Raw genomic sequence first — 57,304 nt, 5'->3', positions numbered from 1 at the left:
TGTGGTGCGTACCGTACAACCGGTACTCAGCGATTTGGAAACCGAGCTGGAAGAAGCGGCATCTGCTCTGGGCGCAAATCGTCTGCAGATTGTTACCAAAGTGATTTTCCCGATTTTACTGCCGGCATTAATTACTGGTTTTGCCCTGGCCTTTGCCCGTGGCGTGGGTGAATATGGTTCGGTAATCTTCATTGCCGGGAACCAGCCTTTTGAAACTGAAATTGCCCCGCTGATGATTATCTCCCGTTTAGAAGAATATGATTATGCCGGTGCAACCACTATTGCGGTGGTGATGCTGCTGATTTCATTCGTGATGCTGTTCCTGATTAACTTGTTACAAGCATGGGCCAGCCGTCGTACAGGGAGAACAGCCCGATGAGTTTAAATACCAACAGCAATGCTTTGGCCGACAAGCTGCAATCGCGTGATGCCACCCGTGAACCGACCTGGGTTCGCTACACCTTACTGGCCATTGCCCTGATTTTCTTCCTGAGCTGCCTGATTCTGCCATTAATTCTGGTGTTCGTTGAAGCCTTTAAACAAGGTGTGGGCGTGTATACCCAGGCGCTTGTACATCCAGATACCTTATCTGCAGTCAAACTGACCTTACTCACCGCGGCTATTGCCGTTCCACTCAATGTGGTGTTTGGGGTAGCCGCAGCCTGGTCAGTGGCCAAGTTTAACTTCCCGGGTAAATCGATTCTGACCACCATCATTGATTTGCCGTTCTCGGTCTCTCCGGTGATTGCCGGGATGATGCTGGTACTGATTTTTGGTACTCAGGGCTGGATGGGCAACTGGTTAATGGACAACGACATCAAGATTTTGTATGCCGTGCCAGCGATTGTCATTGCCACCATCTTTATTACCGTACCGTTTGTGGCACGTGAACTGATTCCACTCATGGAAGCGCAAGGCACCGAAGAAGAAGAAGCGGCCATTGTACTGGGTGCATCTGGCTGGCAGACCTTCTGGAAAGTCACCTTGCCGAATATTAAATGGGGCCTGATTTACGGTGTCATTCTGTGTAATGCCCGGGCGATGGGTGAATTTGGTGCGGTCTCAGTCGTGTCTGGACACATTCGCGGTGAAACCAATACTTTGCCCTTACACGTTGAGATTCTCTATAACGAATATACCTTCAGTGCTGCGTTTGCGGTGTCATCCCTGCTGGCCCTGCTGGCGATTGTGACCTTGATCCTGAAAACCTGGGTCGAAATCCGTCAGGAAAAGCAGGACAAACGTAATGAAGATTCAACAGTTTCTTAAGGAATGACCTCATGAGTATTCAAGTTAAAAATATTGAAAAACACTTTGGTGCATTCCATGCACTGAACAATATCTCCCTCGATTTTCCAGATGGCCAGCTGGTGGCTCTCCTAGGTCCATCGGGCTGTGGTAAAACCACCCTGCTGCGGATTATTGCCGGTTTGGAATCTGCCGATGGCGGTCAGGTGATTCTGGAAGGTCAGGATGCCACCGATGTTCACGTGCGTGAACGTCAGGTCGGTTTCGTCTTCCAGCATTATGCGCTGTTCCGTCACATGACTGTTTTTGACAACATTGCCTTTGGTTTACGTGTGCGTCCGCGTGCCACCCGTCCATCGGAAGCTGAAATAAAAAAACGCGTGACCCGTTTGCTTGATCTGGTGCAACTCGGCTTTCTGGCCGACCGTTATCCGGCGCAATTGTCTGGCGGTCAGCGTCAGCGTATTGCCCTGGCGCGTGCTTTAGCCGTTGAACCACGTGTTTTGCTGCTGGATGAACCGTTTGGTGCGCTGGATGCCAAAGTGCGTAAAGAACTGCGCCGCTGGTTACGTACCTTGCATGATGAATTGCATATCACTTCAATTTTTGTTACCCATGATCAGGAAGAAGCCTTAGAAGTGGCGGACCAGATCGTGGTGATGAACAAAGGCAACATCGAGCAGATTGGTTCACCACGCGAAGTCTACGAAAAACCGGCGACGCCGTTTGTGTTTGACTTCCTGGGTCAGGCCAACCGTTTTGAAGGTCAGAACAGCAATGGCCTGATTCAGCTGGGTGAAGACCGTATTCAGCTGGCCAGCGCACAACAGGGGCCTCAGGGCGAGATCATTGCCTTTGCCCGCCCGGATGAGCTGACCATTCATGCCCAGCCACAGGACAATGCCATTCAGGCCACCTTCTTACGTGAAGTCTGGATTGCCGGTAAAGTGCTGGCAGAACTGAACGACCGTCAAGGGAACTTAATTGAAATTTCCCTCACCCCAGAAGAAGCACGCTTGCATCAGTTCCGTCCAAACCAGACCGTCTGGCTGACAGCAAGTCAATTACATTTATTTGAAAATCAAGTCGCTTAACCGCGCACCGATGGGGCATTTCAAGCCCCATCCTTTTTTGAGGGAAAAAAGGACATGAACTTCCAACAGCTCAGAATTATTCGAGAAACTGTGCGCCAGAACTTCAATTTAACCGAAGCCTCTGCGGCGCTGTACACCTCCCAGTCCGGGGTGAGCAAGCATATTAAAGACCTGGAAGATGAACTGGGTGTGCAACTGTTTATCCGTAAAGGCAAACGCCTGCTCGGTTTGACTGAACCTGGTCAGGCCCTACTCGGTATTGTTGAGCGCATGTTGGTGGATGCTGATAATATTAAACGTCTGGCCGATGATTTTAATAAAGTGGATGAAGGCACCCTAACCATTGCCACCACCCACACTCAGGCACGTTATGTACTCCCGCCGATTGTGAACCAGTTTAAAAAAGAATTTCCCAAGGTCCATCTGATTCTGCAACAGGCCAGTCCGGTTGAAATTACCGAGATGCTGCTACAAGGCGAAGCCGATATTGGTATTGCAACAGAATCCTTAACCACAGAAAGCAATCTGGCCAGTGTGCCTTACTATACTTGGCAGCACAGTATTATTACCCCGCAAAACCATCCGCTGGCCCATAAAGCCGAGATCAGCATTCAGGATTTGGCGGAATATCCGATTATTACCTACCACGGCGGTTTTACCGGCCGTTCTAAAATTGACAAAGCCTTTGAAGATGCCGGTATTGATGTTGATATCGTGATGTCTGCCCTAGATGCCGATGTCATTAAAACCTATGTCGAATTAGGCATGGGCGTCGGTGTAGTCAACAATGTAGCCTATGACCAGGAACGTGATTATCGTTTAAAGCAGATAGAAACCGATATTTTTGGCCTGAATACCACCTGGCTGGCGGTGCGTAAAGGACATTTACTACGTGGTTATGGCTATGAGTTTATTTCCCTGTGCTCACCTGAAGCCGACATTAAAGCCCTGAAAAAAGTCGCGTATCCGGAAGACTAACCCCAACAAAAAATGGAAATGGAGAGGATGGCATCAGCATCCTCTTTTTTTATATCTCTCAAGTTGATCCACTAATCAGACTAGTCCAATCCACACTTCTTAAATTTTATGCTAACGCTCATTTTGCACTACATTACAGCACCCCTAAAAAATGGGATAAAGATCACTTAAAATTGTTTATTTTTTCATCAAATTCAGTTTTAATAGCTAGATAATTTTTTAATATCAATACTTTATAAATTTATAATTTAACCAAAAATTAAAGGACGGCCAATGAAGGTCTATTTTTTCTGGGTGTCGATGAGCCTGCTTTTACCGGTTCAAGCTGTTTCTGCAGCAGCGCTGGAGCAGTCCGGACAATCCATGCATATTTTTTTCCAGCCCGATCATTATGCCGAAATCTCCCTGGTGCATTTAGAGGCCGATGTTGCAGGACAAGTCGAAAATCAGGCTGCACTGGCCGAGTTAGGGATTTATGATTATTCTACCGGCAACCTGGCACCCGAGCAGCGTTTTGTTCTCGGTGGTTTTAAACTGCAGCTGAATCCAGAGTTTTCCTTTGCCCTGCTTTATGATCAGCCCTTTGGGGTCAAGGTTAACTATAACTACAACCCGGATTTTTATGGTCAACCATTAGACGTCGAAGCTGCCGACATTCGCTTTAAAACAGAAAATATTAGCGCACTTGTCGGGTATCATCCGGATACGCACTGGACTTTTTATGCAGGACTCAGCCATCAATCTTTTCAGGGAAACCTAGAGCTTTGGGGACAAAATTATTATATTTTTCATGGCTATCAGGCCCATTTCCCTGAAGATGATGCGTGGGGCTGGCTGGCCGGGGTACGCTACCAGATTCCTGAATATGCCATGAGTGCGGCGTTCACTTATCGTTCGGCCATTCATCATCAGCTAGCGGTACAGGAACAGTCCCCACAAGGCCAATTGCAGATTGTGGCGGACCAGAGTACCGCGGTTCGCACACCCGAATCACTGAATCTGGATTTGCACACCGGCATCAGTGCCAATAACCTGCTCTATGCGGGTATACGCTGGGTTAACTGGAAAGATTTTTATATACAACCGACTCAATTTGGCGCCGTGATTGATGCTTACGCAACATTCGTTCCTGAAATTAAAGACTTTAAATTAATTCATTATCAGAAAGATCAATGGTCGGCCAAACTGGGCGGGTTACATCGCTGGAATGCACGCTGGATCAGTCAGTTAGAACTGGGCTGGGACTCCGGGATTGGCAATCCGGCCTCGACCCTAAATCCGGCAGATGGGCACTATAGCCTCGGCTTAGGCCAGCTCTTTTATTTTCGACCTGACAGTTTTATTGCTGCAGGGGCCTATTATTTAAAGTTTAAACAGCCGCATATTCAACCCAGTGATTTTGCCGGCACTCAAATTTCCAGTCTAGCCTCGGTCAATCGGGACAATCATGCCTGGGTATATGGACTAAGATTTGGCTATCATTTCTAAAGGTATAAAAAAACGAGCCGAAGCTCGTTTTTGGTTTAGCTCAAGCTAATAGATATTACCAGTGGTAACTTACACCTAGTTTGGCTACTGGCATCCATTCGTATTTGTCATCATTGGCAATTTTTTGCTCTTCAGCACGTACTGACTCTGAAATACTTGGAGAACCAGTAACTGCGTTAGATAAATTACCATATTCACTTAAATTAACAGTCGGATTACCTGTATAGAACGCACCAACTTCACCAAATACACCCCAATTATTGTTAATCTTTGGAGCAAAACCTAAACCTAAATATGGCGCAATGTCATTTTCATAAGCGAGTTTACCTTTCACCCCACCTAAACCTGTGTATGCAACATCATTTACATGAATAGTACCTTGCGCATTTTTATTTTGCTTATCTAAGCCGTATTCATTGTCAATATAGCCAACACCTGCTGCAACATAAACGCCTTGCGCCCATTTACTTGGACTTGCACCCCATGGGCGAATTTCAGCATTTAAATAGGTCAAGTTATTGTCCATATCCATATCGTACTTAGTACCATTAATAGATAAGTCATCCGACCAAGAAATATCGCCACCGTTATAACCAAGAGCTAAGCCCACATACGGGTTTGCAGTCCAAAGTAAGGCACCACCATAACCAGTTGTACCGACTTCAGCACGGACACCTGTTGGAATGAGTTGGTTACGATCAAAGGCATAACTATCATGTATTACTGCTGTATCTGCCATTGCTGAACCTGCTGCTGTAGCAAGCACTGAAATGGCTAAAATTTTATGTAAAGATTTCATCGTAATATGCTCCTCAAAATAAAAACTTATTTTTCATGTTTCGTACTATTGTTGATAAGCTTAAATATAAAGAAGTTCCCGCACAGTTTTTATGCACATTTTGCTCATTTTTTGTTATTTTTTGATACAAATCTATGTTTCTTTTTGAAAGATAACTCTTTTTTGAGGTGAAAGTTTAAGCAGATGTTTCTTCTATTGAGCGAAAACATTTTTCTTTATTATTAATTTCGATCTTAGCGCCAATTTTCATCTAACCCGTGTTCAATTTAGTGTAAAATCTTGAAAATTTTTTTGGAAGGAAGATCATGTCTCAGCTTTCAACGATTATTGAACAAGCGTTTGAAGATCGTGCTAATTTCACCGCGGCAGACTGCCCGGCTGAAATCCGTCAGGCAGTAGAGGAAGCTATTGCTGGCTTAGATAACGGTACACTGCGTGTAGCGGAAAAAATTGACGGTGAATGGGTTGTACACCAATGGTTGAAAAAAGCCGTTTTGTTATCTTTTAAACTAAACGACAATAAACCAATTGAGTCATGTGATCTTCGTTTCTATGACAAAGTCGACACCAAATTCAAAGGCTGGACTGAAGAACAGTTTAAAGCGGCTGGCGTACGCGTAGTACCCCCTGCAGTTGCACGTAAAGGTTCGTTCCAGGCAAAAAATGTGGTGCTGATGCCATCGTATGTCAACATTGGTGCATATGTAGATGAAGGCACTATGGTCGACACTTGGGCCACTGTCGGTTCATGTGCACAAATTGGTAAAAATGTACACTTGTCTGGTGGTGTCGGTATTGGTGGTGTACTTGAGCCACTCCAAGCCAATCCGACCATTATTGAAGATAACTGCTTCATCGGCGCACGTTCTGAAATCGTGGAAGGCGTGATTGTTGAAGAAGGTTCTGTGATTTCTATGGGCGTTTACATTGGTCAATCTACCAAGATTTATGACCGTGAAACTGGTGAAATCCACTACGGCCGTGTTCCTGCCGGTTCTGTAGTTGTTTCTGGCAGCCTGCCATCTAAATGCGGCACATACAGCTTATATGCTGCCATTATCGTGAAAAAAGTTGACGCGCAAACACGTGCGAAAACCAGCTTGAACGATTTATTACGCGAAGACTAATTTTTCTTTAGTTTAAGCGGAGCTATCGCTCCTCATCTCTACGGTTAGCAATGATCGTAGAGATTTTTGTTTTTCTACCCGGTGGTTAATTTGTTATGAGTACGCTTCGATCTTCCGCTATTCCTGTTTCTGATCCGTCTGCGGGTTTACGCATTACGGAGATCTTCTATTCATTACAAGGCGAAGCCAATACCTCAGGGCTGCCAACTGTGTTTATCCGTTTAACCGGTTGTCCGCTGCGCTGTACCTATTGCGATACCACCTATTCTTTTGAAGGTGGCGAGCGTCAGTCGCTTGAAGCGATTATTCAGACCACGCTGGACTTTAACACACCGTATGTCTGCGTGACGGGCGGTGAACCGCTGGCACAGCCGAATGCCCTGCCTTTAATGCAGCGATTAGCAGATTTAGGCTGTGAAGTGTCCCTGGAAACCAGCGGTGCTTTAGATGTATCTAAGGTAGACCCACGTGTTTCCAAAGTTTTAGATTTAAAAACCCCAACCTCTGGGGAAGTTGCACGAAATTTGCTTTCGAATCTGGACTATTTGACTACGCACGATCAAATCAAGTTTGTGATTTGTAACCGTGAAGATTATGAATGGTCAAAGCAGCAAGTAGAGTTATATCAACTGCATAAAAAAGTCAGCACCGTCTGGTTTTCCCCTGCCTTTGAAGTTGAAAATGGTGCCGCACGCATGCCACAACTGGCCCGTGATTTGGCCCAATGGATTTTAGAAGACCATCTCCCTGTTCGTTTTCAGCTACAGTTACACAAACTGCTGTGGAATGACGAAATTGGTCGTTAATCAGGCTGCTGTATAATTGCTCTGTTTGCAAAATTAAGCTGCGAAACGCAAAGCTTTATACACAGCTCAAATTGCTTTTTATTATTTTGGAGATTCTGATGCGCCCTCGTGCCATTGTATTGTTATCTGGTGGTTTAGACTCAACAACCTGTTTAGCGTGGGCGCAAGCGCGTTATGAATGTATCGCCCTCAGTTTTCGTTATGGCCAGCGTTCCACAACCGAGCTGGACGCTGCCAAAGCCTTAACCCAGCGTGCGGGTGTAGAACATCGTGTCATTAATATAGATTTAGGTAACTTAGGTGGCTCTGCCCTGACCGATCATAATATTGAGGTACCCGAGCAGGAACAGGATGGTATTCCGGTGACTTATGTGCCAGCACGTAACACCATCTTCCTGTCTTATGCGCTGGCAGCAGCGGAAGTATTTGATGCAGAAGCCATTGTTATTGGTATTAACGCGGTGGATTATTCCGGCTATCCGGACTGTCGTCCTGAGTTTATTGAGGCTTTTGCCAATATGGCGCGTTTGGCGACCAAAGTAGGCGTAGAAGGAAAACCACTCAAATTTGAAACACCTTTGTTACATTTATCCAAAGCAAATATCATTCGCTTAGGTCTTGATCATGGCGTAGACTATAGTCAAACGGTGTCTTGCTACCAGGCAGATGACCAAGGACGTGCTTGTGGAAAATGCGATAGCTGTCGTTTACGTAAACAGGGTTTCCTAGACGCAGGTGTGGCTGATCCAACACGTTATATACCGTAATGACAAGGTAGAATCTATGAAGAATTTAAAATCAAACATTATCCTTTCTGCGATTGTGTCTACTGTAGCCGTATTCGCAACATCTGCTCAGGCCAACACAGACAAATTGCAACAGGCATATAAAAGCACCAATGTAAAATCGGCGCTGATTAATGTTTGTAAAGAAGAAACTGCAAAAGGTAAAAAGTTAAGCGCTGCTGAAGTCAGCAAATACTGTACCTGTGCGGTTGAAGCCGATGGCAAGCTGACCAATGCACAAAAATGGGAAATCCAAAGTACCATTAACCAGAAGAAAAGCCCAAGTACCCTTGCTTTTGTCCAAAAACAAAACAAAGACTTACAGGCATGTTTTGGTCCTCAGTTAACCGGTAAATTAAAAACCTTAACTGAAGAAGCCATGAAAGCCGCGCAAGCGCAGCAAAAGAAATAATCATATATTTCCTCCAGAGGCCTGCATCCATTGCAGGCTTTTTTTTACCCAGTTTGCTGCGTTCATTTTTCTCTACCGGTAATTTGTGAGAAAACGCAGGAAATTCGGTATGATAGAGGCAATTTAAAAACTGACACAATCTAAAAGGACGATATCATGAGCGACTTGAACTTACCGAATCAGACTTTTCCGACCACCACGGCGGAAATCAATCTGGCTGAACTACAGGCGGAATGGTTAATTGTGTATTTTTATCCAAAGGATTCCACTCCAGGCTGTACCACGCAGGCAGTAGATTTTTCTGGCCTGAAAGATCAGTTTGAGGCATTGGGTGCGACCATTCTTGGCGTGTCGCGTGATTCGGTGAAAGCACATCAGAACTTTACTGCCAAACAGAACCTGACGATTGATCTGATCAGTGATAAGGAAGAAGTGCTGTGCCAGCATTTTGATGTGATTAAAGAAAAAAATATGTATGGCAAAAAAGTCATGGGAATTGAGCGCTCTACCTTTATTTTCCATAACGGCCAGCTGGTCAAGGAATACCGTAAAGTCAAGGCTGCAGGACATGCCGAGCAGGTACTGGAAGATTTAAAAACCTTACAAGCCAACAGTTAAACAATTGCTGGATCGGAAAAAAGCCTGAGGTAAGCTCGGGCTTGTGATCAGGATAATGTCAGTAAAGACCAGGCAATACTCCACATCATCAAGGCAATGATGCAATCTAAAATTTGCCAGGCGCTCGGGTTTTGAAACAGCGGCAATAACCACTTTGCGCCATAGCCCAAAGCAAAAAAGAACAGCCACGATGCCGTAATTGCACCCCACATAAAATCGAGTTGCCCGGCACCGAATTGGCTTGAAATAGAACCCAACAGCAACACGGTATCTAAATAGACATGCGGATTGAGCCAGGTCAATACCAAACACAGCAACAATAAGGCTTTTAATGTCGGTGGCGCAGTATCTGCAAGCTGCATCGACTTTTGTCCACACCAAGCCTGATAAACGTGCTGAAGTCCATATAAAAATAAAAATGCGACGCCCAAATATTTAATCACAGTAAGCACTTGAGGATGCTGCTGCACGACATCCCCCAAACCGAATACGCCGGCCATAATTAAAATGGAATCAGATACGGCACAGCACACACAAATCCAAAAGATATGCTGCCCTTTTAATCCCTGTTTCAAGACAAAGGCATTTTGTGCTCCAATCGCTGCTATCAATCCCAAACCAATCGCCATTCCCTGTACATAGGCCAACATCTTTTCTGCTCCACCTGAAATGCAGCTATTATCTATTTTTTTTATTTTGAAATAAGTAAAATTAAGGAAAAATAGGGATGGCTTAATTTTTCTCAATGAATATATTGAACAGTAAACAATGTGAAGCTTTTCTGGCAGTAGCAGAAACCGGAAGTTTTGAGCTGGCCGCTGAGCGTTTATATGTAACTGCCTCAGCAATTACGCTGCGGGTGCAGAATTTAGAAAAAGATTTGGGACAGATGCTTATTTTAAGGGAGCGGCCCTGCCGTACCACTCAAGCCGGACAAGCATTATTGCAGTATTTACAACATCGGCGGCTGCTGGAACAGAACCTGCGTCAGAAATTGACAGGTTATCATCTCCATTCCAATTTTTATCAGGTGCATATCGCCAGTAATGCCGATTCTCTTTCCACTTGGTTATTAAGTGCCCTGCAGGACACCTTAATCCAAGACAAGATCGTGCTGAAATTACAGCTTGAAGATCAGAGTCAAACCCATCACTTACTGGAAACCGGTCAGGTAAATGCCTGTATTTCTACTCAGGCACAGGCCATTGCAGGCTGTATCGCCGAATACCTGGGCAGTATGACTTATCGGATGGTCGCCAGCCCGACATTTGTACAACGCTGGTTTAGACAGGGTATGCATCGTGACAGTTTAAGAGTTGCTCCCGCTGTCATTTATAACCATAAAGACCGGCTGCATAGCGACCAACTGGAACAGCAGTATGGTCTCACTGAATCCAGCTACCCTTATCATCAGATTCCTGATTCAACAGCCTTTGCGAATGCTATTTTTAAAGGCATCGGTTATGGCATGCTGCCCGAAGTCCAAATTGCAGATCGGCTTAAAGATGGCCAACTGATTGAAATTTTGCCTGAGGCAAAAACAGAAGTGGCACTGTACTGGCATCACTGGAAACAGCAATCTGTGGCGATTGAGAAACTGGGACAAGCCTTAAAACAACAGGCAAGGCACTGGATGAATCTGACTGACTCATGATGCTCATCATCCACCTATTGAACACGCCACTGACCTTTAAGCTGAATATTGACCTTTTCTCCAACACCACCCATCGCCTTTTTCATACCGAAATCACTACGCTGAATTTGGGTTGATGATTGCACATCCAGCAATTTCGGGTTTCCTGTATTCGGTTTTAAACTGGTATGAAAAACAACCGGACGCGTCACGCCGCGTAGGGTTAAATTACCGGCAATACGATATTGATCAGGACCTAAAGCAGTAAAACGCGTGCTTTTAAAACTGACGGTTTTATATTTTTGGGCATGGAATAAGTCCTCGCCCAGAATCATATGTCTTAAAGACGGTTTACTCAGCTGCAGACTGTCCACATTTAGCACAAATTGGGTTGAGGCCTGCTGCGGTGCTGTTGGATCAAAATGCATGACTGACTGCACCTCTTTAAACTGCCCTTCGACCAGTTGCACGCCCATGGACTTAATTTCAAAACCGACTTCACTTTTTGAGGTCAAGGTCCAGTGCTCGGCATAGGCCGGGCTGATACCCAGCAGCATAACGGCCGCACCCAGCAAGCATTTTACTGTTGGAACTATGGTATGTGAGGGGTTCAACTTCATCGCTTATCTCCTTGCGGCACAACTGGCTTTATCTTGTTAACAAGATGGAGCTGGCGAGCTTAGGTGAGATTACTACGGTCTTGCGCATGATATTTGTCTTGTAATTGTTGATAAACCGGCGTGTGCTGAAAATTCTGTAAAAATTTGATTGTGCCCGGCGGGAAAGCATCAGTCCAGATTTCTCCACGAAAATAGGCTTCACGTACCGGCGTGGCAGACATGGCACCTTCCAGACTGTCAAGCTCGACCATCTCCCACTCCGGAAAAAATTGCAGATAATAGGAAGACTCATCTTTAAAATGACCAATTAAACCGACTTTGGCTTCTGGTCCGGCCACCGTGGCCACCAGCATTTTCACCAGTTTCTGCCATTTTTCATCGTTATATACATCGACCACATGCACAAATTTGATCCGCTGCTGCTGCTCTGGGCTAAAGTTGGACAGAATCATCTGCTGGCGTTCAGCGGCAGTAAACGGATTTTTGATATTGCGTTCATCTTGTGCAGAGCCCAGTGCCAAAATCACGTTTTCACTTTGCTCCAGCGCGATTAAAATGGTCTGCATATGTGCCAGATGAAAAGGCTGGAAGCGGCCAATAAACACAAGATAATCAAATTTATAATTCATAGCACATCAACTTTTATGAACTCACCAGTTGTGGCGTCAACAATAATTTTCGCCATAATAAGCCCATAAATTCAAATTAATTGAAAGCAAGGATAGTACGATGACACTGAGCTGTATTCAACAACCCCATCCACATTTGAATGCGAATTTAGACAATGGCGTACTGACCTTAGCCATTCAGCGCCCGGAAGCCAAAAATGCCCTGTATGGTGAACTGTATCTCTGGATTGCGCAGGCACTGGACGAAGCCGATCAGAATAAAGACGTCCGCGTAGTAATTTTACGCGGAGCCGATGCTGATTTCAGTGCCGGTAACGACATGCAGGACTTCATGAAGTTTATTCAAACACCATTGCAAGGCAAAGCTGGAGATACGCCACCCTTTGTATTGCTAAAAGCTGCTGCACGTTTTTCCAAACCGCTAATTGCTGCGGTGCGTGGTGTAGCCATTGGCATTGGGGTCACGCTGTTATTACATGCAGATTTAGTCTATAGCGACAACACTGCCCTGTTCCAGATTCCATTTGTGAGCCTCGGCCTGTCCCCAGAAGGTGCGTCCAGCAAACTGCTGGTACAGCAGGCCGGTTTCCATAAAGCCGCAGAGCTGCTGCTAACTGCTCAGAAGTTTAACAGTGACAAAGCGCTCAGTGCCGGTCTGGTCAATAGCATTGAAGTGGAGGTATATGCCACTGCCCAGCAACAGGCGCACATTTTGGCAGCCTTGCCACTGGCTTCTCTCAAACAAACCAAAGCGCTAATGAAACACAATCTGGATGAGATCATTGACTGTATTGATCATGAAGCGGAAATCTTTATGAAACGGGTCGGCTCACCGGAAATGATGGAAGCTGTACAGGCTTTTATGCAAAAACGTAAACCTGACTTTACCCAGTTTCATTAAGTATTATGCTCATCAACGTAGGTGCAGTCGCTGTGCCTACGTTTTTTATGGTTTAGTTGTTTTCTCTTTCTTTTATTTCTTTTGTGATGGTTCCCATGTCAAATTCGTCAGATCCTTCATCTTTAAACTCTGCATCATCTTCAACCGAGAAAAAACGCTATTACGAACCGGCACCACAAGATATTGATGTCGAAAACTTTCGTAAAGTCATCACCAGCCGCCGTTCGGTACGTAAATTTACCGACAAGCCCATTCCAGCGGATATTTTAGATGCCTGCCTGGATTTAGCCTTACTGGCACCGAACTCCTCCAATTTACAGCCGTGGACCTTTTATGTGGTCCAGAATCCGGCCAAGAAAAAGCAGCTGGTCAAAGCCTGTCTGAGTCAGCTGGCAGCCAGAACTGCGGCCGAGCTGATTGTTTGTGTAGCACGCACCGACCGCATTGATGAAATGGCCAAACTCAATATTTCCGAGTTCCCGTTTCCTGAAGCGCCAGCCCCGGTAAAAAAATACTATAAATTTATTCCCTATAATTATAAAACTGGCTATTTCAATGCCTTCGGTCATTTCAAAAAAGTGGCCTTTAAAGTGGCACGTAGCTTGGACAAGCAATTGCCAGTGTCGGCGTTTCATCCGGCCGATGCCAAACTGTGGGCCTCGAAAACTACCGCTTTGGCCTGTGAAAATCTGGTGCTGGCCTTACGCGCTTATGGCTTTGACAGCTGTATGATGGAAGGTTTTGATGAGCCAATGGTGCGTAAAATCTTAAAGCTGAATGAACAGCAATATGTGGTGATGGTAATTGCTGCCGGTGAACGTGCGAAAGATGGCGTGTTCTTCCCGCAATACCGGTTTGACCGGGAGTTGTTTATTCAGAAAGTTTAAACAAGATGTAAAAAGTCCCACTTTTCTTTAAGAGAGAAGCGGGACTGCTGCACAAGGGAGAGCTGATTAAAAGGCTCTCCCTCTCTGTCAGATATTCCAATATTCAATAATTAAAACTGCACATCTATCATCTGAATAAACTCGAATGCCGGTTCTTCATAAGGATGGCTATCTTTTAAGGCACGGGCTACATTTGCTGCGTTATCTTCCGGTACAATGATTTCCACCCGCCATTCCTCTACTTTTTCAAGCGTGCCGACTTCCCCAATATACGGGTCTGCGCCACGTAAGGGTTTAAATTGCCCGGTGCCCAGCACCTGCCAGGCACAGTGTTCATAATCGCCGATTCCCCCACCACCGGCTTTAAATACAGCAGCTTTGGTGGCTTCCAGATGCGATTCAGGCACATAAAAAATCAGTTTTAGCATAGTCACTCCCGGTATTGATCTATCTTTCATACCGTATTGACTGGCCTGTTGTCATCTGCTGTTTGCAAGAAATGACCTAAATCCTGAATAGCGCTACATCTGTTTGAATAGATACAGTACTGATCCCAAACAATTGCCCAGCTTTAGCTATGGGTTTGGATGAAACATGGCAATGGAATAGCGAGAATTATTGAATCTTCAAAATCGATCAGATCCTTTATTTGCTTAGGCTATTTCATTGAGCCCATTATTTATCTCAGCAAGGTAATCTACTTTAAATTTTTCTTAAGACGCCTACAATATTCAGCATCTCGAAATTATCCTGATCGGTGTCCAGGGTATGTGACTTAATTTGCACCTGAATATGATCATTCACCTGAAAATGCCTTAACGGAAAACAGTGCTCATTGGCACTATAGGCGCCCGAACTCGGACTGTCCGACAGCAATTGGGTAATACTTAAACGCAGGTCATTTTTTCTGGAGATGGAAATTTTATCCTGATTGGCATACTGGCTCTGAATACCCTTGCCATACAACTGGATACAGAGCTGGTTATACTGTTTTTGCAGTGCCTGCGTATACTGAAAACCATCACTCCAGACCAGTCCTTGTGGCGCGGTCTGAATTCGGGTTTCCGGGTTTTTCACCAGTGAATCATCACCCAGATGAATTAAATGTAGCCCCTGCTGAAACACCACATGCGCTTCGGTTAAAGGCTTGAGCTGGACCAGATGGCTATGCTGATCAATATATAAATGCTGGTTCTGATAGGACAGCAACAGGATTTCCGGTTGATAGCCCTCCATCCAGACCGTGCCGGCAATATGATCGGGATAATCATATTCACGAGGCAGATATAAGGTATAGCGGCCATCAGCCTGAGAATGGGCATAATAGTTGTGTTCGCCCAGCTGCACATAGATTTTGGCTTGGGCGATAGGTTGCCCGCTGGCATCAAATACCTGACCTGAAACCGACCACTTTTCACCTTGTGGCTGCGTACCAGACTGGGACTGGGTTAAACTGGAATGCAGCGGCTGAGCATATCTGACAGACTCCTGAATCTTGGCACTCTCACCACCACAACCGTTCAGCATAATCAAGCTGGTAAAAATAGGAATGACCGTTCGCATCTGCATTTTTGTTATCCACTTTTATAATTATGCTGTTTATTGTACGGTGCCGGGCAAAATCAGCTATCCCCATTTTGGGATGAAACGCCGATAAAAAAGCCACCCGTAGGTGGCTTTTCAAAATAAGGTCAATTAACCAATGAATTTACGTGCGTTACGGAACATACGTAACCATGCACCATCTTCAGTCCATTCTTCAGGTTTCCAGGAATGTTGTACGGCACGGAAGTTACGCTCCGGGTGCGGCATCATAATCGTGGCACGACCATCTTTAGAGGTCACACCGGTAATCCCTTCTGGAGAGCCGTTCGGGTTCAGTGGATAGTGCTGGGTCACATTGCCCTGGCTGTCGACATAACGCAGGCTGATCTGGTTACTCGCATTTAATGCGGCAAAGTCTTCAGCGCTGGCCACAGCACGGCCTTCCCCATGCGCAACCGCGATTGGCAGAATTGAACCTTCCATACCATCAAACAGAATCGAGTTTGATTTTTCTACACGCACGTTCACAGTACGCGCTTCAAACACTTCAGAGGTATTGCGATGGAAACGTGGCCAATGCTCTGCACCTGGAATCAGTGGTGCTAGTTGTGACAGCATTTGACAGCCGTTACAGATACCCACACTGAAGGTTTCTTGACGGTTAAAGAATTTCTCGAACTGGTCACGCAGTTTGGCATTGAACAGCACCGATTTCGCCCAGCCACCGCCGGCACCTAAAACGTCACCGTAAGAGAAGCCGCCACAAGTCACCAGACCTTCAAAGTCATCCAGGCTGATACGACCAGCCAGCAGGTCACTCATGTGTACGTCAACGGTGTTGAAACCGACTTTATCAAATGCAGCCGCCATTTCCACATGACCGTTTACGCCTTGTTCACGTAAAATTGCCATACTAGGACGACGTACATTGATGTAAGGCGCTTCAATCGCTTCATTCAAATCAAAGGTTGGTTGTGCGATTAAACCTTTGTGATCCTTATCTGTGATCAAGGCAAATTCTTGTTCAGCGGTTTCTAAGTTATCACGTAGACGTTGAATTTGATGTGACACTTGAGTCCAAGCCACTTGTAAATCAGCACGTTCAAGCACAAGACCATTGACAGACAATTGATCTGTATTGTTTACAGTACCAACGACAGAAATCGCATCTTTAATTGAAGAGGCTTCAACTTCAGCTTGTAGCGCATCCCAATCTGCTTTGGCAATTTGAAGTACTGCACCAATTTCTTCAGCAAATAATGAAGCAACAGATTGTTCTTCAAGTGCCACACCTAAACGTGAAGCGAACATCATTTCTGCAACAGTCGCAAGCAAACCACCATCACCGATGTCATGGTAAGCTTTGATTAAGCCACGGTTGTTCCAGTCTTGAACCAATGCAAAGAATGCTTTGAAGTCATCGAAGCTGTCGACATCAGGTGTGACTGAACCAATTGCTTTATACACTTGCGCTAAGATCGAACCGCCAAGACGGAATTGACCTTTAGACAAATCGATACGAACCAGTACAGATTCTAGGTTTTTCAATTCTGGTGTTAATGTCTTACGAACATCGGTCACAGGTGCAAATGCAGTAATTACGCCTGACATCGGAGAAGTCACAGACTTGTCTTCGCCTTCATCATTCCACGTGGTACGCATAGACAATGAGTCTTTACCCACTGGAATGGCAATACCCAATGCTGGGCACATTTCCATACCGATGGCTTTTACGCCTTCGAATAATGCTTGGTCTTCGCCCGGTTGACCTGCAGCTGCCATCCAGTTCGCAGACAATTTAATATCGCTGATTTGGTCAATCATCGCAGACATGATGTTCGAGATTGATTCAGCAACCGATAAACGTGCAGAAGCCGCTGGGTTTAACAATGCCACTGGTGGACGTTCACCCATGGCCATCGCTTCACCGGTATAACCCACCAGGCTTGTGGTTGTTACTGCAGCATCCGCTACAGGCACTTGCCATGGGCCAACCATCTGGTCACGTGCCACCATACCGGTAATCGAACGGTCACCAATGGTGATCAGGAATGATTTAGAAGCAACGGTCGGGTTTTTCAGGACACGGTAAATTGCATCTTTCAGATCTGTCACTTTAGCCGCATCAAAATCATCGCCTTTACGTTCGATGCTTTCGTATGAACGGCTCATACGTGGTGTACCGCCCAGCATCACCTGCATTGGCATATCCACTGGCTTGTTGCCAAAGAGTGGATCTTCAACGGTTAAATGACGCGCTTCAGTCGCTTCACCCAATACTGCAAACGGACAACGTTCACGCGCACAGATCGATTCAAACAGCGCTAGAGATTCTGGACGGATTGCCAGCACATAACGTTCTTGTGCTTCGTTCGACCAGATTTCCATTGGCGACATGCCTGGCTCAAGCGATGGAATCTTACGTAAATCCAGTACCGCACCGAGCTCATGATCGTTGACCAGTTCTGGCATTGCGTTTGAAATACCGCCCGCACCAACGTCATGCACTGAAACGATTGGGTTTTCATCTTCCATGCGCCAGCAGGTATCAATCACTTCCTGGCAACGGCGTTCCATTTCCGGGTTTTCACGTTGTACAGAAGCGAAGTCCAGGCTCTCACCCATGGTACCACTGTCTACAGAAGACGCTGCACCACCACCTAAACCGATCAGCATGGCTGGACCACCAAGCACGATGAGTAGATCGCCCGGTTGAATTGCATCTTTTTCGACATGATCCGGACGGATGTTCCCGTAACCACCGGCAATCATGATTGGCTTATGGAAGCCTTTGACTTCGCCATTCACGTTTTGTTCAAAGGTACGGAAGTAACCATTTAAAGCAGGACGACCAAATTCGTTGTTAAACGCCGCACCACCGAGTGGGCCTTCAATCATGATTTGCAGCGGAGAGGCCATACGCGATGGCTTGCCGTAGTTGTCTTCCCATGGCTGTTCAAAGCCTGGAATGTTCAGGTTCGATGTGGTGAAACCGGTTAAACCTGCTTTAGGCTTACCACCACGACCGGTTGCGCCTTCATCACGGATTTCACCGCCTGAACCGGTTGCCGCACCAGCAAATGGAGCAATTGCGGTTGGGTGGTTATGGGTTTCCACCTTCATCAGGATGTGAGCCGCCTGGCTCTTGTATTTATAAACGTATTGACCGTTTTCTTCTTGCGTTGGATAGAAACGCTGGGTATCAAAACCCACAATCACCGAGGCGTTGTCTTTATAAGCTGACAATACATCTGTTGGTGATTCTTTATAGGTGTTTTTAATCATCTGGAACAAAGACAACGGCTGAACTTCGCCATCAATGGTCCATTCTGAACCGAAGATTTTATGACGGCAGTGTTCAGAGTTGGCTTGCGCAAACATCATCAATTCGATGTCGTTCGGGTTACGGCCCAGTTTGGTGAAAGCCTCGGTCAGATAATCAATTTCATCTTCAGACAGTGCAAAACCAAATTCATTATTGGCTTTAACCAGTGCTTCTTTGCCCTGACCCAGAATATCAATCGAGTTTAACGGTTTTGGTGCGGTTTCCACGAACAGTGCGGCTGCATCTGCAATATCAGTAAACACGCTTTCGGTCATGCGGTCATGCAAGATCTGTAATGCTTCTTTAGAAAGCGCTTTTACACCTTTTAGGGTAAACAGCAATCCGCGCTCCATACGGTGCACCGGAATATTACAGTTGGCAAAAATATCCGTCGCTTTAGATGACCACGGCGAAATGGTACCGACACGTGGAGTCACTAAAATTTGGACTTCGTCACTGGCAGGCTGACGTAATTCAAAAGAAGTGCCATCATTTAACAGCTCTAAAGCTGATTGTTGCTGCTGCTCGTTGAGCGCTTGGTCAAACAGATAGATCCATTGGCTATCGAAAGATTGAACAGAACTAATTGACGATAAACGTGATAATAGTTGAGTTTTCTTAAAAGAAGAATGTGCAGGTGCACCGGCCACGATAAACATGCTGATTTTGGCTCCACGGGCAGATCTTTTGGACCTCGCCACAATGTGACTTGAAGAGAGCGCATATTCTACTGTGAAATGAGCCAATCAGCTAGAGAGGATTTGATAAATCTGACAGCGAAACGATCAGAGTTTTGATAAAAATCTGTTTATTTCCAGTCAAAAAAATTGAACCGGCCGCGCAGCTTATCATATTTTGTTTCATATCGAGTAAAACTGTATTGATAATTTTTTGCATCAGGAAAATTGTCTTATTTTTCAACAGTTCTATAAGCATGATGAAAGCTAGTCCTAGATTGTCTGAATAGCCTGCTGCAGAACCAGAAATTAAATTTTTTGTACGAATTAATCATCCTGAAAGCTGAGTACTCATATCCACCCGAAGAGAGCGTTGCTGTCATCCGCTCAGGATCCCTTTGGTCTTTGCCTTTGTGAACCTTGAACCCTGAGACTTCACCCTCTTAGATGGGATTTTTACGTTCAATATTTCTATTATTTTTCGTCCTGTATTTTCTTGAGTTTAACTTGATTTATTCACCTAAAAGAAAGAATGAAAATATGCAAATCCAACCCTTATAATCTCATACCACGAATATTTCACAAGAGTTTTTCCCATTATGTATTTCACTTCCTAATATCAGGGATAATCTAGTAGATAATATATAGATATTCTCAAGGAAAAGCCCTATATAAATATCCACCCTAAAATTATCATTGCATCTATTTGATAAATGATTACTTACCTTTCATAAAAAAAACTTGTCAATAACTTGTCAATAATATGAAGAAATAACATTTAAAATAAATTTCATCCAATTCATTCTACAAGAATTGGTTTAAAATATAAGCTTTGACCAACAAGTAAAAATCGAAAAAATATGAATTTTTAATTTTTGTTACTTTTTTTAACATTTTAAATTAACGCAAACTTCAACAAGTTTTAATCCAATCTATAAATTACTGTAATCCCTAAAAAAAATATTCATATATTTGACCCTGCAAAATCATAGTTTTTTATCTAAAAACCACCCCTATATCAGCAAAAAACCTTACTTCCCACTGACTTCATCAGTGAATTTGATGGTTTTATGTTAAGCTCTAGCTCAATTGCTGAGGCAAGGTCCATTTTTGGACTCACCTACGTACATCTTTTTATGCTGTGGATCAAATATCGGCTAGATATTTAAACACCAGATTTCTCATTTTCTGCAGCTTTATGCTCTGCCTGTTTTAGAGCCTTAGTCCGTCACCAAAAGATTTGTTTTTTAAAATAAAGGTGCCTCGCTTAAGGAGTAATTATGTTTCAATTCACTAGTACAACCACTGTACTATTGATGGTGCTTTTTTACGGCATTACCTTTGTACTGTCGTTACGTATTAAACAAAAAAATGAAAATGTCGATGGCTATATGGTCTCGAATGGTTCTATTGGCTTTGGTATGTCTGCGGCCAGCATGACCGCAACTTGGATTTGGGCAGCGTCATTCTATGCAGCTGCCTCTTCAGGTTATAAATACGGCGTTTCCGGTGCCTTGCACTACGGCCTCTGGGGCGCGCTGATGATTTTGTTTATTTATCCTTTTGGTAAGCGCTTTCGTGAGTTGGCACCCAATGCACATACGCTGGCAGAAATTATGCATGCCCGCCATGGCAACCAGAGCCAGATGATTTTGGCAGGTTCCAATATTGTGGGAAGTGTCATCAGTTTGATGGTGAATTTTACTGCAGCAGGTGCCTTGGTCGAAATTTTATCTCCCCTAAGCTTTGTACATGGCGTCTTGATCACCGGGATTGGTGTGCTGTCTTATACCCTCTGGTCTGGCTTCCGTTCCTCTGTATTTACCGATTTTGGCCAGCTGGTGGCGATGATCGTGGCGGCGGTGATCATTATCCCAACGCTGTTCTTCACTTTGGGCGGACCGTCCCTGTTTCAAACGGGTATTCACAACCTGCAGCCTGAACAGCTCGATTTCTTCTCTAAAACTGCATTTCTAGAACAAGGTGCGCCTTTCTTCGTCGCAGTCCTGGCGTATGCCATCGGTAACCAGACCATTGCCCAGCGTTTATTTGCGGTACGGGAAGACTTGATTAAACCCAGTTTTATTACGGCGACGATTGGTTATGCCGCGATTGTGATCGGGTTGGGGATGCTCGGCTTACTGGCCTTGTTTGCCGGAATTCAACCGATTGATGGCAACTTGAATAACCTGATTCCACAAATGGCAGCGACGTATCTCTCTCCATTTATGGTGGCCCTGTTATTTATCATGGTGATCGGTGCGCTGTCTTCAACGGCTGACTCGGATCTGTCTGCGTTATCTGCGATTGTGATGACTGACATTTATGGAAAACAGATTGCCAAAAACCAACCTAATCCCAAGAAAATGCTGTTTATTGGTCGTATAACCATGATTGTCGCCACCATGCTTGGGATCATTATCGCCACTTTAAAATTTGACATTTTATCAATGCTGATTTTTGTGGGTGCACTTTGGGGGTCTATTGTATTTCCGGTAATTGTCAGCCTGTATTGGGACAAAGTGAATTCTCGTGCCTTTAACTGGTCGGTCGGGCTCGCCTTCGTCAGCTTCCTGATTGTCCGTTTTGAATGGATTCCAATCCAGGGCTTGATTGCGCTTGGCTTTGAGCTACTTGCAACCCTGGGTATTGGTGTGGTGCTGGGTCTGATGACCTTTGGTTTCTTCGGCAAAAAAGTCGGTTTGGTGGTGGGTATCTTGGCCAGTATTGGCTTCATGCCATGGACCATCGGCTTCTTGCGTGAATACGGCACCTTATTAAGTTCACTGACTGCTTATGGCAGTAGTGCTCTAGTCTGTACTGTTCTGACCTTGGTCTACAGTAAAGAACGATTTGATTTTAAACAAATCAACAAGATGGTGATTGAATTTCACCAGCTATCTGAGAAAAGTAAATAAGGAGATTTCAGATGACTAGTCAATTATTGACCCTATATGTACTTTTTTGGCCGTTGATCGCAAGCCTGGTCTTGTTCACAATTTGCTTGAATGTCTATAAAGATGCACAACAAGCCAAGGAAACTGGTGAAGGGCTGGTGTAATTTTAACTCTTCATGAAAAAGCAGGCTCATTTGGCCTGTTTTTTTATGGCCGTTTCATATTGTTTGAATCACTTGTCTATATTGAGGAGCAAGATTTTTTCTGCTTTTCATTCCCATGACAATTCATGTCGCCTCACTCTAGTACTGGGCTTGGTTTTTTGGCATGATGCAAAGCAGTAAATAATTGAATAATGATAAATGACACAGATGCGTTGGTTAGAACTGCTTTCGACAGTTCGGATTGGTAGTAAAAAGCAAAGTACTGAACAGGCGCGTAGCCCGTTTCATAAAGATTATGACCGTATTATTTTCTCGCAGAGTTTCCGGCAGCTGAACCGCAAAACCCAGGTCCATCCGCTTACCCAACATGATGGTATTCATACCCGCCTGACCCATTCGCTGGAAGTGTCCTGTATTGGCCGTTCACTGGGGATGCTGGCAGCAGAAAAAATCAAGGATCAGCTGCCTCCGTGGATTACCCCGGCCGATGTCGGCGCGATTATTCAAGCCGCCTGTCTGGCGCATGATATTGGCAATCCGCCTTTTGGTCATGCCGGTGAATATGCCATTCGTGAATGGTTTGATGATGCCTCACATACCGACTTTTTAAAGGACCTAAGTCCGGAACAGGAAGCCGATGTACGCCAGTTTGAAGGTAATGCCCAAGGCCTGCGCCTGCTGACCAAAATTGACTATCATCCGCATGATGGTGGTATGCGTCTGACCTATGCCACCTTGGGTGCCTATTTAAAATATCCGTGGCTGTCGAAAACCATGGCCTCGCAGGGCAATCGTCCGGCCAGTCAGCGCGCCAAATTCGGCTGCTATCAGGCAGAAAAAGACATTCTGAAACAGATTGCCGAACAGCTCGGCCTGATTGAAAGCGGACCTTATCGTTATTGCCGCCATCCGCTGACCTATTTACTCGAAGCCGCAGATGACATCTGCTATGCGCTGATTGATCTGGAAGATGGCATTATCCTGAACATGCTCAGCTATGATGAGGTCGAACCGATTTTCCTGAACCTGATTGGCGATTATGGCATGCCGGAAGAACTGTCTTTGGACAGCACCACCTGGCAGCAGAAAATTGCCGCGCTACGTGGCCGGGTGATGAAACGTCTGGTCGATGAAGTCACCAGCGCCTTTGCCAAGCAGCATGACCAGATTCTTTCGGGCCAGCTGAAAGGGACCTTGCTGCAATATTGCTCGGCCGATATTGAAATTGGCATTAACCGGGCCAAAGAACTGGCGCGTGATAAAATTTTTGAACATCCGCAAAAAGCCGGTCTGGAAATTATTGCCCATCAGAGCCTGCAAAGTATTCTGGATGCCTTTATTCCGCTGACCACACCGCATAAAACCTTAAGCTTTAAAGAGCAGCGGCTGATGGCAATTTTGCAGCGTTCCGGTGCCCATTTTGGTCCAGATCACTATGACAATATCATGCAGGTGCTGGATATTATCTCAAAATTCTCGGATCATCAGGCGTATAACCTGGCGCAGGAATTACAAGGCAATAAAGCCGGATTCTTTTAAGTACAGCCTGCCGTTTTGGGAGAACCTCCAAAACTGCTTTATACTTTTGCGCGTGCTGACATTGCTTGTGCAACACCCCTGCCCATCGGCTGTATATCGCAGAGCATCACAGAAAAGTGGATGACTTCAAGATGCAGACGACAGGCTCGGAACTGAAAAATTTAACCGAATAGAAGTGAATAAACTGAATGATTGGATGTCTGATTGGTGAGGTGTTTGCCCTCGAAGCCCCTACGGTCTTATTAAATGTCAATGGTGTGGGCTATGAAGTCGATACACCGCTGTCTACATTTTGCCAATTACAAAAAGGCCAGAAAGTCACCTTATGGACCCATTTAGCAGTCCGTGAAGATGCTCAACTGCTATATGGTTTTCTTGATGCGCAGGAAAAAACCATTTTCCGCACCCTGCTCAAGGTCAACGGTGTTGGTCCAAAAATGGCACTCGGCATTTTATCGACTTTAAGCGTCGACATGCTGATTCACACGGTTGAACATGAAGATATTAACACCCTGGTCAAAGTACCGGGTGTCGGCAAAAAAACCGCTGAACGACTGATGATTGAACTGCGTGACCGCTTTAAAGCTATGGCTGCCGGCAATGCACCAAGCAACACCAGCAGCACACAAATCCAATTTATGGGGAACTCAGCGGTGGCCGAAGCCGAAGCAGCTTTACAATCCTTAGGCTACAAACCACAGGAAGCACAAAAACTGGTGAATGCTGCCAAAGGCGACTTCACCGAAGCCAGCGACATTATCCGGGCAGCATTAAAGTCGATGAACAAATAGAACACTCTATTTTGTTTCAAGGCCAGCATGACATACGCGAAAATGTCATTCGCAACTGTTTGAGGTAGGAAGCATTTGCACAAAAATGTTTCTACGATATAGTCGAGACAAATCATCTTTTGACGAGTTTTGCGAATGACGATGGTTTTGCTTACTTTTGCCGAATGAGCAATATATTTCGCAAGGTAAGGCCAACCGCAGGTTATTCCCGAAATTTAATTTTCTTGGAACATCCGTCAAAAAGCGCTTTTGACGTCTGCCCCATTAAACTGTATTTACCTGAAGTTTACATAATATATGCAAGACCGTCTTATCAGTGGTTCTGAAAAACCCGAAGATCAAATTGATCGCGCCATCCGCCCCACCTCCCTCGATGACTACATCGGTCAACCGGTGGTGCGTGAACAAATGGAAATCTTTATTGGTGCAGCGCGCGGCCGCGGCGAAGCCCTCGATCATACCCTGATTTTCGGCCCACCGGGCTTAGGTAAAACCACCCTAGCCAATATCATTGCCCGTGAAATGGGCGGCAACCTGAAATCGACTTCGGGGCCTGTGCTTGAACGTGCCGGTGACTTGGCAGCCATGCTGACCAACCTTGAAGAAGGCGATGTACTGTTTATTGATGAAATTCATCGCCTGTCACCAGTGATTGAAGAAATCCTCTATCCGGCGATGGAAGATTACCAGCTGGACATCATGATTGGTGAAGGCCCGGCAGCGCGTTCGATCAAACTGGACTTGCCGGCATTTACTCTGGTCGCCGCCACCACGCGGGCCGGTCTGCTCACTTCGCCGCTGCGTGACCGTTTCGGGATTGTGCAGCGTTTAGAATTCTACTCGGTGGAAGATCTGACCCATATCGTAAAACGTTCTGCCAGTTTAATGGATGTCCCGATGACCGAAGAAGGCGCGGCAGAAATTGCCCGCCGTTCCCGCGGCACACCGCGTATTGCCAACCGCTTGTTGCGCCGGGTACGTGACTATGCCCAGGTCAAAGGCACCGGCGAAGTCACCCATGCAATGGCCCAGCGCGCTCTGGATATGCTCAATGTCGATAAAGATGGCCTAGACACCCTGGACCGTCGCTATCTGTCGATGTTACTGGAACGTTTTGACGGCGGACCTGCTGGTGTCGAAGCATTGGCTGCAGCCATGGCAGAAGATTCGGGCACCTTGGAAGATGTGATTGAGCCTTATCTGATTCAGCAAGGTTATGTGATGCGTACTGCACGTGGCCGGATTGCCACCAATATGGCTTATTTGCAGTTTGGTATGACCCCGCCGGAACCGAAATAACAGCAATGCCTGACCTTCATTGCTTATGAGATGATGAAGGTCTTTGATAAATAACAACTTGAACACGCACTCGTACAAGAATAATGATGACCGAACAACAACTAATTCAACACATTCAGCAGCATTTTGATGAGCTGATAGAGCAATTGCAGCCAATCCTGCCCCTACCTTATGGCAAACCATTCCAGTTTTTCAGTGAATCTGAGTTAAACTATCTGAACCAGCTTTTGCAAGGCGATCTCAGTCACTGGCTGAGCTTCGATTTTAAAAATGAACGCGGCAAAATCATTGATGCAGATCAAGCTGGCATTGAACAGATCGACCTGCATCGGCATGGGCACTGGTCTATCGATGCCATCCATTTTGATCAGCTATGCGCCATCCACTGGATTAGCCTGTATTTTTCCGAAGAACTTAAACCCTTTATTGAAACCTATACCCAACCACTCACTTCAGTAAAACCGAAACAGAAGCTTGCCCTGATTCTGACGTTACTGGCCGTGCTGGGCGGAATTGGTAGTTATCTGCTGCAAGACGCTGTAGGAATTGTCTTATCTGTGGCGGCATTCTTTCTTAGTATGATCTGGTATGGCTTACTCCAGCTACGACAATATTTTGCCAATAAACAGCCGCAGCAGTTTGAGCGAACTTTCGTGATCAGCAGCTATTTTGCCTTGCATCTACGTGATTATGCGGTGGAACGGCTGTACCTCGATCATCCGGACAGTGCCTAAAACCGCACTGGCAACAGTGCTATCAAAATTGCCAATGACCAAGCACAGGCGGCATGGCAAAAAAAGGCATAAATCACGTGTCAATTCACCTAATTCAACCTGTACCGAACGATAAATATCCAATCTTGGCTCTACATTCTTTATACCTTTGCCACTGGATTTGACACCTTGTGCCATAGGAGCAAAAAGTCATTATGCTAAACTGCAAAGCCAACCCAGTCGGGCATTTGACAGAACCTCAGACAACTTCAATCCAGTTCTGTACGGCCCTTCCAGACCAAAACTGAAAATTGTAATGGAACAGTATCATGGCGAATAAATTTGAATTTCAAATTCGTATCTATATGGAAGACACCGATGCAGGCGGGATTGTATACCATGCCAATCATATTCGTTTCATGGAGCGCACCCGGACCGAATGGCTGCGTGCTTCCGGCGTCGATCATTATTGGCATCAAAACGACTATAACTTTGTCGTGCATAAAATTAATGTCAAATATATGCGTCCAATCTTAATGGATGATCTGATTACTGTTACAGCAAGTGTTGTTTCGTGTAAAGCAACGTCATTTGTATTGCAACAAAATATTTATCGTGGTGAAATCATGCTTGCTTCTGGTGAGGTGGAATTGGCATGTTTAAGTTCTGAAATGCGTCCACGTCGCCTTCCGGATGAAATTCGTGGCCTGATTCTAAAAGAGCTAGGACAGGACCAAGACTAAAAACTTATGGCACTACGTAACTATGGCAACACAATTAGAATCATCTCTACAAGTCTCTGATCTTATTTTGCAGGCAAGCCCTGTGGTACAACTGGTCATGTTGGTGCTGTTACTGGCCTCCTTGTATAGTTGGTATCTGATCGCCAAGTTACATCTCAGTTATAAAAAAGCCCAGGCCGATGATAATCATTTCCAGAAAATCTTCTGGTCTGGTGCTGAATTAAATACGCTATATAACAACGCCCAACTCAATTCCAAACGCACCGGCCTGGAAGATATTTTCTATCAGGGTCTGGGTGAATTTCTCAAATTGAAAAAACGTCATGCCCCGACTGCACAAAGTCTAGAAGGTACCGAACGTATTTTACGTGTCGGTTTAAGCCGTGACCAAGGCCAACTGGAACAAGGCTTAGGCGCGCTGGCCAGCATTGGCTCTGTGGCACCGTATATTGGTTTATTTGGAACCGTGTGGGGCATTATGAATGCCTTTATTGGCCTGGCCGATGTCGATCAGGTAACACTGGCTACCGTTGCACCGGGGATTGCCGAAGCGCTGATTGCCACCGCAATTGGTTTATTTGCCGCAATTCCAGCAGTCCTGGCCTTTAACCATTACACCGCCAAAGGTGAAAGCCTCTATTCAGACCGTGCCTTGTTTGCTGAAGAAATGGTGGCCTTATTACAACGTCAGTCTTTGGGTTCAGCACGGGAACATGACTAATGGCCATTCAACGTTCCGGACGCTTCGAGCGTATTAAAAAGCCCTTAAAAAGTGATATGAACGTAGTGCCTTACATCGACGTGATGTTGGTGCTGCTGGTCATTTTTATGGTCACTGCCCCAATGATTACCAGCGGTATCAATGTCGATTTGCCGCAGGCCAATGGCAATCCGATTGAATCCAAAGATGCGCCAGCCAGGGTCACTCTAGACAAAGATGGTCATTATTATCTTGAATACAAACAATATAAGGCAGAGCCACTGACTTTAGCTCAGCTCACCGAAATTTTAACAGAAGCACAAACGACTGCTTCTGCTGAAAATAAAAAATTAAATGTGGTGATTCGTGGACACAATACGCGTCCCTATGGCGATGTCATTGCATTAATGGCAAGCTTGCAAGAGGCGGGGCTTGAACAAGTTGGCTTACTCACCGAATCTGTACAATAAGCTATGAAAGATTTTAAAAAGCCACCTTTTAAGCACAATGCACTCGCTCTGGGATTTACCATTGGCGTGCATGTCATTGCCGTGGTGGGTTTACTTTATCTGGGCATGAGCCAGCCACCGGAGCCACCCAAACAGATTCGGACCGTGCTGATTAAACCGGAAGATTTACCCCCAGTTACTCGTGAAGAAACCGAGTTTGCTGAGACCGCACATAAAAATGTAGCAGCCGAGATTCAGCAAACCGCGACTCCGGTTGAAGACGCTCCGGTAATTCCGGTCGCACCACCAGCTGTGCCTCAGCCAGAACCGGCCAAAGCACAACCAAGCAATACTGCCGCACAACAACAGGCCGAACAGCAAAAACGCCTGGAAGCACGTGCACAAGCGGAAGCAGAAAAATTACAGGCACAACAGGCCCAGCGCGCCAAGGCAGAAGCTGAACGTAAAGCCCAAGCCGCTGAAAAAGCCAAGGCCACTGCACAGGCCAAAGCCGAGGCAGAAGCCAAACGCCGCAGCGAAGCTGAAGCCCTGCGTAAGGCAGAAGCAGCAGAAAAAGCCAAACTTGATGCACGTCGTAAGGCGGAAGCGGAAGCCAAACGTAAAGCCGAAGCGGCAGATAAGGCCAAGGCGGAGGCGGCAGCCAAGGCGAAGGCAGATGCAGAGGCGAAACGCAAAGCCGATGCTGAAGCCAAACGCAAAGCCGAGGCTGCGAATAAAGCCAAAGCAGAAGCAGCAGCCAAAGCCAAGGCGGAAGCGGATGCTAAACGCAAAGCCGAAGCAGCTGAAAAAGCTAAAGCGGATGCAGCGGCGAAAGCCAAAGCCGATGCAGAGGCCGAAGCCCGCGCTGAAGCAGAAGCCAAAGCCTCGGCGGCCAAACAGGCGGCTGAAGAAGCGGCACAAAAGAAAGCTGAAGCCAAACGGATTGCCTCTACAGCCAAACGCGATTTTGAAAACAAGATCCGTCGCGCCTGGGATATTCCGGTCGGCTCTTCTGGCAAAACTGCCACGGCACGAGTTACGCTAACCGACAGCGGTTCGGTAGCCTCGGTGATTGTGAACTCCAGTGATCCGGACATGAAAGCCAGTGTCGAGGCCGCGGTACGTGCTGCTGCACCATATCCAATGCCTTCGGACCCGGATGCACGCCGTGAAGCACGCAGTTTCACCTCAAGCTTTACTGCCAAATAAGCTGACTCACCATCCTGTCAAAAGCCGGGATGGCCTGTTATTTTTCAGTTACACTGCACAACAAGCGACAAAATTTTATTCACTTTTCACAGTGTTATAACAGTTTGGTCATAATTCTCTGCTTTAAATCTCAAATAAGCATGGCATTATGTAGAACAATCACATCAACAAGAATTATGTTTTGAGTAAATAGCGAATGATGGAAATGAAGCCTAAACATCTACTTTACTTGGCAATTTTTACCGCTTTGGGTCCAATAATGGTCTCTCAAACCCATGCCCAGCTACATCTGGAAATTGCCAAAGCACCTGCAGAAGCCCCGAAAATTGCCATCATTCCGTTTAGTAATGATCAAAGCATTTACCCGATTGTTGAAAATGATCTGAACCGTTCCGGCAAATTCACCAGCTCATCAAAAAACTTGCCGGCAAGTGCAGCAAATAATAGTCCGAATGCCGCTGCCTGGCAGGCCGCCGGTGTACCTTATGTGGTGACTGGTACCAGCAAGCCAACCGCAGATGGTGGCTTTGAAATTCACTATCAGCTGTATGATGTGCAAAAACAGCAGTATTTATTAAACGAATTACTGACTGTACCGGCTTCACGTACCCGTCAGGCTGCGCACATGATCAGTGACACCATCTATGAAGCACTGACCGGTATTAAAGGCGATTTCAGTGGTCGTATTGCCTATGTCTTGCGGAATCCGGCCACTCCGGAGCAGCGCTATACCCTGCAAATTGCCGACACCGATGGTGAACAGCCAAGAACCATTCTGACTTCACGCGATCCAATCTTGTCGCCGGCCTGGACGCCAGATGCCAAGAAAATTGCCTACGTGTCCTTTGAAACCAAACGCCCTGCGATTTATGTTCAGGATTTATCTACCGGTTCACGTGAAAAACTGGCCAGCTTCCGTGGCTTAAATGGCGCACCAAGCTTCTCTCCAGATGGTTCACGCATGCTGTTTACTGCTTCAATGCACGGCAATCCGGAAATTTACGAGATGGATCTGGGCACGCGTCAACTCAAGCGCATGACCAATGACAGCGCCATTGATACAGAAGCACGCTACGCACCCGATGGTAAATCGTTTATTTTTACTTCAGATCGTGGCGGCTCAGCGCAAATCTATCGCTATGACCTAAATACCGGCAGCAGCAAACGTCTGACCTTCCGCGGCGCATTTAATGCGCGTGGTACTTTAAGTGCCGATGGTAAAAAACTGGCGCTGGTTCATCGTCCAAGTGGCAGCAATTATAAAGTTGCGATTCAGGACATTAATACCGGCATTACCAATATTCTCACCCCAACCAGCCTGGATGAATCTCCAAGCTTCTCACCGAATGGACAGATGGTGGTCTATGCAACCCGTGAAGGTGCGCGTGGCCTGCTGTCTATTATGTCTTTAGATGGTCGTTTCCGTATGAATTTGCCAAGTGAACAAGGTGAAGTGCGTGAACCGGCTTGGGCACCAAAATAAGAGCAACTGAACAACCAAGTTTCATGGAGATGAAAATGAACGCAGTAAAATTATTTGTATTGCCTGTACTGGCCTCAGCGCTGGTGATGACTGGCTGTGCCAACCGTAAGCCTGCAACCGATGTTCAAGCAGGACAAACACCGACCTCTTCAACCACGGTCAATACACAAGGCTTAAGTGATGATGCAGCCTTGAATGCACAAAACCTGGCCGGTGCATCTGCCAAAGGTGTAACTGAAGCCAATAAAGCATTCTTGGCGAAACGTGTGGTGCACTTTGACTATGACAGCAGCGAACTGTCGAATGAAGACCTGCAAACCTTACAGGCACATGCACAATTCCTGATGGCCAATGCCAACTCGAAAGTCGCGCTTACAGGTCATACCGATGAACGTGGTACCCGTGAATACAACATGGCCCTTGGTGAGCGTCGTGCCAAAGCAGTCGAAAGCTTCCTGGTCACCACAGGCGTGAATCCGGGTCAATTGGAACCGGTCAGCTATGGTAAAGAAATGCCGGTTAACCCAGGTCATGATGAAAGTGCCTGGAAAGAAAACCGCCGTGTTGAAATCAACTACGAAGCGGTACCACCTTTACTGCGTTAAAATTGCATGATTGAGCAGAGTTGCTCAATATAAAAAAGCGCTCCATCGGGCGCTTTTTTAATACTCAAACACAAGAGCTGAGCCAAATTCTATTTAAGGTGCATTTGCCTGTGCATCTTCTTCATCTTTGGCGGGTTGCATCGACTCAATCATGTCGTGCTTGTTAAATTTCTTGTACTCTGGCTTTGCTTCATACCCCTTCCAGGCTTCTTTAACCTTGTCGGCGCTAATTTCATCTAAACTAATGCCTTCGCTTGGGGTTGGAGTCGCATCAAACTTTAACGTTGTCATATGTGTGCTCCTATATACTGGTTGATTCTGTTCCTTCACATCAACATAGCACTTTCTAGCAGACTTGCAAGGGCAAAATCACGTCAAATAGTTGAGTTTAATTTTTCTTTTAAGCTGTTCTCATCTAAAATATCGGACAAAGCTTTTTTGATCATGCCCGATCGATTCTTATTCGGAGTTTTCCTATTATGTCTTATCGCACCCTGTCCCAATTTCTACAACAACAAAGCGGAAATTTAACCCCTGAACTTGCACAGGTGATTGAGACCATTGCCAACACCTGCAAAACCATTGATCAGGCTTTACAAAAAGGTGCCTTAGCTGGGGTTCTGGGCAGCGCACAAAATGAGAACGTGCAAGGCGAAGAGCAAAAGAAACTCGATGTCATTTCCAATGATTACCTGATTGATGCCTTACAGAAACATCCCAATGTGGGCGGTTTAGCCTCAGAAGAACTGGATGAATTCACTCCGGCACAGGAAAATGGCCAATATTTAGTGCTGTTCGATCCGCTAGATGGTTCAAGCAACATCGACATCAATATGTGTGTCGGCACCATTTTCTCGATTCTTCCGGCAAAAAATGCAGTGACCCAAGCAGCTGATTTCATGCAGGCCGGTGTTCACCAAGTTGCTGCCGGTTATGTACTGTATGGCCCATCAACCATGATGGCCTTAACCGTCGGTGCAGGTGTAGTATTCTTTACCTTCGACCCGGAAGCTCAGGAATTCCTGCTGACTTCGGAAAATATCCAGGTGGCAGCGGATACCAAAGAATATGCAATTAATGCCTCTAACCAGCGTCATTGGGAAGCACCCGTTCAACGTTATATTGATGAACTGCTAGCAGGTAAAACCGGTCCGCGTGAAAAAGACTTTAACATGCGCTGGGTGGCCTGTATGGTGGGTGATATTCACCGTATTCTGTGCCGTAGCGGGATTTTCATGTATCCATATGACCTGAAAGATCCGAAAAAAGCTGGCCGTTTACGTTTAATGTATGAAGCCAACCCGATGAGTATGCTCATGGAACAAGCCGGCGGTGCGTCGACAACAGGTCGTGTACGTATTCTGGAAATTGAACCGACCGATCTGCATCAACGTGTACCAGTGATCATTGGTTCTAAAAACGAAGTTGATCTTGTTACTGGCTACCACGCTTAATTTTTTCTGATAACACCTGTGGGTCTGTGCTCACAGGTGTGGATGTTCTCCATGCCTACCTTATTTCTCGAATCGAAAGATAATCCTAAAATTAAGCACCTACGTGGCTTGATTGAACAAAACAGCTACCGTAAAAAACAAGGTCAGACTGTGCTTGAAGGTTCGCACCTTTGTCTGGCATGGTTAGAACAAAACCGGAAAATTAACGCGATTTTCACCACCGAAAATGCCCTGAAACATCCTGATCTGAACGATATTCTGGACCAGTATCAGGGTACGGTGTTTGTAATTGGCGAGTCTTTATATAAAGATTTAAGTACCTTGGGCACCACCCTTGCCTGTCTGGCTATTGTCGATTTGCCAAGTTCCAGTCAGGCGCTTGACTATCAGGCCGATACCTTAATCTTGGAAAATGTCCAGGACCCGGGCAATGTCGGCACCCTGCTACGCTCGGCTGCTGCAGCCGGCATCCAGCAAATTGTCTGCACCAAAGGCTCCGCCTCGTTATGGTCACCACGGGTATTACGTGCCGGGATGGGTGCGCATTTTTCTTTGCAGACCTTTGAAAATATCCAGCTCGAGGAGATTCTGGAACAGTTTAAAATTCCGGTCTATGTCACCAGCTCACACCGTTCCACCAGCCTGTATGCCAAAGACTTAAGCCAGCCATGCGTATGGATTCTCGGTAATGAAGGTCAAGGTGTATCGGATTACGCACTAGCACATGCCGAAGCCGTTACCATTCCACAACCGGGCGGACAGGAATCTTTAAATGTCGCGATTGCCGGTTCAGTCTGTTTTTTTGAAATGGTACGTCAACGACTCTAATACGTTAATTTATATTAAATAGGCTGGCCCTATTAAAAAAATAGATTACACTAGAAAAATAATAACTTGTAATGTCAACCGAACCATTATTTTTAACGTTAATAGTGCCATGAAGTTAAAAATAATGGTGGGTATCCAATGACAGGATTTTCCATCTCTATGGATTTAGCACCCAAAAAGTCTCAACCTGAAAGTTTGAGTACTCTGAAGAGTACGGCTGAACAACGCCTGAAAACTTTTATGCACGAGGTCACCGGGCGCGCCTTAGTGATGATGGAAAGTGCCACTCAGGGACAGCATGGCATCGCGATGGATCTGGTTCAGGAAGCCTTTATTTCCCTGCACAAATCCTATGCCGATAAAAGCACAGATGAGTGGTATCCGCTGTTCTACACCATTTTAAATAACAAATTACAGGACTGGCGACGTAAAGAAGCCCGTCGTGCACAACCCTTTTCATTTTTCCGCAAAGTCAGCCTGGATGACGATGATGTCGAACAAAATGATCTGGTCGATGAACGTGCACTCAATCCTGCTGAGTTTTTGGACCAAGCCATGACTGCTGAAGAAATTCAGGAGGCAATCGCCAAACTTCCGGTGCGTCAGCAACAAGCGTTTATGCTGCGGGCCTGGGAAGGGTTCGATACTCAGACCACTGCCCAGATTATGAATTGTTCTGAAGGCAGTGTAAAAACCCATTATCATCGTGCTATTCAGGCTTTACGCCAGACTCTGGCACATATGAATCCATATCTGGGAGGATCATCAGAATGAAACAAGATGATTTCTTAAAACAAGTGACTTCCAAACTTGATGGACTCGCCCACCACCACAAAGACAAAGCTGTGGTGATGAATCATGTTCTGGATCAGATTCAGGATAAGCAGACATCACGCTATGACCTGTGGAAAATGTCCGGTTTTGCACTTGCGGCTGCCATTGCAGGATTCGTCATTTTACCAAATTCGGTAGAAATGACCGCGCAACCGCAAAATCAGGTGGTGGCTACGCCAAAACTTTCACCACAAATGATGGAAGATCTAGAAATGTTATTGGTGCTGGGTGAGGATAAAGTTCAACATGGCAGCTAAACGTTTAGCATTCGCCTTCTGTGCGCTGGGCTTTTTACAAACCAGCTTTGCTGGCTTTGAGCGTTTCTGGATTTTCTCCAAAGATGCAGATACGAAAATTGTTGAAAGCTGGGAAACCCTCTCAGATGAAGAACAATTGGCCTTAATCAAGCGTTATCAGAATTTAAAAGAACTACCGTCCGATAAAAGTGCTTCTTTGCAGCAGCGTATGGACTGGTTTATCCAGCTACCCGATGCAGAAAAGCAGAAAATGCGTGAAACCTGGCAAAAAATGAGTACCCAGGAACGTAAGGAACTGGGCCAAAGAATGCAGAAGGCCACGCCTGAAGAACGCGTACTGATTCGTGAAGAATATATCAATAAATATATCACGCCGACGGAATACTAAGCGGTTAAGCCAAGCATCAACCCAATGCTGGTCCATAAAAAAGCCTCTTGAAAGAGGCTTTTTTACACTCACTGAATTCATGATTTAGGACTTAAACTGACGGCGTACACGATATGCTGCCATACCCAATAAACCAAATAATCCAGCAAGCCCTAGACTTCCACCACCGCTTCCTTCAGTATTGCTGTTTTTCGCGGTATTGATCAGGCTGATGGTCGCCTCATTAGACAGCTCCTGTTCAGCATCAAATACCGTGTATTTCAGCTCATAATCAAACGGGCTATAGCTGTTACGCACCTGAATCTGCAGGTTTCCGCCATAACAAGTTTCACGCACATAATCCCCTGGACATGGACCACTCCGGTCTGCCGTGACCAGTACACTTGAAGGCACATTGGTTAAACGGATTGGCAATTCAAGTCCATTGCTATCGGTATAAAAGGCCGGTTTATTTTGTCCAGACAGCAGTGTATTGACAGGTCCATCGCCATCATCACTGTCATTTTCCAGCGGATTGACATTAATTTTCAAATCCGAACCATATTCAATGGTGTAGCGGTCGGCTTTGGCAATCGGTTTGATGTTCATGAATTTTGCTTCAAGCAAACCACTCGACTGAACAGTTGGATCCGTCACCGACGTAATGGTATAGGCACAATAGGCAGAATCAATATTCTGGGTCACCTGATCATCGACCCGATAGAACAGAATCCGTTTTACATCGGCATCCCATTCGCATTTCAGGTTTGGATCATGCAGCAGTTTACTGCGGTCAAAGGCCACATCTTCTAAACCACCGCCAATACCATAGACTTCTGTACTGATATTAAAGTGTTCCGGTTTTAGTTCCAGCAATTGTGCCACGCTACCATCGGCATTTGGCTCATCATGCTTGAGGGCCAGTGCAAATGGATCGATATAAATAGTCCGATACTTCTGTTTTTGCTTGGAAAATTTAAGTAAATTTTCATAGTTTTGCAGATCTGCCTGATGTTGGGCCAACAGCTCTTTATTTTTCTCTGGTGCCTGAACCAGCGCTTTTAAACGGTCAATCTCCTGCTGATAGCTGTCAAACAAGGTCACATGCGACACGTTTTTCAGATTGACAATATCTGCTGCGGTCATACGCATGAGTTCAACCGAACCAATTTCACAGCTGTTTTTCTGTTCTGGATCTAAAATCAGGGTGCCATCAGTCACACGCTGTAAACCACGCTGATCTGACACTTCACAGCCAAATCCTTCGACATTGACCAGGTCCGCATCATTGTCCAGATTTTTTGGATAATATAACGGCAGGAATAAGTTATAGGCTGAAGCCGGCTGCATTGGATAGAGCACATCACTTAACTGCTTGCCACTCAGATTCACCGAGCTCATTGAGTTTTCTTCTGTGCTCGCGAGCGTTTCCGGCAGGTCACATACCCCCTGCTCTACACTTTGTGCATTCGGGAAAATTAGCGCATTGCGTGATGAGCTGATATTCGGTTGCCGCTCGGTTAAATTGCCATTATTCAACGCATAACGGCATGATTTTCCGGTATTAAATGCCAGCACATTAAATCTTAATACTTTGATGCCTGAATCATCATAATAGAAGGTGCTGGCGGCCTCATTTTCGACAATGGTATTGTTATTTAAACTGAAGACCGATTGCGTACTGAGGCGGTGCTCCGGGCCATTGGCCAGGTTAAAAATATGCCCCTGCGTTAAGTTCGCTTTATTTTTAGCCACTGTGGTATTGGTTAAAGTCAGACGCGGCTTGCCACAAAAATCAAAGCTACTCAGGCTGTTGCTGTTGCCATTTTGAATGACACTGCTTTGCTGAATGGTGATATTGGCCTGGGTATCTGCTAGATTTGCCGTACAGTCCATCGCCAGCACACTGCCGACACTGGCGCTGTTCCCCTGAATCAGGCTATTCACCACCGTAATTGGCTGTTCCTGATTATGGGCAGCAATATACAGTGCACCACCCCGCGCTGCCTGCGAATCCAGAATTGCGGTATTGGTCAAGGTCAACGGTCCGGCAACCAGTAAAGCCCCGCCCAGCCCATCGCTATAGCCATTTTTAAGGGTCAGATCGTCAAACATGACATTGGCCTGACTGTCGAGCGTATTAACAATACGATGCAGCCCCTGGCCGTTAATAATGGTCTGATGCGGTATCAGCGCCGGATAACGGTGGGTAATAGGATCTTTCTTGCTGTAATCAAGCGGTGTTGCGCCCATAATCCGCACATTGGACTGCGGGCGTAATTCAGCATTTAACTTGTATTCACCCGCTTGCAGACGGATATAATCCACTGCAATATAGTTGGTATTGCCGACACTACAGCCCCCAAAGGCTTTGTTCTGTTTGGCCGCCACCAAGGCTTCACGTAGCGAACATTTATCCGGGTTTTCACCATTTTCATCGGCAAATGTGGTGACATAAATAGTACGGTCTTCTGCGGCCATTAATGACATGGCACTGACAATCATGACTCCCAAGAGTGCTTTTTTATAATTTTTCATTCCCTTTCCCTGTTTTTATTTTTTACGGCGCCAAGCTGCCAATAACATCAACATGAGCACGCCATAGCCAGCCACTGCTCCGCCAGATGTTTTAATTTTGTCACTATCCATGTGGTTTTCAGGTGCCTGAATCACTTGTACACGAATTTCTACATACGGTTTGGTGGTATTAAAACGTGTACTGGTGGTCACCAGTTTAATTTTAAAAACATCTGCGCCATGCCAAGCAGAATCCGGGGTATAAATAATCTTGCCCTGCTCATCAATTGTCAGTTGGCCTTTGGAACTGGTCTGGGTCTGCTCAATCTGCACACAGCCGGCTTGCCAGGCTTTCCCGGTCGGATTGCTGCTAAACAGGCTATCACAGAACTCGGCTGGTACCAGATCACTATCACCAATTAAATCGCTGACCGACATTTCGGCAATTTCACCGGCCAGAATATCCCGACCAATGAGACCTGAGGCATCAGGTACGGTAATTTCAATTGCACCACGGTCACACAAGGTATTATCCGAAGCTCGGTTCACCCCGCGCTGATCTGCCGAGGCACAAGTAACCTGCTCAGTGGTGCCCACTTGTGCATAGCCTTTGTTGACGATTGGAGAGTCAGCCAGGGTCTGGTAATTCAGTAAAATACGTGGGCGAATATAGCCCAGGAACTGTTCTTCTTTAACCTGATACGGGCAGAATAATGCGTCCTCATCTTCACTCAGCACCTTACAGGCGCCTTCCAGGATATTCCCGCTAAAAATATGGCTACCCTGCCAGATCTGGTTCGGGTAATTGGCATCGCCCGTTCCACATTCTTCAGAGACCAGATTGTTTTGCAGCACGCTTTGATCGGCTGCCTCTTTGCTACAGTTAGCAGACTGCGCCGTCACAGGATGTGGATTGGCCAGCAGAATACTGTTGGCAATATAGCCTTTTCCTGCCGGGGCTTCTAAACGTACCCCTGCGCTATTGCCCATTAAAGTGACGTTATTGACCCCGATATTGTCTCTCAGGTTCAGCACATAGCCTTCATTGCGGTTAAAGGTCGTACTGCTGATGGTATTGGCAGCGGCCAGCAGCTTGAGATTTTCGACATCTTCTGTAGGTAACTGGGTGTAGAGGTTGGCAGATGCCAGATCGCTGGTTTTGTTGTCGCTAAACACCGCTGCATAAATCCGGAAGCTTGGCAGTCGGCTATAGATGGCGCCACCCTCGGTGGCATGGTTGTGCTGGATTAAACTGTTTTTAATTTCAATAAAGGCTGGCGCGATATTCTCTCCCTCTTCAGCCAGATTATAGATGGCGCCGCCCTGGTTGGCTCGACCCTGACTCAGCTTGACATAATCCAGCACCAGGTATTCATGGTTCAGAATCAGACCGCCCTGATTGGGACGGCAACTGTCGCTGCCACAGCCTTGCAGGCTGACTTCGCTCAGGTTGACCTGAATACGTTTATCATCGCTGCTTTCAATATGAAAAATACGTTCATTACCAGCCATTTCGATAATGGCATTGTTCAGGCCTTTGATATTGTTTTCTTTCAAGCCGGTGTCATAGGTGGTTTTAATGCTTAAGGGTTGGGTGATTTTTAACTGCTGATTGAGTTTATAAACGGCGTGTTTTTCTAACAGAATGACATTGGAGGAATTTTCGCCACCGCAGCCATTATAGCCTTCTTCCGGCAACCCCAAATTAATATACTCGACTGCTTCGCGCAGTGAACATTCTTTATCATTGGCTTGAATATCTTCAGTGATGGTGACAACAATATTGCTACTATAAGCATGTCCCGCAATAAACAGCATACCAATGCCGATGCTCCGCTTGAGCATAAGCTTACTCCTTAACCTATTTATTCATTTTTATTTTTAAGTTGCAGCTTCCTTGCAACTAAGACTTATTTTGAGTGTAATTTGTCATAGCTAGAGTAATTACTCAAGTTTTTTTGTATTTTACCGATATTCGTCAATTAATGCGTAGATCTGACGCAAATTCGCACCGCTCAGTTTGGTTTTTTCGCCTTTTAGCAGCTGAATCAGTTGTTGCAGGCTTTGTAACAGCATTGAAGTCTGCTGCGGACCATGTAACAGCAAGTAGTCAATAATCTGCTGATCAATCTGAATACCTTTACGTTGCAGCACCGAAGTTACCAAAGCCTGACGGTCGGCAAACAGGCTGCCAGTCGGCACTTTCACACTCACAGCCTGAGTTAAACGGGACTGTAAATCGGGCAATTCCAGTTTCAGTTCAATCGGGGCAAAACGTGATGAAAACACCAATTGCCCGCCCATTTCATTGCTGTAATTGATTAAATGAAATACCGCGCGCTGCCAATGCGGCACGCCGCTAATCGCTTCAATATCATCCAGACAGACCAGATCAAAATGATCTAAAGAAGTAATGGCTTCGGTCGGGGCATCCAGAAGTTCCAGCAAAGAGACTTTAATCGCGGATTTGCCAATTTCCAGATAAGAATCGCAAATCGCCGAAAGCAGATGGCTTTTGCCGGTACCCGCACCGCCATAAACATAAAAACGGTTAACCAGTCCCGCATGCAACTGGCGCACTGCGTCAATTACATGGCCCCAGCCCGGACCAGAAAAATCACTGATTCGGGCATCGAGTTGAGGTTCTATATCAAGCTGCAGTTGACGCATATACAGAATAGGCCTTCGTTAAACATCTTTAGGATCAAGAGAATTCATCTTACTCGATTTTTCAGTCTGTTGCAGTGGCTTTGTCTGATCTTTCTCAAGATCAATATCGACATCCACCTGATCAGTTTCTATGCTGATACTGCCCGTTTGCTGGTCATGATGAATGATAGCCGTCGACTGTCCATACCACTGACTGCGTTCATAGCAATCCCGGGCATGACGCAGCAAGACCACAATTACCGCGGCAACCGGCAAGGCAATTAACATCCCGAGGAAACCGGCCAGTTGCGCACCAGCCAGTACAGCAAATACCACTGCTACCGGTGACAGTCCAATTTTATCGCCCAGTAAAAACGGTTGCAGCACGTAGCCTTCTACCGCCTGACCAATCATAAACACCACCAGCACCAAGAACAGTTGCATCCAGTCGATACCAAACTGCAATAAGGTGGCAATGACCGCAGCAATAATCCCGACCGCAAAACCTAAATATGGGATGATACTGGCCAGACCTGCCACCATCCCGATAATCAGGCCAACGTCCAGACCAATCAGTTGCAGACCGGTGGCATAGACCACACCTAGGAGGATCATCACCAGGAACTGACCTTTGACAAACGCGCCTAATACGTTATGGCATTCATTCACAATATGCAGGGTGCTGCGCTCATACGGACGTGGAATTAAACGGCGCAGACTGTCCAGCATACGGTCCCAGTCGAGCAGAAAATAGAAGGCAATAATTGGAATTAAAACAATGGTCCCGCCAATCTGGATAAAGTTCAGACCGGACTGCGCCACCCGTAAAATCATGGCTTGAATGCTGTCGGCGCTGTAATTGGTCTGCACATAGTCCATGATAATGGTTGACATATGCGTGGTATCAATTTCCATCTCATCGACATTAAAGGTTTCAGAAATCCAGGGCAAAAAGGTAGTATTGATCCAGTTAATTCCGACCGGAATACTGTCGCGGGCAATCATCAGCTGTTTCCAGACCAGCGGAATGATGTACCAGACTGCCACGGTCAGTAGAATCCCGATTCCGACAAAAACGATGCTGATGGATAACCAGCGCGGCACCCCAACCCGATATAAAGTATCAACCAGTGGACTGAACAGATAAGCCACAAGAAAGGCGACAATAAATGGAATAACGACCGGCTTGAGTAAATATAAAATCCAAAAAATTAAAGCTATCCCGGCAAGGATAAAAATGCGACGTAAAGTACGATCTGCCATAGAATCTCGCCTTTTTGCAGTGTAATCGTTATATAAAGTAAAATATTTTAATAAAGATAGCATTTTAGCGCATAAATAACATAAGAGTTTCGTATATTCGGGTTATAATCCCCCGCGCGAATGCGGAGACTTCATTATGAGCAACTCAACTTCTAACCCTACCCCTGGTTTAAGCTATAAAGATGCTGGTGTCGACATCGAAGCCGGTGACGCGTTAGTCGATCGAATTAAATCTGTTGCGAAACGCACCACTCGTCCTGAAGTGATGGGCGGATTAGGCGGCTTTGGCGCACTTTGTAAAATTCCTAAAGGTTATGAAGAACCTGTTCTCGTATCAGGCACAGACGGTGTTGGTACAAAATTACGTTTAGCCCTTAATTTAAACCGTCATGACACTATTGGTCAGGATCTGGTGGCCATGTGTGTGAACGACCTGCTGGTTTGTGGCGCAGAACCACTGTTCTTCCTCGACTACTATGCAACTGGTCACTTAAACGTTGATGTTGCAGCCAATGTAGTTACCGGGATCGGTCAAGGTTGTGAGCTTGCGGGCTGTGCACTGGTTGGCGGTGAAACTGCTGAAATGCCAGGCATGTATGAAGGCGAAGATTATGACCTTGCAGGTTTCTGCGTAGGCGTGGTTGAGCAAAGCAAAATTATTGATGGCTCTAAAGTCAAAGCGGGTGATGTTCTGATTGGTGTTGCGTCTTCAGGTGCACACTCAAACGGCTATTCTCTGCTTCGTAAAATTCTGGACGTGAAAAACGTTGACCTGACTCAAATCGTAGATGGCCGTCCGCTGGCAGATGCAGCGATGGAGCCAACCCGTATTTATGTCAAACCTATTCTTGAATTACTTAAATCTGTTGATGTTCACGCAATGGCGCACATCACCGGTGGCGGTTTACCTGGTAACTTACCACGCGTTCTGCCAAATGGTGCGCAAGCGGTAATTAACGAATCCTCTTGGGAATGGCCAGAACTGTTCAAACTGCTGCAAAAAGAAGGCGGTGTTGAACAATTCGAAATGTACCGTACCTTTAACTGTGGCGTTGGTATGGTATTGGCAGTGGATGCAGCGGATGCTGACAAAACTGTTGAATTGCTGAACCAGTTGGGCGAAAAAGCTTGGGCAATGGGTCACATTGTTGACAATGCAGAATCTGTTGAAGGTGCTGACGAAAAAATCCGTGTGATTTTTGCGTAATTGTCTATGTTGAAAATTGCTGTACTTGTTTCAGGCAGTGGATCGAACTTACAGGCCCTGATTGATGCCCGTCTTTCCGGGCAAATTGTTGGGGTCATTTCCAACAAGCCTGAAGCCTATGCGCTGGAACGTGCCCAAAAAGCCGGTATTGCCACTGCGGTAATTGAACACAAGCAATACCCAGACCGTGAAAGTTTTGATGATGTGATGCATCAACAGCTTTTAGACTGGGAGGTTGATCTGGTGGTGCTGGCAGGCTTTATGCGCATTTTAAGCGCCAAGTTTGTTAAAGCCTGGGAAGGGAAAATGCTGAACATTCACCCTTCTCTGCTGCCGCATTACAAAGGCATGCATACTCATCAACGGGTGTTAAACACGGGTGATGTCTATCATGGCTGTACGGTACATTATGTGACTGCCGAGCTGGATGCCGGTCAGGCGCTGGCCCAAGGGGTACTTACTGTATCGCATCAGGACAGCGTGGAAAGCTTGGCCAATCGTGTGCATGTGCTGGAACATCTGATTTATCCGCAAGTGGTGGAATGGATTTGTAGTGGTACGCTGCAGCACACACCAAACGCGGTGCTGTATCGTGGTCAGGTGTTAGCGCAACCGCTACAGTTCTGTCAGCGCTAAAATAAAAAGTAATATCTATAAAAAAACGCATCCGAGGATGCGTTTTTTTATGACCTGATTTTTCCCAAAAGTAATCTTAAGGTGCCTGATCCTGTAATAAGGATTTAATCATCTGTGCCACTTGCTCAGGCTGTTCCAGTGGGAACATATGACCGCCCGGCGCAACATGAAAAGGAATCCCGAATTTCTTCTCAATTTGCTGTGGAAACTTGCGGGCCAGAAACGGACCTTTCTCGGCCACCACCAGTTGTGCCGGTACTTTCAATTTGGCCTGTGGCAACCACCATAAAGATGGATTGGTACGGAAAATCTGTACTTCATCCATTTTAGGAATGGTAAGCGTCACCCCACCACGTACAGGATCTTCTGTCAGTGCATGGTCGATATAAGCCTGAAAACAGTCCGGATCAAAATCTTGATAAAAGCCTTTGGGTCTGAGCAGCTCGGCCGCCTGCTGACGTGACTCCCAATGATCACGGCGGCGTTTAGACAATCCCGCCGGTGACATTTTATCGAGGGCTTTCAGCTTCAACAGTTTCGCTACATGCATCACTAAGGCTTCTTTACCCATGATCATTGGCGGATCCAGCATGATCAGCTGGGAAAACAGTTCCGGGCGTTGCTGCGCGGCCTGAAAGCTCAGCACCGAACCAAGTGAATGACCCAGTGCAATCACCTTGCGGCCTTGTGCCTGCCGCACAATACTGTCAATCACCTGCTGGGTCAGACTGTTCCAGTGATTATCGATTGGATAACGTTTATCTGGCCCGAGCAAAGGCACATCAATCACGTCATAATCATCTTGCAGATGCTGAAATAGTTTTTGATAGACCCGTGACGGTACGCCATTGGCGTGAGCAAAATGGATTAATGGTTTCATTGTAATTTGGTACTTTGTTCAGATTGAATCTGCTGCGATACAGCGCTGGCCATCCCCTGACCTACCGCAGTGCCCATACGACCCAGCATCGAATCTAGCGGATTATATTCAATGGTATAGTTGACGGTTTTGTCGACTTTTAATTCACGTTTTAAAGTATTCATACTGCCCAGACGGTCAATAATCCCCAGTTTCAACGCCTGATCGCCGGTCCAGAATAAGCCGGAGAACAAGGTCGGATCATTGGCTTTTAACTTGTTGCCACGGCCCTGTTTGACTGCAGTAATGAAATGCGCATGCACATTATCTAGTACACCCTGAACATGGGCTTTTTGCGCTGGATCCACCGGTTGTGTCATCGACAGCAATGCCTTATTTTCACCGGAGGTCATGGTGCGATCTTCAACACCCAGCTTTTGCATTAAGCCACTGACGCCATAATTCGGCATAATCACTCCAATCGAACCAACTAGACTAGATGGATTGGCAATAATTTCATCGGCGGCTGAAGCAATATAATAAGCCCCTGAAGCACCGGTATCGCCAATCACCGCATACAGTTTTTTATCCTGATGCTGCTGTTTTAAATACTGGATTTCCTGCCAGATTTCATCGGACTGAACCGGTGATCCGCCCGGTGAATTAATATTTAACACCACCGCCTTACTGCCGCTTGCTTCATAGGCTTTACGCAGTGATTTAATGGTATTTTCACTATTGACGCTCTGTTTATCCGCTGCGATGGTACCCACAATATCGACCACGGCAATATGCGAACTGCTGGTCACGGCCGTAGCGGAATTATTGCTACAGCCTTTACCCATAATCACCAGCAGAATAAAAATATAGGCAAAGGTCAGGAACTTAAAGAAAATTCCCCAGCGTCTGGCGCGGCGCTGTTCTTCAACAGAGGCTAAAACCGCTTTTTCCAGTAACTTCCATTCGTTTCCTGTCGGTTGTTGTGCTGTGGGTGGATGGCTATTCTTGATTTCATTTTCTGGTTTAGGCGGCCAATCGGACATAAAAACAATCCAAAACTCGAGTTAATTTTCCTCCATTATATACGCCGAAAAACTGATTGCTGTCTAAATTGAATGTTTTCCCCTATAATATTTTCATTTTTAACCTTTTCTTTAGATTTCACTATACTGAATGACTGATAAACTCGCCCCAACGACTATCTCTCGTTTACTTCATTTTGTCAGTCGACAGCCTCTCAGCCTTTCCCGCTGGGCGGCCCGCGTATTGGCGGCATTTTTGAATGTCTTTCAGCTCAGCAAGACCTCTCAGGTGATTCGCCTCAATTTAAATATTGCCTTGCCGCATTTAGATGCAACTGAGCGCGAACAGCTGGCGCGTCAGGCCATTCGCAATGAACTCACCTCTTATTTTGAGTTTTTTAATATCTGGGGTGCAGAAAACCACAAGAATATTTCCCGCATTCATCAGGTGCATGGCGAACAGCTGTTACATGAGGCACTGGCTGCGCAAAAAGGCGTGGTGCTGATTGTGCCGCATTTTGGCACCTGGGAAATCATGAATGCCTGGGTGGCGCAGCATACTGAAATGACCATCATGTATAAACCGGTAAAAAATCCATCGGCTGATGAGTTTGTCCGTAATGCTCGCAGCCGTGAACAGGCCAATCTGGTGCCGACCAATGACAGCGGTATTCGTCAGATTTTTAAGGCACTAAAACAAGGTGGAACCACGGTAATTTTGCCGGACCACACCCCGCATTTGGGGGGTGAAATGATTCACTATTTTGGTCTGCCACTTGAATCCAGCAACCTGAGCGCCAAGCTGATTCAAAAAACTAAAGCCGCTGCCCTGTTTCTGTATGCACTGCGCAATGAACAGCAAGGTTTTGATATTTTCATTGAAGCCATGGACGCACGGCTCTACGACTGTTCTGCCAATGAAGGCACCGCAATGATTCACCAGAAGATTGAACAGCTGATTGCCCAGCATCCGGAACATTATCACTGGAGTTATAAACGCTTTAAGGCACATCCAGCCTTAAGACGGATTTATGATATTCCTACGGATGAAGCCTTGGCGTTAATTCAAAATACCAAAGCTAATTCCGCTTAATCACGCCGCAGCCAAACCCGCATATGCCGATACGGTAGCACCTCATTCTCAGTGGGATAAAACTGGATGCTACCCTGCTGCGCGGTCTGCCATAAGGGAATTTTTAAGGCGTTCAGTCGGGCTTTTACCTGCGTGCTCGGATGGCCATAACGGTTATTCAGCCCCGCCGATGCAATTGCCAGTTTAGGCTCCAGCTGTTTTAAAAACTGGTAAGATGAACTGTGCCGGCTACCATGATGGCCAAGTACCAGCACATCCACTTTTAAATCCGGATAATCCTGTAATAACTGATATTCAGTCGGCCAGCCTGCATCACCCATCAATAAAAAGCGAGAATAAGGCTGAGCCTGTGCAAACTCGACCAGCAGCACACAGGAACTTTCATTTTTCTGCTGTTCTACAGGATTTAACTGCTCCGGTTTCGGAGAGAGTACCTGTATCTGGATGCCCGGCTGCCACTGCCATTGCTGTCCTTGCTGGCAATAGTCAAAATGGCTATGAGGATTTACTTCAAGCTGAGCATTGGCATAGACCTGTTGCACCTGTAACTGTGGCTTTAAGGTCTGATAAGCGCCGCTATGATCCTGATCCAGATGGGTCAACCATAAATAATCTAACTGCTGCACGCCTTTGACACTTAAAAAGGGCTGGATAATCTGCCGGCCGATACTCCATTTCTGTTCATCATAATGACCGCCCATATCAATCATCATGCTGTGTTCACGATAGCGTAAAAAGATTGCCTGCCCCTGCCCAACATCCAGCACAGTAAGTTCCACCTGCCGAGAAAACTGATCCTGAAACAGCAAAGGCAACAAGCACAGCGCTGACCAGGCTTTAGGCACTAGACCTGCGGGAAGAAATAAAATCATCAGTCCCAGCACCAGACTCAGCAGCATCGGTGGGCTCAGCGCAACCGGAATCAGTTGTGGCACAAACAGCAAATCCAGCAACTGCAAACAACCCAATAACAGACTTAGCGCCAAGTCATTGAGCTGAAACAGCAACTGGCTCAGCGGTTCCGCCAGATAAAAACTTAAACCGGCCAGAATATCCAGCGGTACAGTCACCAGACCGATCCAGGGAATGGCCAATAGATTACTCAGCGGCGCAATCCAGGCAATCTGCTTGAAGAAGATGATCATCAGCGGAAACAGCGCAATAAAAATTTTCCATTGCGATTCAAATAACAGCCGGAAGCCCTGCCACAATTTCTGCATCAACGTCTGCTGCGGATGCACCGGTTGTTGCCGGAGGGTCTGGTAAATCCTTAACAGCACAAAGCAGGCGCCATAAGACAGCCAGAATGCCGCCGACAGCACACTCAACGGATCAAGCAGCAGCAATAACGAAGCACTACCAATCAGCAAAGACAGCGGCTGTATAGGCTGCTTTAGCAACAGGCAGGCGCCTGCCACCAGACAAATCAGTAAAGTCCTGAGCGCAGGAATTTCAAACCCAACATAGGCACAATATACAAATACACAGCCCATAAACGGCAGCAACAGCAGATAACTTCGGGGCAATTGCGCATATAATTCGGGCCAATAGCGAGTGACCAGGCGCTGCAGCACAAAACACAGCATGGCGGCAAAAATCAGCACATGCGGCCCGGAAATCGCCAGCAAATGACTCATCCCGAAACGCTGAAACTGCTGCTCGGTGGCTTCATCGAGTAAACTTTTATCGCCAGTCAGCAGTGCCAGTATTAAGCCGGGATGCTGCAATGCCTGCTGCTGGATAAAGTCACGAATCTGTAAACGCTGTGTTTCGATCCACAATTTAAATTGCGGCCAGAGTTGCTGATGCTGTCTTAAATGTGCCCCAAATCCCAGCCGATACAGTTCCGATTCAGTCAGTTCCACAATCGACTGGACCTGAAAGCCGCTCATGATATTTTGCTGGAGATACCACTGCTCTACATCAAACGCACCCGGAACGGCAAAACTGTGCGCCGGCAAGGTCTGCCCCTGTAAACGATAATAACGCCCCAGCTGTAGTTCCTGTTCAGCCGGCAGCAAGGCCAGCCATTGCACCGGCTGGCTATGCCGGTTCAGCACCTGAACCGGTTGCCGGAGCTGGCTGCTACCCAGCTGATTGATTTGCTGGACATAGACCACCACCTCTGCCGGCTGGCGGGTCAGTTCACGAAATATCAACCGCTCTTGCAACTGGTTTTGGGCAAAATTCAGCCCCAACAAAAATGTAATGACAAATGCCACACAGGTATTAATCAATTGGATGCCCAGATGGGACCAATGTAAAGCAGCTATTTGCTGTAAAAGCAGGATAATCAGTAACAGGCCTGACAACCAGAGCGGGAAATCCAGCATCGGCCATAGCGTTTTGCCCATACAGGCAATACCTACAATCCAGCCGGCACCCATGATTTTGAACATGTCGTTTTCTGTCTTATTTTTATTTTGAGCAAGCATAAAGCCCACCGGAGTGGGCTTCAAGGGTCATTGATCTGATAATCGGGTTTTAGTCGGGTACCCAGATGCCATCCTGCATATGCAAAATGGTATCGGCCGATTTGGCCAGCTCTTCATCATGGGTCACAATTAGCATGGCCATATTAAACTCACGGCGCAGCTCGCGTAACAGCTCAAAAATCTTGATGGCGGTTTTACGGTCCAGGTTCCCGGTCGGTTCATCAGCCAGCATGACTGCCGGCTTGGTGACAATGGCACGCGCCAAGGCCACACGCTGACGTTCACCACCCGACAGTTCACCCGGTTTATGGGTCAATCGATGCGATAAGCCTACCCGATCCAGCAGATATTCGGCCTGCTGTTTGACTTCTTTAAAGTTGCTTTCCTTACGCAGCATCAAGGGCATTGCCACATTTTCCAGCGCACTAAATTCAGGTAGCAAATGGTGGAACTGATAAACAAAGCCCAGATATTGGTTACGCAAATAACCACGCTCAGCTTCGCCTAAATTGTCAAAGCGCTGGCCATTTAAATAAACCTCGCCCTGACTTGGACGATCAAGCCCGCCAAGGACGTGCAGCAAGGTACTTTTACCTGAACCACTGGCGCCGACAATCGACACAAATTGTCCCTGTTCGATTTTTAAATCGAGGCCGCGCAGTACATCTACTGTGGTTTTGCCGTCAGTAAAATGTTTAGTGACCTGTTTGGCTTCTAGTACAGTTTTATTCATAACGAAGCGCCTCTGCAGGTTGAATTTTCGCCGCGCGTAACGCCGGATAAATTGTGGCCAGGAAACTTAAAATTAAAGACAGGCTGACAATGACCACGACATCTTGCCATCTTAAATGCGATGGTAAGTAGTTAATGAAATAGGCATCAAACAGATTCAAGCCCAAAACATTGTTCAGCCAGGCAATAAAACCACTGATGCTGGAGGCAAAAATAATTCCAAGAATCGCGCCGGAGACTGTCCCGATCACGCCAATCACGGTCCCTTGCACCATAAAGATTCGGGTAATCGTGCCCGGAGATGCACCTAAGGTCCGTAAAATTGCGATATCGGCTTTTTTGTCAGTCACCACCATCACCAGAGATGAGACAATATTAAAGGCTGCGACCAGAACGATTAAGAACAGTAACAGGCTGACCATGGCCTTTTCCATCTGAATCGCACTGAACAGGTTACCATGGGTATAGGTCCAGTCTGAAGCATAGAAATTGGCTGGCAGTTCACTCACAATGTCGTTGGCAACGGTAGGTGCGGCAAAAATATCGTCCAGCTTCATGCGTACGCCTTGTGCGCCATCCGGCAGACGTAACAGGGTCGAAGCATCATTCAGGGCGATATAGCCCATCATCGAATCAACTTCGGCACCAATGCTGAAAATCCCCACAATGGTAAAACGTTTAAAACGTGGCACCACACCGGCCGGTGATGGCGTTGCTTCAGGCAAGACCAAAGTAATACTGTCATTTAAACTGAGGCCCAAGGCATCGGTCATTTGCTTGCCCAGCACAATCCCAAACTCGCCTTTTTTCAGGTTATCAATGCTGCCTTCCACCATATGCTGATGAATAATCGAAACTTTCTTCTCATATTCCGGCTCGATACCGGTCACCATAATGCCGGAAACCTGACCGTGTGCGGTCAACATCCCCTGTAATTGGGTAAACGGTGCAGCACCTGTAACATGCTCATGTTGCTCAACTTTTTTTGCAAGTTCAGGCCAATCTGTTAAAATCTGGGTAGATGAAACAGTCGCTTGCGGAATCATCCCCAAGACCCGGTTCTTCAATTCACGGTCAAATCCGTTCATCACAGATAACACTGTAATCAGAACAGCAACACCTAAAGTGAGACCGATCATTGAAACCAGAGCAATAAAAGAAATAAAGTGATTACTGCGCCGAGCGCGCGTATATCTCAACCCTATATATAGCGAGATTGGTTTAAACATACCATCTAGTCCGAGGTAATACATTATGGAAAATTTACAGCATCAAAACGCTCAAAATGAACGTCGCGTGATGTCACGTATCGATGCTGCGTTGAGAATCAACTATCAGCTTATTTCTGATCAAGTTGCTCTTAATGATCCTTACGATCCTAATTTTATGTTGCCGCGTTATTTTCTACTACTCGCTGAATTAGATCAATTTGATCATGCGCTTAACTACGAATTAGAACAATTATCTGAAAAAGATCAACAAATTGCTCGAATCTTATCCTTATTCAACCAAAAATTAAACCTGATTACCGGTTCTTTATACGATGCAATTGTACAAAGCATGTTACCTGTACCAGAACAGGTCAACTTTTCCGAAAGCGGTTTAAGCTTCTACAGTGAGCGTGAAATTGCCGATGGCAGCTATATTCACGTGACCTTAAGTCATCCGGAAAATTTCTTTCATATTGCTGCAACTGCCCAGGTGGTCTATAGCAATGCCGAAGATAATGGCCGCTATCGTACCGGGGCCTATTTTATTACTTTACACCCGCAAGACCGCAGCAAACTGGCCGAAGTCATCCAGCAGTGTCAATCCAAATAAGTTTCAGGATGTGCCTGTTTACGTGCCAACGCCCGGCTTGCACGTAAATCATGGAAGAAATATAAGAACAAGCCAAACAATAAGACCAAAGCTCCGATCAGCACTGTCAAGCTCAGGGCTTCCTGATTCAGAAATGCACCAATTAGCAGGGCCAGCATTGGGGTCATGACAGTGGTCAGTGACAATGTGGTCGCCTGAATATTCTGTACCAGCTTAAAATAACAGAACATGGCAATCAGTGAAGCCATCACCACCGTATACAGCAAAGAGAATAAAGCCTTGGTTTCCGGAATTTCAGTCGGTGCATAAGGCCAGATTATTGGCAACATCAAAATTGCCATCAAGGTTGAAATCAGGATTGAACCAGTGGCCTGTGCCACAGGTTCCACCTTGGCATTCACTTTTTTGACCCAGAAAATGGACATGGCATAAATCAGCACGCTCAGCAGCATCAGACCAATCCCGACCGGCTGTACATGCTGGTTTTCTCCGCCCCAACAGATAATACCCAGTCCCAGCACTGCAACCAGCATCCCGAACCATTGCAGTTTTTTCAGACGCTGCTGAAAGGCAAAACGCCCGATCAGGCCGGCAATAATCGGCGCCAGACCAAACATCAGTGCAATCATGCCTGAACTTAAATAGCTGGTGGCCAGATAGGTAAAAATCTGGGAACCAAACAGGCTGCAGGAACCGGCCACATAACTATGCAATGCCGTCTGATCAACCGGAAAACGCACTTTGAGCAGCAACAAAAAGATAAAGGCCAGCGGCAAGGCAATAAAAAAACGTAAAGCCAGCGCCCACAGCATATGCAGATCCGACACACTCCAGACAATCGCCAGCGGTGTCGAGGCCCAGATAAACACCAGCAGCATATAAGTCAGGGCAATATTATTTTTTGAAGGCATGTAATTCAGCCGGTTTTACGTTTTTGTTTTTGAATGGTCTGATCCAGACTGCTGGAAAATTCACGTTTATCGCGCTCAGAAATTGGCGGTGGCCCACCAGTCTGCACGCCAGCGCCGCGTAGAGTATCCATAAAATCACGTAAATGCAGCCGCGCTTTAACATTGGCAGTGGTATAGATTTCACCACGTGGATGAATCGCAATACCGCCCTTTTCAATCACCTGCGCTGCCAGTGGAATATCTTGGGTCACCACAATATCGTTGGCCTGCATCCGCTCAACAATTTCCTGATCGGCCGCATCTGCGCCGCTCATGACCTGCAGAGATTTAATCCGCACCGATGGAGTAATGCCCACATTCTGATTGGCTACAAAAATTACTTCGAGCTGATAGCGGTCAGAAGCCCGGATAATCACATCTTTTAAAATTCTTGGTAAGGCATCGGCATCCACCCACAGCTTAAATGGCAGCACTTTCAATTCCGGCAATTTTGATGTCCCTAGTGTAGCAAAATTCACTCAACGTCGCGGTGGGAAATACAGGCTTTTTCACCAAGATAATGCTGGAGTAATAACACGCTGAATCAGCTGATTTTGCTTAAGCAGCTTAAGCTCATCCTTTGACTTTTCTCATCATTTCAGGCATTTTCAAAGGAGAAATCGGCGCCCCGACTTGAAAAATTTAAAACACCCTCGATTAAATAGATTAAGGCCACTCGACATTCTCTTAACGTGCTTATGAAAAATCAGAACAGACCAGACATTATTACCATTGAAGATCAAAGTTTTGGCAGCCATGTAGAGCATTGGACGCTGCTCACCGATCAGCCGAATGTTGATGTTCCCAAATGGTTAGGTCAGGCACTGGATGCACCCATCATGCCAATGGGGCTATGCGCACAAGAATGTGATATGGATGACAGCACCTGGCTGATTCAGGGTCCGGTCAAACAGCCGATTCAACTGGCGCAGGTCATTGCCGTAGAGGCCAATCAGCCGAAAGCGGTTAAAACGGCCTTTCCATGTTTTGAAAGCCCGTATAAAACCCCGGTGACCATTGAACGAATTATTAGCTGCCCTTCCAATACCCAGGCGGTTTTGGGATTAAATCTGGGTGAAAACACCACGGTCTATGCCTTTGACAGTCTGTATAGCGTCAATCACCACCAGTACCAAAAAGACCAGACTTATATCGCGCATCTGAATGGTTGGGCTTACGAGCTGGAAGCCGTGGCAGAAGATGAGCAACTGATTGTTGATGATCCGGCCTCGATTAAACATCACCGTGCCTTAAATGATATTCTGGCGGCCAATAATGGTGTTGCCCCGGCCAATTTGCAGGAACAGATTGACGCCTGGGAGCCAAAATCTGAAGAAGATAAAGCCCCGGTGACCGTGAATTTCTCCAAAATGGTGGCCTATTTATATGGTGAAGTCTTAGGACAGGAAGATGAAGCCTGGTTCCAGGGCAATGTGGTCGGTAAAACCCAAGCGCAATTTATGAATCAGGATTACACCCTGTATGATGTCTGCCTGATTCATGAAGACAACCAGCCAGCCACTTTAATCCGTATTGCGACCAAAGAACCCAAGTTTGCTGATTTTGAAATTGGCCAGTTCATTCGCGGCAATATCTGGATTCAGGTCAGTATTTACGCGAAAAAACAATAATTTATATTTAAAGAAAGACCTGCTTCAATATGAGCTTTCAGCTTGAAGCAGGTCTTTTTTGTATCTTTTGAATTTATTTGATTATATTTTATCCACAGTTTTATTCTAAATAGCACTATTTTAAATTCAAAAATCACTTATTTATCCACAGTTTTAAATTTTAAAGCTTATTATTTAATCTCTATTGATTTTCATAGACTTAGATTAAATCTGTTTAAAAATTGAATATTGAATAAATCCGGTCAACAGAATGAAGAGATGATGTTCTGATTTTAAATCGGCTGAAAAGTTTATTAAGGAAAATGTATTTAGTACTTTATTTAACCAATTTTTTATGTTAATAATATGTGACAAATCGAAAGTATCAACGATAAATAGATCACTGGAATATAATATCTATGAAAATCGTGCAAGAAGAAAACTTACAATCTGTTGAACATCAAATGGGTCAGCGTTATCGTCTGGATAAAATGTCCTGCCTGTTTTTTGTTCTGGGCATGATGATTTCTGCCTACCTGCTGCATCAATTTATTTTTTAATCCGTATTCCATATCCCATAAAAAAGCCCATCCTGATGATGGGCTTTTTCGTATACGCTGGATTAGCCGTTGCGTTTGGCAAAGTCATCCATAAAGTTAACCAGTGCCTGAACACCTTCAAGTGGCACGGCATTATAAATGCTGGCACGCATACCACCAACTGAACGGTGACCAGCCAGATTCAACAGATGATTGGCTTCCGCTTCTTGCAGGAACTGTTTTTCCAGATCGGCATTGGCCAGCGTAAATGGTACGTTCATGATCGAACGGTTGGCTTCAACAATCGGGTTGGCGTAGAAATCGCTTGAATCGATATAACCATAAAGCAGTTTGGCTTTTTCAAGGTTGGTCTGATGCATGGCATCAACCCCACCATTTTCCAGTAACCATTCAAAAACCAGACCGGATAAATACCAGGCATAGGTCGATGGCGTATTCACCATTGAACCATTTTTCGCCTGATCTGAATATTTCAGGATGCTTGGAATTTCCGGCTTGGCCTGATCCAGTAAATCTTCACGGATAATCACCAGGGTTAAACCTGCCGGGCCAATATTTTTCTGTGCACCCGCATAAATTAAACCAAACTTGCTAACATCTAGCGGTGCAGACAGAATGCTAGATGAATAGTCACACACCAACGGCTTGTCGGTTTCAGGAATGCTGGCAAATTGCAGACCGCCAATGGTTTCATTGTCGGCATAATGCACATAAGCTGCATCTGCAGATAAATCCCACTCGCTTTGCGCGCTAATCGCATGTTTACCATCAATCTGAATACCTGCGTTCACGACATGAATATCGCCATAACGCTGTGCTTCTTTTAATGCTTTTTCAGACCAGATACCGGTATGGATATAATCGGCCTTGTCATTTTTACCGAGCAGGTTTAATGGAATTGCCGAGAATTGTAAGGATGCCCCACCCTGCAAGAACAGTACTTTATAGTTCTCAGGAATGTTCATGAGTTTGCGTAAATCGGCTTCTGCTTTTTCTGCAACCGCAACATAATCTTTGCTACGATGGCTCATTTCCATGATCGAAAGGCCTTTGCCGTGCCAGTCCAGCATTTCTGCTTGAGCTTTTTCTAATACGGCAGTGGGTAATGCAGCAGGGCCAGCACAGAAGTTGTACGCGCGCATGATTTTTCCTTGTCAAGGTGAAACACAATAAAATAGGCATTTAACCACATCTTGCTCGGGCTTGCACAAAATTATTTCAATCTTGGCACGCAGATACAGTCGAAAAATCAATATAGATTCACAAGATAATTTGAAATTTTCCAGCAGATTGGAAACCTATCTCACTCTATATCTAGCCCAATGTGGATGACCTCTTTCTATTACTTAAATACATTTTGCACTGATCTTGAATATATATGCAGTAATACGCAGCGATCTGGTAAAGCTTAGTAAAATGTAGTGATTAAGAGTGCACTCACTCACCAAATACCTGAATATTCAAGTTGCGGATTTTACTGCTACCGCCCGGCTGGTCAAAGCTGACGTCATATTGCACCAGATTTTTCGGATATGCATATTCATAGCTAATCTTGTACTGACCCGGCTGATTACTACCGGTTTCAATACTTTTGGTCATCAGGGTACGCGATTTATATTCGCCTTTTGGAATCACCTTGGCAAAGCGTTTCATGACTTTCTGGTTGTCCTGAAAATGGCTTTTGAGTTCTGGTTCGAGATGATTCAGAAACTGCTCGAACTCGCCATCACGTAAATTGTCATAGGCCGCCTGTGCCACCTGTTCCTGCTGCGGACTCGGATTTGGAATGGCGTCCATGGCTTTTTGACCCAGCTGATCACATCCGGCCAAAGCCAGAACACTCAAGCCTATCCATAATTTAAGCTGCATATCGGGTTATTCCTGTACGGTACTGTGTAAAAAAGGACGCCGAAGCGCACTGCTGTCCCACAATTTTTCACAAGAGGAAGCTCATTTGAGCTTCCTCTTGTTTTATGGGTATTTTATCGGGTGAAAATAAAGCTTTTAAAGTTCTTCTTTCAAACAAATTCACTTGAATTATTCTGA

The 57,304-nt window shown here is 45.9% G+C and carries 57 protein-coding genes (1 of these 57 cut by a window edge); 36 read left to right on the top strand and 21 right to left on the bottom strand.

From position 1 onward, the window contains the following. The 5 genes from cysT to FTU50_RS05080 all read left to right on the top strand — a co-directional run. Positions 1-379, top strand: the final stretch of a protein-coding gene (cysT, locus tag FTU50_RS05100) for a sulfate ABC transporter permease subunit CysT (RefSeq protein ID WP_005176654.1). It extends 455 nt beyond the left edge of the window; 379 of the gene's 834 nt are visible here — the last part of the coding sequence; its start codon lies beyond the left edge, outside the window; it ends in the stop codon at positions 377-379. Next, the gene (gene cysW / locus FTU50_RS05095) at positions 376-1,269 is read left to right on the top strand and encodes a sulfate ABC transporter permease subunit CysW (RefSeq protein ID WP_075167788.1); all 894 of its coding nucleotides are present in this window, start codon (positions 376-378) and stop codon (positions 1,267-1,269) included. The genes cysT and cysW overlap by 4 nt, the downstream gene beginning before the upstream one ends. An 11-nt stretch (positions 1,270-1,280) precedes the next feature. Further along, entirely contained in the window at positions 1,281-2,342 is a 1,062-nt protein-coding gene (locus FTU50_RS05090) for a sulfate/molybdate ABC transporter ATP-binding protein (RefSeq protein ID WP_005176652.1), read from the top strand. Between the two features lie 54 nt (positions 2,343-2,396). Then, a complete protein-coding gene (locus FTU50_RS05085; RefSeq protein ID WP_075167787.1) occupies positions 2,397-3,320 on the top strand; it encodes a CysB family HTH-type transcriptional regulator in 924 nt (307 codons plus the stop codon). 273 nt (positions 3,321-3,593) lie between these two features. Beyond that, the gene (locus FTU50_RS05080; RefSeq protein ID WP_180069535.1) at positions 3,594-4,808 is read left to right on the top strand and encodes an OmpP1/FadL family transporter; all 1,215 of its coding nucleotides are present in this window, start codon (positions 3,594-3,596) and stop codon (positions 4,806-4,808) included. 55 nt (positions 4,809-4,863) lie between these two features. Here the strand turns inward: FTU50_RS05080 and carO are convergent, their stop codons facing one another. Beyond that, positions 4,864-5,607 carry an ornithine uptake porin CarO gene (gene carO / locus FTU50_RS05075; RefSeq protein WP_180057431.1) on the bottom strand — a complete coding sequence of 248 codons (744 nt, stop codon included), beginning with the start codon at positions 5,605-5,607 and terminating at the stop codon, positions 4,864-4,866. A gap of 305 nt (positions 5,608-5,912) precedes the next feature. On the opposite strand from carO, the gene dapD reads away from it, so the two are divergent. From dapD to FTU50_RS05050, 5 genes are all read left to right on the top strand, one after another. Beyond that, positions 5,913-6,734, top strand: coding sequence for a 2,3,4,5-tetrahydropyridine-2,6-dicarboxylate N-succinyltransferase (gene dapD, locus FTU50_RS05070; protein WP_005176646.1), 822 nt, complete (start codon positions 5,913-5,915; stop codon positions 6,732-6,734). A 95-nt stretch (positions 6,735-6,829) separates the two neighbouring features. Continuing rightward, on the top strand, positions 6,830-7,540 hold the full coding sequence (gene queE, locus FTU50_RS05065; RefSeq protein WP_180069532.1) for a 7-carboxy-7-deazaguanine synthase QueE: 711 nt from the start codon (positions 6,830-6,832) through the stop codon (positions 7,538-7,540). A 98-nt stretch (positions 7,541-7,638) separates the two neighbouring features. Next, positions 7,639-8,307 (top strand): 7-cyano-7-deazaguanine synthase QueC, encoded by a 669-nt coding sequence (queC, locus tag FTU50_RS05060; protein WP_005176642.1) that lies wholly within the window; start codon positions 7,639-7,641, stop codon positions 8,305-8,307. Positions 8,308-8,323: 16 nt separating this feature from the next. After that, a complete protein-coding gene (locus FTU50_RS05055) occupies positions 8,324-8,737 on the top strand; it encodes a hypothetical protein (protein ID WP_005176638.1) in 414 nt (137 codons plus the stop codon). A 156-nt stretch (positions 8,738-8,893) separates the two neighbouring features. Next, entirely contained in the window at positions 8,894-9,355 is a 462-nt protein-coding gene (locus tag FTU50_RS05050) for a peroxiredoxin (protein WP_005176635.1), read from the top strand. Positions 9,356-9,402: 47 nt separating this feature from the next. Here FTU50_RS05050 and FTU50_RS05045 read toward each other — a convergent pair whose 3' ends face one another. Then, positions 9,403-10,005, bottom strand: a complete 603-nt coding sequence (locus FTU50_RS05045) for a LysE/ArgO family amino acid transporter (protein WP_180069529.1) — start codon at positions 10,003-10,005, stop codon at positions 9,403-9,405. A 101-nt stretch (positions 10,006-10,106) separates the two neighbouring features. Here FTU50_RS05045 and FTU50_RS05040 point away from each other — a divergent pair, with 101 nt between their 5' ends. Continuing rightward, positions 10,107-11,009 (top strand): LysR family transcriptional regulator ArgP, encoded by a 903-nt coding sequence (locus FTU50_RS05040; RefSeq protein WP_180069552.1) that lies wholly within the window; start codon positions 10,107-10,109, stop codon positions 11,007-11,009. A 14-nt stretch (positions 11,010-11,023) separates the two neighbouring features. On the opposite strand, the gene FTU50_RS05035 is transcribed toward FTU50_RS05040, so the two are convergent. Then, a complete protein-coding gene (locus tag FTU50_RS05035) occupies positions 11,024-11,608 on the bottom strand; it encodes a YceI family protein (RefSeq protein WP_180069526.1) in 585 nt (194 codons plus the stop codon). Positions 11,609-11,667: 59 nt separating this feature from the next. Then, complete coding sequence (locus FTU50_RS05030; protein WP_075174739.1) at positions 11,668-12,237, bottom strand: nicotinate-nicotinamide nucleotide adenylyltransferase; 570 nt, start codon at positions 12,235-12,237, stop codon at positions 11,668-11,670. A 100-nt stretch (positions 12,238-12,337) separates the two neighbouring features. Between FTU50_RS05030 and FTU50_RS05025 the strand changes: the two genes are divergently transcribed. Then, on the top strand, positions 12,338-13,138 hold the full coding sequence (locus tag FTU50_RS05025) for an enoyl-CoA hydratase (RefSeq protein ID WP_168414588.1): 801 nt from the start codon (positions 12,338-12,340) through the stop codon (positions 13,136-13,138). A 95-nt stretch (positions 13,139-13,233) separates the two neighbouring features. After that, positions 13,234-14,025 carry a nitroreductase family protein gene (locus FTU50_RS05020; protein ID WP_005176623.1) on the top strand — a complete coding sequence of 264 codons (792 nt, stop codon included), beginning with the start codon at positions 13,234-13,236 and terminating at the stop codon, positions 14,023-14,025. A gap of 110 nt (positions 14,026-14,135) precedes the next feature. Here the strand turns inward: FTU50_RS05020 and FTU50_RS05015 are convergent, their stop codons facing one another. The 3 genes from FTU50_RS05015 to purL all read right to left on the bottom strand — a co-directional run bounded on the left by FTU50_RS05015 (position 14,136) and on the right by purL (position 19,554). Next, entirely contained in the window at positions 14,136-14,453 is a 318-nt protein-coding gene (locus FTU50_RS05015) for a hypothetical protein (protein ID WP_005176621.1), read from the bottom strand. A 274-nt stretch (positions 14,454-14,727) separates the two neighbouring features. Further along, the gene (locus FTU50_RS05010; protein ID WP_104488224.1) at positions 14,728-15,594 is read right to left on the bottom strand and encodes a carboxypeptidase-like regulatory domain-containing protein; all 867 of its coding nucleotides are present in this window, start codon (positions 15,592-15,594) and stop codon (positions 14,728-14,730) included. A gap of 126 nt (positions 15,595-15,720) precedes the next feature. Beyond that, positions 15,721-19,554, bottom strand: coding sequence for a phosphoribosylformylglycinamidine synthase (gene purL / locus FTU50_RS05005; RefSeq protein ID WP_180069522.1), 3,834 nt, complete (start codon positions 19,552-19,554; stop codon positions 15,721-15,723). Positions 19,555-20,852: 1,298 nt separating this feature from the next. Here purL and FTU50_RS05000 point away from each other — a divergent pair. The 12 genes from FTU50_RS05000 to pal all read left to right on the top strand — a co-directional run bounded on the left by FTU50_RS05000 (position 20,853) and on the right by pal (position 32,164). Continuing rightward, positions 20,853-22,490: a sodium:solute symporter family protein gene (locus FTU50_RS05000; protein ID WP_005176615.1), complete on the top strand. Its 1,638-nt coding sequence runs from the start codon at positions 20,853-20,855 to the stop codon at positions 22,488-22,490. A gap of 11 nt (positions 22,491-22,501) precedes the next feature. Further along, positions 22,502-22,633 carry a putative transporter small subunit gene (locus FTU50_RS15360; protein WP_005176614.1) on the top strand — a complete coding sequence of 44 codons (132 nt, stop codon included), beginning with the start codon at positions 22,502-22,504 and terminating at the stop codon, positions 22,631-22,633. A gap of 198 nt (positions 22,634-22,831) precedes the next feature. Beyond that, positions 22,832-24,172, top strand: a complete 1,341-nt coding sequence (locus FTU50_RS04995) for a deoxyguanosinetriphosphate triphosphohydrolase (RefSeq protein WP_180054511.1) — start codon at positions 22,832-22,834, stop codon at positions 24,170-24,172. A 188-nt stretch (positions 24,173-24,360) separates the two neighbouring features. Beyond that, positions 24,361-24,963, top strand: a complete 603-nt coding sequence (ruvA, locus tag FTU50_RS04990; protein ID WP_180054513.1) for a Holliday junction branch migration protein RuvA — start codon at positions 24,361-24,363, stop codon at positions 24,961-24,963. Between the two features lie 297 nt (positions 24,964-25,260). Further along, the gene (gene ruvB, locus FTU50_RS04985; RefSeq protein WP_005176611.1) at positions 25,261-26,262 is read left to right on the top strand and encodes a Holliday junction branch migration DNA helicase RuvB; all 1,002 of its coding nucleotides are present in this window, start codon (positions 25,261-25,263) and stop codon (positions 26,260-26,262) included. A gap of 86 nt (positions 26,263-26,348) precedes the next feature. Next, complete coding sequence (locus tag FTU50_RS04980; RefSeq protein ID WP_257222796.1) at positions 26,349-26,996, top strand: hypothetical protein; 648 nt, start codon at positions 26,349-26,351, stop codon at positions 26,994-26,996. Positions 26,997-27,304: 308 nt separating this feature from the next. After that, positions 27,305-27,718, top strand: coding sequence for a tol-pal system-associated acyl-CoA thioesterase (gene ybgC, locus FTU50_RS04975; protein ID WP_005176609.1), 414 nt, complete (start codon positions 27,305-27,307; stop codon positions 27,716-27,718). A 22-nt stretch (positions 27,719-27,740) separates the two neighbouring features. Further along, positions 27,741-28,439: a protein TolQ gene (gene tolQ / locus FTU50_RS04970; RefSeq protein WP_168381680.1), complete on the top strand. Its 699-nt coding sequence runs from the start codon at positions 27,741-27,743 to the stop codon at positions 28,437-28,439. Then, positions 28,439-28,888, top strand: coding sequence for a protein TolR (gene tolR / locus FTU50_RS04965; RefSeq protein WP_075167772.1), 450 nt, complete (start codon positions 28,439-28,441; stop codon positions 28,886-28,888). Before tolQ ends, tolR begins: the two co-directional genes overlap by 1 nt. Positions 28,889-28,891: 3 nt before the next feature. Next, positions 28,892-30,076 (top strand): cell envelope integrity protein TolA, encoded by a 1,185-nt coding sequence (gene tolA, locus FTU50_RS04960; protein WP_180062646.1) that lies wholly within the window; start codon positions 28,892-28,894, stop codon positions 30,074-30,076. 199 nt (positions 30,077-30,275) lie between these two features. Continuing rightward, positions 30,276-31,559, top strand: a complete 1,284-nt coding sequence (gene tolB, locus FTU50_RS04955) for a Tol-Pal system beta propeller repeat protein TolB (protein ID WP_373685468.1) — start codon at positions 30,276-30,278, stop codon at positions 31,557-31,559. A gap of 35 nt (positions 31,560-31,594) precedes the next feature. After that, entirely contained in the window at positions 31,595-32,164 is a 570-nt protein-coding gene (gene pal, locus FTU50_RS04950; protein WP_005176597.1) for a peptidoglycan-associated lipoprotein Pal, read from the top strand. A gap of 93 nt (positions 32,165-32,257) precedes the next feature. Here pal and FTU50_RS04945 read toward each other — a convergent pair whose 3' ends face one another. Further along, on the bottom strand, positions 32,258-32,455 hold the full coding sequence (locus tag FTU50_RS04945) for an NF038105 family protein (RefSeq protein WP_163145979.1): 198 nt from the start codon (positions 32,453-32,455) through the stop codon (positions 32,258-32,260). Between the two features lie 188 nt (positions 32,456-32,643). Between FTU50_RS04945 and FTU50_RS04940 the strand changes: the two genes are divergently transcribed. The 5 genes from FTU50_RS04940 (at position 32,644) to FTU50_RS04920 (ending at position 35,925) form a co-directional block, all read left to right on the top strand. Then, entirely contained in the window at positions 32,644-33,618 is a 975-nt protein-coding gene (locus FTU50_RS04940; RefSeq protein WP_005176592.1) for a class 1 fructose-bisphosphatase, read from the top strand. Between the two features lie 51 nt (positions 33,619-33,669). Further along, the gene (locus FTU50_RS04935; RefSeq protein ID WP_168369657.1) at positions 33,670-34,446 is read left to right on the top strand and encodes an RNA methyltransferase; all 777 of its coding nucleotides are present in this window, start codon (positions 33,670-33,672) and stop codon (positions 34,444-34,446) included. A 159-nt stretch (positions 34,447-34,605) separates the two neighbouring features. Continuing rightward, positions 34,606-35,220 (top strand): RNA polymerase sigma factor, encoded by a 615-nt coding sequence (locus FTU50_RS04930; protein WP_005176588.1) that lies wholly within the window; start codon positions 34,606-34,608, stop codon positions 35,218-35,220. Then, a complete protein-coding gene (locus tag FTU50_RS04925) occupies positions 35,217-35,537 on the top strand; it encodes a hypothetical protein (RefSeq protein WP_168369658.1) in 321 nt (106 codons plus the stop codon). Before FTU50_RS04930 ends, FTU50_RS04925 begins: the two co-directional genes overlap by 4 nt. After that, positions 35,527-35,925: a DUF3106 domain-containing protein gene (locus FTU50_RS04920; RefSeq protein WP_005176585.1), complete on the top strand. Its 399-nt coding sequence runs from the start codon at positions 35,527-35,529 to the stop codon at positions 35,923-35,925. Before FTU50_RS04925 ends, FTU50_RS04920 begins: the two co-directional genes overlap by 11 nt. An 84-nt stretch (positions 35,926-36,009) precedes the next feature. On the opposite strand, the gene FTU50_RS04915 is transcribed toward FTU50_RS04920, so the two are convergent. The 4 genes from FTU50_RS04915 to cxpE form a co-directional block, all read right to left on the bottom strand. Then, positions 36,010-38,442, bottom strand: a complete 2,433-nt coding sequence (locus FTU50_RS04915; RefSeq protein WP_168383993.1) for a CSLREA domain-containing protein — start codon at positions 38,440-38,442, stop codon at positions 36,010-36,012. A gap of 15 nt (positions 38,443-38,457) precedes the next feature. Next, positions 38,458-40,266: a rhombotarget A gene (rbtA, locus tag FTU50_RS04910; RefSeq protein ID WP_180062647.1), complete on the bottom strand. Its 1,809-nt coding sequence runs from the start codon at positions 40,264-40,266 to the stop codon at positions 38,458-38,460. 120 nt (positions 40,267-40,386) lie between these two features. After that, on the bottom strand, positions 40,387-41,091 hold the full coding sequence (gene hda / locus FTU50_RS04905) for a DnaA regulatory inactivator Hda (RefSeq protein ID WP_005176580.1): 705 nt from the start codon (positions 41,089-41,091) through the stop codon (positions 40,387-40,389). Between the two features lie 18 nt (positions 41,092-41,109). After that, positions 41,110-42,333 carry a chloramphenicol efflux transporter CxpE gene (cxpE, locus tag FTU50_RS04900; protein ID WP_180047248.1) on the bottom strand — a complete coding sequence of 408 codons (1,224 nt, stop codon included), beginning with the start codon at positions 42,331-42,333 and terminating at the stop codon, positions 41,110-41,112. Between the two features lie 136 nt (positions 42,334-42,469). Between cxpE and purM the strand changes: the two genes are divergently transcribed. Continuing rightward, entirely contained in the window at positions 42,470-43,540 is a 1,071-nt protein-coding gene (gene purM / locus FTU50_RS04895) for a phosphoribosylformylglycinamidine cyclo-ligase (RefSeq protein ID WP_005176576.1), read from the top strand. A gap of 6 nt (positions 43,541-43,546) precedes the next feature. Then, positions 43,547-44,176 carry a phosphoribosylglycinamide formyltransferase gene (purN, locus tag FTU50_RS04890; RefSeq protein WP_104500385.1) on the top strand — a complete coding sequence of 210 codons (630 nt, stop codon included), beginning with the start codon at positions 43,547-43,549 and terminating at the stop codon, positions 44,174-44,176. 76 nt (positions 44,177-44,252) lie between these two features. Here the strand turns inward: purN and FTU50_RS04885 are convergent, their stop codons facing one another. Further along, the gene (locus FTU50_RS04885) at positions 44,253-45,056 is read right to left on the bottom strand and encodes an alpha/beta fold hydrolase (protein WP_005176572.1); all 804 of its coding nucleotides are present in this window, start codon (positions 45,054-45,056) and stop codon (positions 44,253-44,255) included. After that, complete coding sequence (gene sppA, locus FTU50_RS04880; RefSeq protein WP_168406944.1) at positions 45,053-46,078, bottom strand: signal peptide peptidase SppA; 1,026 nt, start codon at positions 46,076-46,078, stop codon at positions 45,053-45,055. The genes FTU50_RS04885 and sppA overlap by 4 nt, the downstream gene beginning before the upstream one ends. A gap of 130 nt (positions 46,079-46,208) precedes the next feature. On the opposite strand from sppA, the gene FTU50_RS04875 reads away from it, so the two are divergent. Continuing rightward, positions 46,209-47,150: a lysophospholipid acyltransferase family protein gene (locus tag FTU50_RS04875; protein ID WP_168408347.1), complete on the top strand. Its 942-nt coding sequence runs from the start codon at positions 46,209-46,211 to the stop codon at positions 47,148-47,150. Here FTU50_RS04875 and FTU50_RS04870 read toward each other — a convergent pair. From FTU50_RS04870 to FTU50_RS04860, 3 genes are all read right to left on the bottom strand, one after another. Next, complete coding sequence (locus FTU50_RS04870) at positions 47,147-49,549, bottom strand: DNA internalization-related competence protein ComEC/Rec2 (RefSeq protein WP_171301056.1); 2,403 nt, start codon at positions 49,547-49,549, stop codon at positions 47,147-47,149. The two genes, FTU50_RS04875 and FTU50_RS04870, sit on opposite strands and share 4 nt — an antisense overlap. Positions 49,550-49,634: 85 nt before the next feature. Further along, positions 49,635-50,318 (bottom strand): lipoprotein-releasing ABC transporter ATP-binding protein LolD, encoded by a 684-nt coding sequence (lolD, locus tag FTU50_RS04865; RefSeq protein WP_005176563.1) that lies wholly within the window; start codon positions 50,316-50,318, stop codon positions 49,635-49,637. Beyond that, positions 50,311-51,546 carry a lipoprotein-releasing ABC transporter permease subunit gene (locus FTU50_RS04860; RefSeq protein WP_005176562.1) on the bottom strand — a complete coding sequence of 412 codons (1,236 nt, stop codon included), beginning with the start codon at positions 51,544-51,546 and terminating at the stop codon, positions 50,311-50,313. Before FTU50_RS04860 ends, lolD begins: the two co-directional genes overlap by 8 nt. Positions 51,547-51,571: 25 nt before the next feature. On the opposite strand from FTU50_RS04860, the gene FTU50_RS04855 reads away from it, so the two are divergent. Beyond that, complete coding sequence (locus tag FTU50_RS04855) at positions 51,572-52,138, top strand: PilZ domain-containing protein (protein WP_005176561.1); 567 nt, start codon at positions 51,572-51,574, stop codon at positions 52,136-52,138. On the opposite strand, the gene FTU50_RS04850 is transcribed toward FTU50_RS04855, so the two are convergent. Beyond that, on the bottom strand, positions 52,126-53,049 hold the full coding sequence (locus FTU50_RS04850; protein WP_180062648.1) for a DMT family transporter: 924 nt from the start codon (positions 53,047-53,049) through the stop codon (positions 52,126-52,128). The two genes, FTU50_RS04855 and FTU50_RS04850, sit on opposite strands and share 13 nt — an antisense overlap. A 5-nt stretch (positions 53,050-53,054) precedes the next feature. Next, complete coding sequence (locus tag FTU50_RS04845; protein ID WP_005176559.1) at positions 53,055-53,522, bottom strand: YaiI/YqxD family protein; 468 nt, start codon at positions 53,520-53,522, stop codon at positions 53,055-53,057. A gap of 264 nt (positions 53,523-53,786) precedes the next feature. Between FTU50_RS04845 and FTU50_RS04840 the strand changes: the two genes are divergently transcribed. Further along, a complete protein-coding gene (locus FTU50_RS04840; protein WP_075168247.1) occupies positions 53,787-54,719 on the top strand; it encodes a hypothetical protein in 933 nt (310 codons plus the stop codon). 398 nt (positions 54,720-55,117) lie between these two features. Next, entirely contained in the window at positions 55,118-55,258 is a 141-nt protein-coding gene (locus FTU50_RS04835) for a hypothetical protein (protein WP_005176552.1), read from the top strand. A 62-nt stretch (positions 55,259-55,320) separates the two neighbouring features. Here the strand turns inward: FTU50_RS04835 and serC are convergent, their stop codons facing one another. Next, on the bottom strand, positions 55,321-56,400 hold the full coding sequence (gene serC / locus FTU50_RS04830) for a 3-phosphoserine/phosphohydroxythreonine transaminase (RefSeq protein ID WP_005176549.1): 1,080 nt from the start codon (positions 56,398-56,400) through the stop codon (positions 55,321-55,323). 295 nt (positions 56,401-56,695) lie between these two features. Further along, entirely contained in the window at positions 56,696-57,127 is a 432-nt protein-coding gene (locus FTU50_RS04825; RefSeq protein ID WP_104488818.1) for a DUF3887 domain-containing protein, read from the bottom strand. Positions 57,128-57,304 lie beyond the last annotated feature (177 nt).

Origin of the sequence: Acinetobacter sp. YH12112, assembly GCF_013418945.1 — a bacterium.
Taxonomy (GTDB): domain Bacteria; phylum Pseudomonadota; class Gammaproteobacteria; order Pseudomonadales; family Moraxellaceae; genus Acinetobacter; species Acinetobacter indicus.
The sequence above is the reverse complement of the archived record's forward strand: the minus strand, read 5'-3'. Positions and strand labels throughout refer to the sequence as shown.

What these genes read in the sequence shown, in the direction of transcription:
- FTU50_RS05020 (WP_005176623.1), top strand. Translation starts at nt 13,234, where the DNA reads ATGTCAAATTCGTCAGATCCTTCATCTTTAAACTCTGCATCATCTTCA.
- ruvB (WP_005176611.1), top strand. Translation starts at nt 25,261, where the DNA reads ATGCAAGACCGTCTTATCAGTGGTTCTGAAAAACCCGAAGATCAAATT.
- queC (WP_005176642.1), top strand. Translation starts at nt 7,639, where the DNA reads ATGCGCCCTCGTGCCATTGTATTGTTATCTGGTGGTTTAGACTCAACA.
- FTU50_RS04885 (WP_005176572.1), bottom strand. Translation starts at nt 45,056, where the DNA reads ATGAAACCATTAATCCATTTTGCTCACGCCAATGGCGTACCGTCACGG.
- ruvA (WP_180054513.1), top strand. Translation starts at nt 24,361, where the DNA reads ATGATTGGATGTCTGATTGGTGAGGTGTTTGCCCTCGAAGCCCCTACG.
- FTU50_RS05035 (WP_180069526.1), bottom strand. Translation starts at nt 11,608, where the DNA reads ATGAAGTTGAACCCCTCACATACCATAGTTCCAACAGTAAAATGCTTG.
- FTU50_RS05025 (WP_168414588.1), top strand. Translation starts at nt 12,338, where the DNA reads ATGACACTGAGCTGTATTCAACAACCCCATCCACATTTGAATGCGAAT.
- FTU50_RS15360 (WP_005176614.1), top strand. Translation starts at nt 22,502, where the DNA reads ATGACTAGTCAATTATTGACCCTATATGTACTTTTTTGGCCGTTGATC.
- FTU50_RS05080 (WP_180069535.1), top strand. Translation starts at nt 3,594, where the DNA reads ATGAAGGTCTATTTTTTCTGGGTGTCGATGAGCCTGCTTTTACCGGTT.
- purL (WP_180069522.1), bottom strand. Translation starts at nt 19,554, where the DNA reads ATGTTTATCGTGGCCGGTGCACCTGCACATTCTTCTTTTAAGAAAACT.
- serC (WP_005176549.1), bottom strand. Translation starts at nt 56,400, where the DNA reads ATGCGCGCGTACAACTTCTGTGCTGGCCCTGCTGCATTACCCACTGCC.
- cysW (WP_075167788.1), top strand. Translation starts at nt 376, where the DNA reads ATGAGTTTAAATACCAACAGCAATGCTTTGGCCGACAAGCTGCAATCG.
- queE (WP_180069532.1), top strand. Translation starts at nt 6,830, where the DNA reads ATGAGTACGCTTCGATCTTCCGCTATTCCTGTTTCTGATCCGTCTGCG.
- FTU50_RS04850 (WP_180062648.1), bottom strand. Translation starts at nt 53,049, where the DNA reads ATGCCTTCAAAAAATAATATTGCCCTGACTTATATGCTGCTGGTGTTT.
- lolD (WP_005176563.1), bottom strand. Translation starts at nt 50,318, where the DNA reads ATGAATAAAACTGTACTAGAAGCCAAACAGGTCACTAAACATTTTACT.
- FTU50_RS04915 (WP_168383993.1), bottom strand. Translation starts at nt 38,442, where the DNA reads ATGAAAAATTATAAAAAAGCACTCTTGGGAGTCATGATTGTCAGTGCC.
- FTU50_RS04995 (WP_180054511.1), top strand. Translation starts at nt 22,832, where the DNA reads ATGACACAGATGCGTTGGTTAGAACTGCTTTCGACAGTTCGGATTGGT.
- FTU50_RS04930 (WP_005176588.1), top strand. Translation starts at nt 34,606, where the DNA reads ATGGATTTAGCACCCAAAAAGTCTCAACCTGAAAGTTTGAGTACTCTG.
- FTU50_RS05000 (WP_005176615.1), top strand. Translation starts at nt 20,853, where the DNA reads ATGTTTCAATTCACTAGTACAACCACTGTACTATTGATGGTGCTTTTT.
- pal (WP_005176597.1), top strand. Translation starts at nt 31,595, where the DNA reads ATGAACGCAGTAAAATTATTTGTATTGCCTGTACTGGCCTCAGCGCTG.
- FTU50_RS04935 (WP_168369657.1), top strand. Translation starts at nt 33,670, where the DNA reads ATGCCTACCTTATTTCTCGAATCGAAAGATAATCCTAAAATTAAGCAC.
- FTU50_RS04980 (WP_257222796.1), top strand. Translation starts at nt 26,349, where the DNA reads ATGACCGAACAACAACTAATTCAACACATTCAGCAGCATTTTGATGAG.
- purM (WP_005176576.1), top strand. Translation starts at nt 42,470, where the DNA reads ATGAGCAACTCAACTTCTAACCCTACCCCTGGTTTAAGCTATAAAGAT.
- FTU50_RS04875 (WP_168408347.1), top strand. Translation starts at nt 46,209, where the DNA reads ATGACTGATAAACTCGCCCCAACGACTATCTCTCGTTTACTTCATTTT.
- FTU50_RS04840 (WP_075168247.1), top strand. Translation starts at nt 53,787, where the DNA reads ATGAAAAATCAGAACAGACCAGACATTATTACCATTGAAGATCAAAGT.
- FTU50_RS04860 (WP_005176562.1), bottom strand. Translation starts at nt 51,546, where the DNA reads ATGTTTAAACCAATCTCGCTATATATAGGGTTGAGATATACGCGCGCT.
- FTU50_RS04945 (WP_163145979.1), bottom strand. Translation starts at nt 32,455, where the DNA reads ATGACAACGTTAAAGTTTGATGCGACTCCAACCCCAAGCGAAGGCATT.
- FTU50_RS04835 (WP_005176552.1), top strand. Translation starts at nt 55,118, where the DNA reads ATGAAAATCGTGCAAGAAGAAAACTTACAATCTGTTGAACATCAAATG.
- FTU50_RS05015 (WP_005176621.1), bottom strand. Translation starts at nt 14,453, where the DNA reads ATGCTAAAACTGATTTTTTATGTGCCTGAATCGCATCTGGAAGCCACC.
- FTU50_RS04825 (WP_104488818.1), bottom strand. Translation starts at nt 57,127, where the DNA reads ATGCAGCTTAAATTATGGATAGGCTTGAGTGTTCTGGCTTTGGCCGGA.
- hda (WP_005176580.1), bottom strand. Translation starts at nt 41,091, where the DNA reads ATGCGTCAACTGCAGCTTGATATAGAACCTCAACTCGATGCCCGAATC.
- FTU50_RS05055 (WP_005176638.1), top strand. Translation starts at nt 8,324, where the DNA reads ATGAAGAATTTAAAATCAAACATTATCCTTTCTGCGATTGTGTCTACT.
- FTU50_RS05090 (WP_005176652.1), top strand. Translation starts at nt 1,281, where the DNA reads ATGAGTATTCAAGTTAAAAATATTGAAAAACACTTTGGTGCATTCCAT.
- FTU50_RS05050 (WP_005176635.1), top strand. Translation starts at nt 8,894, where the DNA reads ATGAGCGACTTGAACTTACCGAATCAGACTTTTCCGACCACCACGGCG.
- FTU50_RS04855 (WP_005176561.1), top strand. Translation starts at nt 51,572, where the DNA reads ATGGAAAATTTACAGCATCAAAACGCTCAAAATGAACGTCGCGTGATG.
- dapD (WP_005176646.1), top strand. Translation starts at nt 5,913, where the DNA reads ATGTCTCAGCTTTCAACGATTATTGAACAAGCGTTTGAAGATCGTGCT.
- FTU50_RS05045 (WP_180069529.1), bottom strand. Translation starts at nt 10,005, where the DNA reads ATGTTGGCCTATGTACAGGGAATGGCGATTGGTTTGGGATTGATAGCA.
- FTU50_RS04940 (WP_005176592.1), top strand. Translation starts at nt 32,644, where the DNA reads ATGTCTTATCGCACCCTGTCCCAATTTCTACAACAACAAAGCGGAAAT.
- FTU50_RS04870 (WP_171301056.1), bottom strand. Translation starts at nt 49,549, where the DNA reads ATGTTCAAAATCATGGGTGCCGGCTGGATTGTAGGTATTGCCTGTATG.
- tolQ (WP_168381680.1), top strand. Translation starts at nt 27,741, where the DNA reads ATGGCAACACAATTAGAATCATCTCTACAAGTCTCTGATCTTATTTTG.
- ybgC (WP_005176609.1), top strand. Translation starts at nt 27,305, where the DNA reads ATGGCGAATAAATTTGAATTTCAAATTCGTATCTATATGGAAGACACC.
- FTU50_RS04920 (WP_005176585.1), top strand. Translation starts at nt 35,527, where the DNA reads ATGGCAGCTAAACGTTTAGCATTCGCCTTCTGTGCGCTGGGCTTTTTA.
- carO (WP_180057431.1), bottom strand. Translation starts at nt 5,607, where the DNA reads ATGAAATCTTTACATAAAATTTTAGCCATTTCAGTGCTTGCTACAGCA.
- tolR (WP_075167772.1), top strand. Translation starts at nt 28,439, where the DNA reads ATGGCCATTCAACGTTCCGGACGCTTCGAGCGTATTAAAAAGCCCTTA.
- tolB (WP_373685468.1), top strand. Translation starts at nt 30,276, where the DNA reads ATGGAAATGAAGCCTAAACATCTACTTTACTTGGCAATTTTTACCGCT.
- FTU50_RS05030 (WP_075174739.1), bottom strand. Translation starts at nt 12,237, where the DNA reads ATGAATTATAAATTTGATTATCTTGTGTTTATTGGCCGCTTCCAGCCT.
- cxpE (WP_180047248.1), bottom strand. Translation starts at nt 42,333, where the DNA reads ATGGCAGATCGTACTTTACGTCGCATTTTTATCCTTGCCGGGATAGCT.
- FTU50_RS05010 (WP_104488224.1), bottom strand. Translation starts at nt 15,594, where the DNA reads ATGCAGATGCGAACGGTCATTCCTATTTTTACCAGCTTGATTATGCTG.
- sppA (WP_168406944.1), bottom strand. Translation starts at nt 46,078, where the DNA reads ATGTCCGATTGGCCGCCTAAACCAGAAAATGAAATCAAGAATAGCCAT.
- tolA (WP_180062646.1), top strand. Translation starts at nt 28,892, where the DNA reads ATGAAAGATTTTAAAAAGCCACCTTTTAAGCACAATGCACTCGCTCTG.
- FTU50_RS05085 (WP_075167787.1), top strand. Translation starts at nt 2,397, where the DNA reads ATGAACTTCCAACAGCTCAGAATTATTCGAGAAACTGTGCGCCAGAAC.
- FTU50_RS04925 (WP_168369658.1), top strand. Translation starts at nt 35,217, where the DNA reads ATGAAACAAGATGATTTCTTAAAACAAGTGACTTCCAAACTTGATGGA.
- rbtA (WP_180062647.1), bottom strand. Translation starts at nt 40,266, where the DNA reads ATGCTCAAGCGGAGCATCGGCATTGGTATGCTGTTTATTGCGGGACAT.
- purN (WP_104500385.1), top strand. Translation starts at nt 43,547, where the DNA reads ATGTTGAAAATTGCTGTACTTGTTTCAGGCAGTGGATCGAACTTACAG.